51 protein-coding genes and 6 tRNA genes are annotated in these 57,671 nt (G+C 31.5%); 36 read left to right on the top strand and 21 right to left on the bottom strand.

Annotated elements, in window-relative coordinates; translation table 11 throughout:
• Positions 1-114 precede the first annotated feature (114 nt).
• A complete protein-coding gene (locus tag HX088_RS06585) occupies positions 115-249 on the bottom strand; it encodes a 30S ribosomal protein THX (RefSeq protein ID WP_171623714.1) in 135 nt (44 codons plus the stop codon).
• A 154-nt stretch (positions 250-403) separates the two neighbouring features.
• Here HX088_RS06585 and HX088_RS06580 point away from each other — a divergent pair, with 154 nt between their 5' ends.
• The 3 genes from HX088_RS06580 (at position 404) to HX088_RS06570 (ending at position 4,879) form a co-directional block, all read left to right on the top strand.
• Entirely contained in the window at positions 404-559 is a 156-nt protein-coding gene (locus HX088_RS06580) for a hypothetical protein (RefSeq protein ID WP_225540159.1), read from the top strand.
• Between the two features lie 2 nt (positions 560-561).
• The gene (locus tag HX088_RS06575) at positions 562-1,767 is read left to right on the top strand and encodes a metallophosphoesterase family protein (protein ID WP_286483726.1); all 1,206 of its coding nucleotides are present in this window, start codon (positions 562-564) and stop codon (positions 1,765-1,767) included.
• Positions 1,768-1,837: 70 nt separating this feature from the next.
• Positions 1,838-4,879: an AAA family ATPase gene (locus tag HX088_RS06570; protein ID WP_286483722.1), complete on the top strand. Its 3,042-nt coding sequence runs from the start codon at positions 1,838-1,840 to the stop codon at positions 4,877-4,879.
• A 43-nt stretch (positions 4,880-4,922) separates the two neighbouring features.
• Here the strand turns inward: HX088_RS06570 and HX088_RS06565 are convergent, their stop codons facing one another.
• From HX088_RS06565 to rlmH, 4 genes are read right to left on the bottom strand one after another with little or no spacing between them, the layout of a single operon-like run.
• Positions 4,923-5,843, bottom strand: a complete 921-nt coding sequence (locus tag HX088_RS06565; protein WP_171623717.1) for a ribonuclease Z — start codon at positions 5,841-5,843, stop codon at positions 4,923-4,925.
• Entirely contained in the window at positions 5,840-6,421 is a 582-nt protein-coding gene (gene rdgB, locus HX088_RS06560; protein ID WP_286483721.1) for an RdgB/HAM1 family non-canonical purine NTP pyrophosphatase, read from the bottom strand. The genes HX088_RS06565 and rdgB overlap by 4 nt, the downstream gene beginning before the upstream one ends.
• Position 6,422: 1 nt before the next feature.
• Positions 6,423-7,256, bottom strand: coding sequence for a CPBP family intramembrane glutamic endopeptidase (locus HX088_RS06555; protein ID WP_286483720.1), 834 nt, complete (start codon positions 7,254-7,256; stop codon positions 6,423-6,425).
• On the bottom strand, positions 7,249-7,722 hold the full coding sequence (gene rlmH / locus HX088_RS06550) for a 23S rRNA (pseudouridine(1915)-N(3))-methyltransferase RlmH (RefSeq protein WP_286483719.1): 474 nt from the start codon (positions 7,720-7,722) through the stop codon (positions 7,249-7,251). The genes HX088_RS06555 and rlmH overlap by 8 nt, the downstream gene beginning before the upstream one ends.
• A 26-nt stretch (positions 7,723-7,748) precedes the next feature.
• Between rlmH and HX088_RS06545 the strand changes: the two genes are divergently transcribed.
• Positions 7,749-8,720, top strand: a complete 972-nt coding sequence (locus tag HX088_RS06545) for a YihY/virulence factor BrkB family protein (RefSeq protein ID WP_225540153.1) — start codon at positions 7,749-7,751, stop codon at positions 8,718-8,720.
• Here HX088_RS06545 and HX088_RS06540 read toward each other — a convergent pair.
• Positions 8,717-9,592 carry an ion transporter gene (locus tag HX088_RS06540; protein WP_225542835.1) on the bottom strand — a complete coding sequence of 292 codons (876 nt, stop codon included), beginning with the start codon at positions 9,590-9,592 and terminating at the stop codon, positions 8,717-8,719. The two genes, HX088_RS06545 and HX088_RS06540, sit on opposite strands and share 4 nt — an antisense overlap.
• Positions 9,593-9,635: 43 nt before the next feature.
• Here HX088_RS06540 and HX088_RS06535 point away from each other — a divergent pair, with 43 nt between their 5' ends.
• The 3 genes from HX088_RS06535 to HX088_RS06525 all read left to right on the top strand — a co-directional run bounded on the left by HX088_RS06535 (position 9,636) and on the right by HX088_RS06525 (position 14,384).
• Positions 9,636-10,520, top strand: coding sequence for a TIGR01777 family oxidoreductase (locus HX088_RS06535; RefSeq protein ID WP_286483717.1), 885 nt, complete (start codon positions 9,636-9,638; stop codon positions 10,518-10,520).
• A gap of 76 nt (positions 10,521-10,596) precedes the next feature.
• Positions 10,597-12,465, top strand: coding sequence for a DUF3857 domain-containing protein (locus HX088_RS06530; RefSeq protein WP_284583383.1), 1,869 nt, complete (start codon positions 10,597-10,599; stop codon positions 12,463-12,465).
• Between the two features lie 59 nt (positions 12,466-12,524).
• Positions 12,525-14,384 (top strand): DUF3857 domain-containing protein, encoded by a 1,860-nt coding sequence (locus tag HX088_RS06525; RefSeq protein WP_286483715.1) that lies wholly within the window; start codon positions 12,525-12,527, stop codon positions 14,382-14,384.
• A 29-nt stretch (positions 14,385-14,413) separates the two neighbouring features.
• Here the strand turns inward: HX088_RS06525 and HX088_RS06520 are convergent, their stop codons facing one another.
• From HX088_RS06520 to HX088_RS06510, 3 genes are read right to left on the bottom strand one after another with little or no spacing between them, the layout of a single operon-like run.
• A complete protein-coding gene (locus HX088_RS06520; protein ID WP_284583385.1) occupies positions 14,414-15,400 on the bottom strand; it encodes a LuxE/PaaK family acyltransferase in 987 nt (328 codons plus the stop codon).
• A gap of 49 nt (positions 15,401-15,449) precedes the next feature.
• Positions 15,450-15,932 (bottom strand): hypothetical protein, encoded by a 483-nt coding sequence (locus HX088_RS06515; RefSeq protein ID WP_284583386.1) that lies wholly within the window; start codon positions 15,930-15,932, stop codon positions 15,450-15,452.
• A gap of 31 nt (positions 15,933-15,963) precedes the next feature.
• A complete protein-coding gene (locus HX088_RS06510; RefSeq protein WP_188319806.1) occupies positions 15,964-17,610 on the bottom strand; it encodes a Na/Pi cotransporter family protein in 1,647 nt (548 codons plus the stop codon).
• Positions 17,611-17,887: 277 nt separating this feature from the next.
• Between HX088_RS06510 and HX088_RS06505 the strand changes: the two genes are divergently transcribed.
• The 5 genes from HX088_RS06505 to HX088_RS06485 all read left to right on the top strand — a co-directional run bounded on the left by HX088_RS06505 (position 17,888) and on the right by HX088_RS06485 (position 18,372).
• Positions 17,888-17,961, top strand: a tRNA-Thr gene (locus tag HX088_RS06505).
• Between the two features lie 17 nt (positions 17,962-17,978).
• Positions 17,979-18,060: transfer RNA gene (locus HX088_RS06500), tRNA-Tyr, on the top strand.
• 7 nt (positions 18,061-18,067) lie between these two features.
• Positions 18,068-18,144, top strand: a tRNA-Thr gene (locus HX088_RS06495).
• A 40-nt stretch (positions 18,145-18,184) separates the two neighbouring features.
• Positions 18,185-18,258, top strand: a tRNA-Thr gene (locus tag HX088_RS06490).
• Between the two features lie 32 nt (positions 18,259-18,290).
• Positions 18,291-18,372: transfer RNA gene (locus HX088_RS06485), tRNA-Tyr, on the top strand.
• Between the two features lie 96 nt (positions 18,373-18,468).
• On the opposite strand, the gene HX088_RS06480 is transcribed toward HX088_RS06485, so the two are convergent.
• Complete coding sequence (locus tag HX088_RS06480) at positions 18,469-19,227, bottom strand: 5'-methylthioadenosine/adenosylhomocysteine nucleosidase (protein WP_286483712.1); 759 nt, start codon at positions 19,225-19,227, stop codon at positions 18,469-18,471.
• Positions 19,228-19,445: 218 nt separating this feature from the next.
• On the opposite strand from HX088_RS06480, the gene HX088_RS06475 reads away from it, so the two are divergent.
• Both HX088_RS06475 and HX088_RS06470 read left to right on the top strand, forming a co-directional pair.
• Positions 19,446-20,099 (top strand): hypothetical protein, encoded by a 654-nt coding sequence (locus HX088_RS06475; protein ID WP_260542454.1) that lies wholly within the window; start codon positions 19,446-19,448, stop codon positions 20,097-20,099.
• Between the two features lie 55 nt (positions 20,100-20,154).
• Positions 20,155-20,481, top strand: coding sequence for a DMT family transporter (locus HX088_RS06470; protein WP_171622028.1), 327 nt, complete (start codon positions 20,155-20,157; stop codon positions 20,479-20,481).
• A gap of 68 nt (positions 20,482-20,549) precedes the next feature.
• On the opposite strand, the gene HX088_RS06465 is transcribed toward HX088_RS06470, so the two are convergent.
• The 3 genes from HX088_RS06465 to HX088_RS06455 are packed head-to-tail and all read right to left on the bottom strand — an operon-like array spanning position 20,550 to position 23,580.
• A complete protein-coding gene (locus HX088_RS06465) occupies positions 20,550-21,902 on the bottom strand; it encodes a UDP-N-acetylmuramate--L-alanine ligase (RefSeq protein ID WP_286483711.1) in 1,353 nt (450 codons plus the stop codon).
• A gap of 18 nt (positions 21,903-21,920) precedes the next feature.
• On the bottom strand, positions 21,921-22,805 hold the full coding sequence (locus HX088_RS06460; RefSeq protein ID WP_225540464.1) for a lysophospholipid acyltransferase family protein: 885 nt from the start codon (positions 22,803-22,805) through the stop codon (positions 21,921-21,923).
• Between the two features lie 19 nt (positions 22,806-22,824).
• Entirely contained in the window at positions 22,825-23,580 is a 756-nt protein-coding gene (locus HX088_RS06455) for an NUDIX hydrolase (RefSeq protein WP_225540466.1), read from the bottom strand.
• A gap of 114 nt (positions 23,581-23,694) precedes the next feature.
• Here HX088_RS06455 and HX088_RS06450 point away from each other — a divergent pair, with 114 nt between their 5' ends.
• The 8 genes from HX088_RS06450 (at position 23,695) to HX088_RS06415 (ending at position 30,456) form a co-directional block, all read left to right on the top strand.
• Positions 23,695-25,803 (top strand): M3 family metallopeptidase, encoded by a 2,109-nt coding sequence (locus tag HX088_RS06450; protein WP_286483710.1) that lies wholly within the window; start codon positions 23,695-23,697, stop codon positions 25,801-25,803.
• 95 nt (positions 25,804-25,898) lie between these two features.
• Positions 25,899-26,630, top strand: a complete 732-nt coding sequence (locus HX088_RS06445) for a YebC/PmpR family DNA-binding transcriptional regulator (RefSeq protein WP_225540470.1) — start codon at positions 25,899-25,901, stop codon at positions 26,628-26,630.
• Between the two features lie 83 nt (positions 26,631-26,713).
• Positions 26,714-27,121, top strand: coding sequence for a hypothetical protein (locus HX088_RS06440; protein WP_260542461.1), 408 nt, complete (start codon positions 26,714-26,716; stop codon positions 27,119-27,121).
• 131 nt (positions 27,122-27,252) lie between these two features.
• A tRNA-Ser gene (locus HX088_RS06435) sits at positions 27,253-27,337 on the top strand.
• A gap of 332 nt (positions 27,338-27,669) precedes the next feature.
• Positions 27,670-28,617: a site-specific integrase gene (locus HX088_RS06430; protein ID WP_286483709.1), complete on the top strand. Its 948-nt coding sequence runs from the start codon at positions 27,670-27,672 to the stop codon at positions 28,615-28,617.
• Between the two features lie 30 nt (positions 28,618-28,647).
• Positions 28,648-28,902, top strand: coding sequence for a tyrosine-type recombinase/integrase (locus tag HX088_RS06425; protein WP_260542466.1), 255 nt, complete (start codon positions 28,648-28,650; stop codon positions 28,900-28,902).
• A gap of 76 nt (positions 28,903-28,978) precedes the next feature.
• On the top strand, positions 28,979-29,179 hold the full coding sequence (locus tag HX088_RS06420; protein ID WP_225542423.1) for a hypothetical protein: 201 nt from the start codon (positions 28,979-28,981) through the stop codon (positions 29,177-29,179).
• Between the two features lie 848 nt (positions 29,180-30,027).
• A complete protein-coding gene (locus HX088_RS06415; protein WP_171623696.1) occupies positions 30,028-30,456 on the top strand; it encodes a cold shock domain-containing protein in 429 nt (142 codons plus the stop codon).
• 10 nt (positions 30,457-30,466) lie between these two features.
• Here HX088_RS06415 and HX088_RS06410 read toward each other — a convergent pair whose 3' ends face one another.
• Complete coding sequence (locus HX088_RS06410; RefSeq protein ID WP_260542468.1) at positions 30,467-30,670, bottom strand: (4Fe-4S)-binding protein; 204 nt, start codon at positions 30,668-30,670, stop codon at positions 30,467-30,469.
• Between the two features lie 469 nt (positions 30,671-31,139).
• Here HX088_RS06410 and HX088_RS06405 point away from each other — a divergent pair, with 469 nt between their 5' ends.
• Positions 31,140-31,385 (top strand): hypothetical protein, encoded by a 246-nt coding sequence (locus HX088_RS06405; RefSeq protein WP_286483708.1) that lies wholly within the window; start codon positions 31,140-31,142, stop codon positions 31,383-31,385.
• Positions 31,386-31,443: 58 nt separating this feature from the next.
• Here HX088_RS06405 and HX088_RS06400 read toward each other — a convergent pair whose 3' ends face one another.
• From HX088_RS06400 to HX088_RS06385, 4 genes are all read right to left on the bottom strand, one after another.
• On the bottom strand, positions 31,444-31,956 hold the full coding sequence (locus HX088_RS06400; protein WP_286483707.1) for a hypothetical protein: 513 nt from the start codon (positions 31,954-31,956) through the stop codon (positions 31,444-31,446).
• Positions 31,957-32,034: 78 nt separating this feature from the next.
• Entirely contained in the window at positions 32,035-33,474 is a 1,440-nt protein-coding gene (locus HX088_RS06395) for an MBL fold metallo-hydrolase (protein WP_286483706.1), read from the bottom strand.
• Positions 33,475-33,612: 138 nt separating this feature from the next.
• Positions 33,613-34,200 carry a methyltransferase domain-containing protein gene (locus HX088_RS06390; RefSeq protein ID WP_286483705.1) on the bottom strand — a complete coding sequence of 196 codons (588 nt, stop codon included), beginning with the start codon at positions 34,198-34,200 and terminating at the stop codon, positions 33,613-33,615.
• A gap of 8 nt (positions 34,201-34,208) precedes the next feature.
• Entirely contained in the window at positions 34,209-35,012 is an 804-nt protein-coding gene (locus HX088_RS06385) for a sulfite exporter TauE/SafE family protein (RefSeq protein WP_171623689.1), read from the bottom strand.
• Positions 35,013-35,233: 221 nt separating this feature from the next.
• Between HX088_RS06385 and HX088_RS06380 the strand changes: the two genes are divergently transcribed.
• Both HX088_RS06380 and HX088_RS06375 read left to right on the top strand, forming a co-directional pair.
• The gene (locus tag HX088_RS06380) at positions 35,234-36,556 is read left to right on the top strand and encodes a M16 family metallopeptidase (protein ID WP_188319029.1); all 1,323 of its coding nucleotides are present in this window, start codon (positions 35,234-35,236) and stop codon (positions 36,554-36,556) included.
• A 14-nt stretch (positions 36,557-36,570) separates the two neighbouring features.
• The gene (locus HX088_RS06375) at positions 36,571-38,613 is read left to right on the top strand and encodes an insulinase family protein (protein ID WP_286483704.1); all 2,043 of its coding nucleotides are present in this window, start codon (positions 36,571-36,573) and stop codon (positions 38,611-38,613) included.
• 423 nt (positions 38,614-39,036) lie between these two features.
• Here the strand turns inward: HX088_RS06375 and HX088_RS06370 are convergent, their stop codons facing one another.
• Complete coding sequence (locus HX088_RS06370) at positions 39,037-42,324, bottom strand: cytochrome c biogenesis protein (protein ID WP_286483703.1); 3,288 nt, start codon at positions 42,322-42,324, stop codon at positions 39,037-39,039.
• 270 nt (positions 42,325-42,594) lie between these two features.
• On the opposite strand from HX088_RS06370, the gene HX088_RS06365 reads away from it, so the two are divergent.
• The 3 genes from HX088_RS06365 to HX088_RS06355 all read left to right on the top strand — a co-directional run bounded on the left by HX088_RS06365 (position 42,595) and on the right by HX088_RS06355 (position 44,843).
• Positions 42,595-43,023, top strand: a complete 429-nt coding sequence (locus tag HX088_RS06365; RefSeq protein WP_286483702.1) for a CC0125/CC1285 family lipoprotein — start codon at positions 42,595-42,597, stop codon at positions 43,021-43,023.
• A gap of 94 nt (positions 43,024-43,117) precedes the next feature.
• A complete protein-coding gene (locus HX088_RS06360; protein ID WP_260542483.1) occupies positions 43,118-44,374 on the top strand; it encodes a Y-family DNA polymerase in 1,257 nt (418 codons plus the stop codon).
• Between the two features lie 10 nt (positions 44,375-44,384).
• Positions 44,385-44,843 (top strand): LexA family protein, encoded by a 459-nt coding sequence (locus HX088_RS06355; RefSeq protein ID WP_171623684.1) that lies wholly within the window; start codon positions 44,385-44,387, stop codon positions 44,841-44,843.
• Positions 44,844-44,908: 65 nt separating this feature from the next.
• Here HX088_RS06355 and HX088_RS06350 read toward each other — a convergent pair whose 3' ends face one another.
• Positions 44,909-46,282, bottom strand: a complete 1,374-nt coding sequence (locus tag HX088_RS06350; RefSeq protein WP_284583401.1) for a hypothetical protein — start codon at positions 46,280-46,282, stop codon at positions 44,909-44,911.
• Positions 46,283-46,596: 314 nt separating this feature from the next.
• Here HX088_RS06350 and HX088_RS06345 point away from each other — a divergent pair, with 314 nt between their 5' ends.
• Both HX088_RS06345 and HX088_RS06340 read left to right on the top strand, forming a co-directional pair.
• Positions 46,597-46,845, top strand: coding sequence for a type B 50S ribosomal protein L31 (locus tag HX088_RS06345; protein ID WP_286483701.1), 249 nt, complete (start codon positions 46,597-46,599; stop codon positions 46,843-46,845).
• A 131-nt stretch (positions 46,846-46,976) separates the two neighbouring features.
• Positions 46,977-48,149, top strand: coding sequence for a proline dehydrogenase family protein (locus HX088_RS06340; RefSeq protein WP_286483700.1), 1,173 nt, complete (start codon positions 46,977-46,979; stop codon positions 48,147-48,149).
• Positions 48,150-48,204: 55 nt separating this feature from the next.
• Here HX088_RS06340 and HX088_RS06335 read toward each other — a convergent pair whose 3' ends face one another.
• Positions 48,205-48,507, bottom strand: a complete 303-nt coding sequence (locus HX088_RS06335; protein ID WP_171623680.1) for a hypothetical protein — start codon at positions 48,505-48,507, stop codon at positions 48,205-48,207.
• A gap of 181 nt (positions 48,508-48,688) precedes the next feature.
• On the opposite strand from HX088_RS06335, the gene priA reads away from it, so the two are divergent.
• The 6 genes from priA (at position 48,689) to HX088_RS06305 (ending at position 57,389) form a co-directional block, all read left to right on the top strand.
• Positions 48,689-51,148, top strand: a complete 2,460-nt coding sequence (gene priA, locus HX088_RS06330) for a replication restart helicase PriA (RefSeq protein WP_286483699.1) — start codon at positions 48,689-48,691, stop codon at positions 51,146-51,148.
• Positions 51,149-51,337: 189 nt separating this feature from the next.
• Complete coding sequence (locus tag HX088_RS06325; RefSeq protein ID WP_286483698.1) at positions 51,338-52,027, top strand: ABC transporter ATP-binding protein; 690 nt, start codon at positions 51,338-51,340, stop codon at positions 52,025-52,027.
• 56 nt (positions 52,028-52,083) lie between these two features.
• Positions 52,084-53,313 carry an ABC transporter permease gene (locus HX088_RS06320; protein WP_260542492.1) on the top strand — a complete coding sequence of 410 codons (1,230 nt, stop codon included), beginning with the start codon at positions 52,084-52,086 and terminating at the stop codon, positions 53,311-53,313.
• Positions 53,313-54,569, top strand: coding sequence for an ABC transporter permease (locus HX088_RS06315; protein ID WP_286483697.1), 1,257 nt, complete (start codon positions 53,313-53,315; stop codon positions 54,567-54,569). Before HX088_RS06320 ends, HX088_RS06315 begins: the two co-directional genes overlap by 1 nt.
• A gap of 24 nt (positions 54,570-54,593) precedes the next feature.
• The gene (locus tag HX088_RS06310) at positions 54,594-55,727 is read left to right on the top strand and encodes an efflux RND transporter periplasmic adaptor subunit (RefSeq protein ID WP_286483696.1); all 1,134 of its coding nucleotides are present in this window, start codon (positions 54,594-54,596) and stop codon (positions 55,725-55,727) included.
• 768 nt (positions 55,728-56,495) lie between these two features.
• Positions 56,496-57,389: a hypothetical protein gene (locus HX088_RS06305; protein WP_286483695.1), complete on the top strand. Its 894-nt coding sequence runs from the start codon at positions 56,496-56,498 to the stop codon at positions 57,387-57,389.
• Positions 57,390-57,671 lie beyond the last annotated feature (282 nt).

Genomic DNA, 57,671 nt, shown 5'->3' with positions numbered 1-57,671 from the left:
TAATCATTTAAAAAAGAAGTTTACCTCAATATATTCTATAAATTATATGAATTCTGAAATCGAATTATCCCATAAAAAAAGCTGAAAATCATGATTGATTTTCAGCTTCAAAAATTACTTTTTAGCTTTTTGGGTAGTTTTTTCTTCAACTATATCTTCCTCATAAGAATACTTATGTCTCGGACGTTTTACACCATAAGAGCCATTTACAATTTTTCCTCTTCTCGATTTTTTATCGCCTTTTCCCATTACTAAATGTTTTAAAATTAATAAATTCGATTACTTTCCAACCAAGTTAATAATTCTAACTTAATTGAATAAATGATTGACAATTCTTTCAGATTTCAATTAACTTTGCGACATATTTTGTCGTAGATAAAGTATAATTTTAGAACAAAATAATATGAGTCGAAATACAGATGCCAATAAAAAAGCACATAAAAAAAAATTATACCAAAAAAAACGAAAAGTACAAGATGCCGAAGCTGAACGTAAAGCTCGACTAAAAGAAATTAATCAACAATTTAACGATAAAACGAAACCAGAAAAGGAAGAATAATGATGAGAATTTTACATACAGCCGATTGGCATTTGGGTAAAAAATTAGATAGTTTTTCACGTTTAGAAGAACAAATTTTAGTGATGAATGAGATTGTCGAAATTGCAGAGCAAGAACAGGTAGATCTTGTCTTAATTGCAGGTGATTTATTCGATAATTTTAATCCAAGTGTAGAAGCTGTAGAATTATTTTATAAAACGTTAAAACGACTTTCGAATAATGGAAAACGTCCTGTTGTAGCGATTTCTGGAAATCACGATTCGCCAAATTTAATAGACGCTCCAGATCCTTTGGCACGCGAATGTGGAATTATTTTGATAGGTCATCCCAACGCGAAAGTTCAGGAATTTGAACTAAATGATTTTAAAATTTCTAAATCTATCGAAGGAATGATTGAATTGAAATTAAATAATTATGATTTTCCTGTTCGAATTTTACATACACCTTATGCGAATGAAATTCGTCTGAAACAATATTTGGGTGAAAACAAAGAAGATGCATTAAATGAAATTTTAGCAATTAATTGGAAAACGATTGCAGATAATCATTGCGATAAAAATGGAGTCAATTTATTGATGGCGCATTTGTATATGAACCAAAGAGGTGCTGAAATTTTAGAGGAACCTGAAGGTGAAAAACCAATTAAAATTGGTAATGCTGATATGATTTTTTCTGAAGCAATTCCACCTCAAATTCAATATACAGCTTTGGGGCATTTGCACGGTTTTAAGAATATCGGAACACGAGAAAAACCTGTCATTTACAGTTCTTCGCCATTGTGCTATAGTTTTTCGGAAGCTGGACAAACGAAATATGTTTCGATTATCGAAGCACAACCAAATGAAAATGTTTCGTATCATCAAATTGAATTAAAAAACGGAAAACCGCTTATTCGTAAAACGTTTGATGAGGTAAATAATGCGGTTGAATGGTTAAACAATCATCAAAATGCGTTGGTTGAATTAACCTTAGAAAGTGATACGTTTCTGAAAGCAGAAGACCGAAAATTGATTTATCAATCCCATAGTGGAATTATTCATTTGATTCCAAAAGTAAAAAATCAAGCCATAGAAACGGTTGAATATAAATTTGCAGATCAAACAAAAGATATAAAAGAATTGTTTGTTGATTATTTTAAATCGAAGAATGGCAACCAAGAACCAAACGACGAAATGAAAGACTTGTTTAATGAAATTTTGAATAGTTAAATTGAATTTGCTGAAGCTATATTATGATATCAAGAAATCTTATCCTTAATCTCAATCTTAAACATAAAAAATGATTCCAGTAAAATTAACCATAGAAGGACTTTATTCCTATCAAGAACGTCAAACGATTGATTTTTCTAATTTGACTGAAGCAGGATTATTCGGAATATTCGGGAATGTAGGTTCTGGAAAATCGTCTATTTTAGAGGCGATTATGTATGTGTTGTATGGCGAAACAGAACGTTTAAACTCTAAAGATAAACGCGCATACAATATGATGAACCTGAAATCGAACTTGGCTTATATCGAGTTTGATTTCTATAATTTCGAACAAAAATTATTCAGAGCAACAAGAGAATTCAAACGAAATTCCAAACGTTTTGAAGATGTTAAATCACCGACAGTTGTTTTTTACGAACATAAAGAGGGAGAATGGATTCCTCTAAACCATTCGAAAGCTGAAGAAATAATTGGTTTGAGTTACGAAAATTTTAAACGTACAATTATTATTCCGCAAGGACAATTCAAGGAATTTATCGAATTGGGCGCAAAAGATCGTACTCAAATGATGAAAGAAATTTTTGGTCTTCATCGTTATGATTTACAGGACAAAGTTTCGACATTAAATGCCAAAAATTTAACGAATCTCAATCAATTAGAAGGAAAATTATCAGGTTTTGAGGAAATTTCAGAAGAAAAAATAAAAGAACTTGAACAAAATTTAATCGAACAAACGAATTTAAACAATCAAGTTCAGGAAGAGTATCATCATATCAATGAATCGTTTCAACGTCTGAAAGTATTGAAATTAGATTTTGAGAATTTGAAACAAAAGAAAATTGATTTCGAAAAAGTTACTGCTCAAAAAGTTGAAATGGATCAACGTAAAGTTGAAATGGATCATTTTGAATTGATTTTTAATGCTTTTCATCAAGTTTTAGAACGTCAAAATCAAGTTGAAAAACAACTTGTAGAAAAGTCGAATTCTGTCGAAGCGCAACAAAAACAATTGGCTTTAATCGAAAATCAAATCAAAGAAGTTTCAACTCAACTTGATTTAATTAAATCGAATTACGAAGCTTTGCCAACAAAGCGAAAAGAGGAATCGGATTTAGAACTAATTGTTCAGATTTTGGCTTTTTCTCAGGAAATTGAAAAACTAAAAGAACGAACTGCAAAAGGTTTAAAAGAAGTTGAAGAAGTTCAGCAAAGAGAGCAAAAAATAGAAGAATCAATCAAACTATCCGAAAAAGAATTAAAAACATTTTCGGCAAAAAAAATTGATTCGAAAACATTGATAGAAGTAGAAAATTGGTTTGTTCATCACCAAAATTTAGATCAATCAATAGAAAAACAACACTTAAAAATTGAAAGTCAGCATCAACAAATTAATAGTTTCGAATTTCAGTTAAAAGAACAAAATATAGATATTTCTACGTCCGAAAATTGGTTTAATTCCACTTTTGATCAATTAGAATTAACCAAAAAATCATTAGAAAAACAGAAAAATGACATAGAAGTTCAGCAGAAATTGGCTCATTATGCCCATAATTTGCATGATGGTGAAGCTTGTCCGTTATGTGGAGCTTTGGAACATCCAAATATAGTTGAGGTTGATGATGTAACTTCAAAATTAAGTGCGGTTAATACCAAGTTGTCGCAGTTGGATGATGAGGTGAAAGCATTGCAAAAAAAGCAAAATGAAGTTCAGAAAATTGTAGATCAAAAACAGTTTATTGAAAAGCAAATAGCGCAAGAAAATCAGGTTTTGAATGAGTTGAAAATTCAACAAGAAAAACATTTGAATTTGTTTAATTGGAAAGATTTTGATCCAAAAAATAGAACCTCTTTTGAAGAAAAAAAGAAAGCTGCTATTTTGTTGGAACAAACCATTACAGATAAAAATAATGAACTTGATAAACTTCGTGAATCTTTGGAGAAAGAACGTCAGAATTTGACGAAATATAAACAGTTTTTAGAAAAATTTAGAGTAGAGGAAGCAGAAAAAGCTTCTCAAATAAAACAAAATAAACTGAATTTAAAAGTTTTGAAATTTGATGATTTTCAACAACAATCTAATGAAACTGTTCAACAAGATTTAATTGATTTAAAATCTAAGAACATTAAAGTTGAACATGATTATCAGCAATTTACAGAAAATTTAAACACTTTAAATCTAAAATTAGTTTCTCAAAAAACATCAATTGAATTGATTGATAAACAGATTATTGAATTGAATGAAGAATTAAAACAACATCAACATCAAATTGATAAAGCGTTAGAAGTTCATCAGCTTCAATCGATAGAAGTTGTTAAGCAAGTTTTAAATCAACAGTTGAATGTGGTTCAAATCCGTAAAGAATTAGAAGATTTTAGGATTTTATTTGAAACATTAAGAAGTTCTATCCAAGAATTAGAACAAAAATTAGCTGAAGTTTCTTTTGATGAAATGGTATTTAAAACGCAAGAAGAACAGTTAAATTTAATTACAAAACAGTTGAAGGAAACTGCTGAAATTGTAACTAAAACCAAAACTGAAATTGAACGATTGACAAAATCCTATGCCGAAAAGAAAGATTTATTAATCGAATTAGAGAAGTTGCAGAAGCGTGCTACAAATTTACAAACGATGCGAAATTTGTTTAATTCTGCGGGTTTTGTACAATATGTATCGTCAATTTATTTGAAACAACTGTGTGATAATGCAAATGTTCGTTTTCATCGAATGACCAAAAATCAATTGAGTTTACAGATGAATGACAACAATGATTTTGAGATTATAGATTATTTGAATGAAGGTCGTTCGAGAAGTGTGAAAACACTCTCTGGAGGACAATCTTTTCAAGTTTCATTGAGTTTGGCTTTGGCTTTGGCAGAAAGTGTACAAACGAATGCGAAGTCAGATAAGAATTTCTTTTTTATTGACGAGGGTTTTGGAACACAAGATGCAGACGCTGTAAATATTGTGTTTGAAACGTTGATGAGTCTGCAAAAAGAAAACAGAATTGTTGGAATTATTTCACATGTTGATGAGTTGAAAGATCGAATTCCAGTCGCTTTACAAATTACAAAAGATGAAGAAAAAGGTAGTTTAATAGAAGTTATTTCATAAAGAAAGTCCTCAATAGTTATTTTATTGAGGACTTTTTATTTTATTAACTATCGATTTTGATGGTTTTCAATAATTCGGGTAAAACTGTGTTTGGAAACTCTTGTTGTGCTTCGATTAACAAAGGTTTATAATCATGGTAGCGATTAGAAAAATGGCCTAAAATTAATTTTTTTACATTGGCTTGTTTCGCAATCATTCCAGCTTCTTTTGCCGTTGTATGTCCTGTATAGATAGCCAAATCTTTCAATTCGTGTAAGAAAGTTGATTCATGATACAACAAGTCTACTTCTTTGATAATAGGAACAATATCAGGCTTATATTTAGTATCAGAACAAAAGGCATAACTCAACGATTTTTGCGCATCGAACGTTAAATAATCATTCGGAATGATTTCTCCAGATTCTAACGTAAAATCCCTACCATTTTTTAAATTTTGATAATCACAAATCTCGATTTCTGAAAATTCTTCAATGGTATCCATATTCAATTTTCGAGGTTTTGGCTTTTCTCGAAAAAGATATCCATTCGTGTAAACACGGTGATTAAGCGGAATTGAAAAAACTTCGACTTTATCATCTTCAAATACTAAAACAGATTCTTTTGTATGTAATTCATTAAAAATAATTTCGAATGAATTGTTAGACTCTGTTAAGCGTAATTGTGTGGTAATAAATTCTTCGATTCCTTTTGGACCATGAATATGCAAGGGCATATCGCGACCAAGTAATTGAAGTGTAGAAATTAATCCGATCAAACCAAAAACGTGATCGCCATGCAAATGCGATATAAAAATGTGATTAATTCGGTTAAATTTAGCTTTTGCTTTTCGCAACTGAACTTGAGTTCCTTCTCCACAATCAATTAAAAAATAGCGTTCTGCAATATTTAATAATTGAGCGGTAGGATGCGTATAAGCAGTTGGTAACGCCGAATTAAATCCTAATATAGTTAGTTGTAAACTCAATTTACGTTTAGATTAGTTAAAAAATCGTTTAATTTTTCGATGGCTTTTCCTCTATGACTAATTGCGTTTTTTTCTTCAGGAGTCATTTGAGCAAATGATTTTGAAAAACCATCTGGAATAAAAATAGGATCGTAACCAAAACCATTGTTACCCATAATTTCGGTTGCAATTGTTCCATTTACACGACCTTCGAAAAAATATTCCTTTCCATTCAAAATTAAACAGAAAATAGAAATAAAGTAAGCTTTTCGGTTTGTTTTTCCATCTAATTCTTTCAAAGCTTTTGCAATATTATCTTCATCTTTTCCAGTTCCAGCATATCGAGCTGAATAAACTCCAGGTGCTCCGTCCAAAGCCTCGATAACCAATCCTGAATCATCTGCAAAAACATTTTTTCCTGTTTTATTAAAGATAGTTTTAGCTTTTAGCAAGGCATTTTCTTCGAAAGTTTTCCCTGTTTCTTCGATTTCTTCAAAGAAATCAATCGCTGTCAAAGATTTCATCGACAAGTAAGAGGGTAACATTTTAGTAACTTCTTTTACTTTATTGTTGTTATGTGTGGCAAAAATTAATTCCATTTTATATTGTTTTTTGTTCTGTTTGTTTCATTAATAAAAACACCGATAAAATTCCAATCAGTGTCATTCCACCAATTAATAAATAATCTCTATGCGCAAAAACTTCGCCTTCCATATCGCCTTGTATCAGCATCAACGAATAGGAAAGAGTATTATTTAGGAAATGCAATAGAATGGGTAAAAACAATGATTTTGTACGATGGTAAACAATGCCAAAAATGATTCCTAAAAGCCCTGCACCAATAAATTGCCATGGATTCATATGAGCCATTCCAAAGACAAAACCGTTTATTAAAATTGCAATTGTTGCATTGACCTTATAATTTAGCATTCCTTTCAGAATAATTCCTCTAAAAATAATTTCTTCGAAAATTGGTGCAAAAAGACATACCATAATAAATCCTGCGATTTTATAATCTAACATCATTTCGAAAGAACTTTGAAAGATTTTATAAATATCTTCTAAAGGACCAGTTGTAGGAATTAAACTTGTAAAAACTTCTGCCAAAGGCAAAAGAAATAGCCAACAAGCAATAGAGAGAATAAGTTGAATGGCGGTAAAAGGATGTTTAATCGCTTGTAAAATTGTCGTAAACTTTGTTTGCGTTAGCATCAATAAAATAACAATTGCAGATACTGTTCCAGCCAAAAAGCCTAATGGTAAAAGAACGTGATTAAGTGGTTGGTAAAAGATTGCAGGAATAGAGATAATTCCGCCAGCAAATTGCATTATAATTACTGCGACGGCACTATATAAAATTGCTTTTCCGATTCCAAAACTCAATTTGTTTTCATTTTTTTGAACTATTTCTTCAAAAGGAGATGTCTTATTCATGGTGATAAGGTTTACCTTGCAAGATACTAAATCCGCGATAAATTTGTTCTGTTAAAAATAGGCGAACCATTTGATGCGTAAATGTCATATTGGATAAAGACATTTTCTTGTTTCCACGGTTGTAAACAGATTCATCGAAACCATAAGGACCACCAATCACAAAGACTAAATTTTTGACCGCTTGATTCATATAATTTTGAATATTATCTGCAAATTGCTTCGAAGTTGGTTGTTTTCCTTTTTCATCTAAAATAATAACAAAGTCTGTATTTACTATTTTGCTCAAAATTTGTTCAGCTTCTTTTTGTTTTTGTTGAATTTCGGACAAATTTTTACGATTTTTGATGTCAGGAATTTCAATTCTTTGATAATTAATATGCGAAGGCAATCGATTTTCATACTTTTGTAATAGCATTTCGATGGCTTTTTCGTCTGTTTTACCGATACAAATGGTCGTAATATTCATTCAAAATTATTTATTGAGACAAAAATATGCGCATTCTACAAGATTTTAAAACATATACAGGAATAAATTATTTTCGAGATTGGTCGAAAACAAAATTGATGAACAAAAATACAGACATCACGGTATATGATTTCTTGAGAGTTTTTTGGATTCGCGTCATGAAAGGGAATTTTCCGTTGCGTTCGGCAGCCGTTTCGTGGATCTTATTTTTTAGTATGTTTCCATTTCTACTTTTTTTGTTTAGTGTTTTACCTCATTTGACTTATTATGGCGATATAAAAGAATTACTTTTTACACAATTTTTACCGCAAATTTTACCCAAACACGTGAGTAATGAAGTGATTTCGTATATCGATAAAACGACAGCTTTACAAGGCAAACGAAAAGTAAATTATCTGTTGATTTTGATTACAATTTTTATGTCATCTAACGGAATACAAGGAATTATTAATGGATTTAATGTATCGTATCAAGATGTCTATGTCAAACGAAAAAATTCAAAATCGAGAGTGATTTCGATTATATTGACATTGTTTTTTACTGTATTTATAGTCTTACAAGTTTTTTTATCTTACTCAACATCTATTATTTGGAAGTATTTAACAAACGTTTCTTTTTTGAGTAAACTTGGTCAGTTTTCTTATCTTATCAATTATTTTTCCGTATTTATTTTCTATTTTGTCTCGATGTGTATGTTGTACTATTTTGGTCCAAACCATAAAAAGTCAAGAAGTACAGTATTGCCAGGTGCATTGTTAACATCAGTCTTGTTCTTGTTAACTGTAATAGGTTTTAATTCGTACTTAAGTTATTTTACCAATATTGATTTGCTTTATGGATCACTTGGATTAGTAATGATTATGATGATTTTTGTTTACATCAATGTGATTTTGATGTTAGTTGGTTACGAATTGAATATGTCGATTAATTATACCAAAAACTATGAAGATATCCATCATATCGACAGTAATCGTTTTATTAATTTGGATAAATCTTAATGCTCATTTAATTTGTGTCCGCACGTTTTGCAATAGACCGATCCATCAAGATGATAATCATCTCCACAATTTCTACAACGCTCCGTATTATTGGGAATATCGTCTTTGGTTTTTGATGCTTTGTTCATTTCCATTGTCACGATACTTGTAGGAACAGCAATAACACCATAACCTATAATCATAACAACAGAAGCTAAAAATTGACCTAATCCAGTAACTGGAGAAATATCGCCATAACCAACTGTTGTTAAGGTGACGATTGCCCAATAAATACTAATCGGAATACTTGTAAAACCAGATTCGGGATGATCATGCTCAACCATATACATAATTGAACCAATAACCACAACTATTAAAAGGACAAAAGATAAAAAAACGATGATTTTATCTTTACTTTCTTTTAAACCAAGAACCAATACATTTCTTCCTCGAGTAAATCGAGTTAGATTAAAAATTCTGAAAATACGTAGTAAACGTAAAATTCGGATACTCGCCAAATATTTGCTTGTTGGTAGGAATAATCCCAGATAAAATGGTAAAATTGATAATAAATCAATGACTCCATAAAAACTAAAAATGTATCGCCAACGATTTTTTACGCAATAAATTCGCAACAAATATTCAAGTGTAAATAAACAAGTTAAAATCCATTCGAGTGTAATTAAAACCGTATGATGTCTTGCATTAATAGCTGGAATAGATTCTAACATTACCAATCCAACACTCGTTAAGATTAAAAATAATAACGAAATGTCGAAAAGTTTACCATAAGGTGTATCGGCTTCAAAAATTATATCGAAGATTTTTTGTTTCAATTTCTTTTCTTCATCCGCACCCATTTTTTTGAGGTAAGGAAATCGACCTTTGAACATTGGTTTATATTTTGGAATGAGCTAAATTAGGAAAAAAAATAGTATGAATATTCTCTTAACTGGTGGAAGTGGTTTAATTGGTTCAGAATTAGCGAAAATTTTAATTGAGAAAGGACATCAAGTACGGATTTTAACAAGAGAGAAAAATGTTGAGTATCCTTTTTATCATTGGGATAAAAATAAAATTGATGAAAAGGTTTTTGATAATTTAGACGGAATTATTCATTTGGCTGGATGTTTAATCGCTAAAAGGTGGACAAAAAGGTATAAAGAAGAAATTTTATCAAGTAGAGTTGATACAGCAAATTTACTTTTTGAGTATGTGAATAAACTTGATGTTAATCTAAAATTTTTCATTTCAGCTTCAGGAAGTGCTTATTATGGACAAATTACTTCAGACAAAATTTTTAAAGAATCAGATGAACCAAATACCGATTTTTTAGCAAAAGTTTGTGTAGCATGGGAAAATGCGGCTTACCAATTTGAGGAAATAGGAGCGAGAGTGGTTTGTTTAAGAACAGCTTTGGTTTTGGCAAAAAATGGAGAAGGTTTCAAACTATTGAAAAAACCAATTCAATTAGGTGTAGGCGCTAATCTTGGTGATGGAAAGCAATGGATGCCTTGGATACATATCGAAGATTTGTTGCAGATTTATGCTCAAGCAGTAGAGAATGAAAATATAAAAGGAAGTTTTAATGCATCTGCACCAGAAAATAGCGATCATTCAACTTTCAATCGTACGTTAGCTAAAAAACTAAATAAACCATTTTTTCTTCCAAATATTCCAGGTTTTGTGATGAGATTAACATTAGGAGAAATGAGTGATTTGGTTTTAAAAGGTTCGCGAATTGATGCAAACAAAATAGAAGAAACAGGGTTTACATTTCAATTTCCTACGTTGGAGAAAGCTTTTAATGATTTAGTGTAAAGTTGTTAAAAATTTTAAAGAAATTAAACCATATAATATGTTGTAAAATGTATTTTTGTAATCTTAAATAATCCTCATGAAAATTATATTTACTTTATTTTTTCTACTACTTACAATCTTTTCTAACGCTCAAAATAAAGAGTTCAAATTAGGAAAAATTTCTCAGCAAGAAATAGCGTTTAATCAGGCACCGTTCGAAAAAGATGCAGATGCTGTTATCCTTTCCGAAGAAGGAAAAATGGATTTGATACAATCTAATTATTATTTGACTGTAAAGCGTAGAATAAAAATCCTTACCGAAAAAGGCGTTGATCAAGCCAATATACAATTGAATTATTATAGTAAAAATAAACAAGAATCTATTACAGGAATCAAAGGAAATACTATAAATATCTCAAATGGAATAGAGCAGGTAATACCAATTGATGAGAAAGAAATTTTTGACATTTCTTTGAATGAATTGTATTCTGCAAAACGATTTACGTTTCCAAATGTAAAAGTTGGTTCTATTATCGAGTACACTTATGTAAAAGGAAGCGAACATAATTTTTCTATCGACGCATGGAATTTCCAACATGATATTCCTACACTTTCAAGTAAATTCAGATTGATTAATAAAGCTTATAGCGCTTATTCAATTATTACAATTGGAGATGCTTTAAATGAAAAATATAAAAATAAATCAAGTTCATCTGAATGGAGTTTGAATAATATTCAGAGTTATAATCAATTAAAATACGTTTATAATCCTGAGGATCAAAGTGAACGTATTAAACTTCAGGCAGATAATTATCATACAGATGGAGCTAAAAAAACAACATTGAATGCTTGGCAAGACTTGATTCAAGATATTAATTCACAGTACGAAAACTACAGAAATCCATCTGCAATTAGAGAAATTGCCCAAAAAATTCCTAATGGAAAAGATGAAGTCGAAACTTTGCGAAATGTGATCGAATATATTGATGCTAATGTAAAATGGAACAGATTTTATGGAATAATTCCATCTCGTTCCAATAGAACATTATTGAAGGAGAAAGCAGGTTCTACCGCGGATATGAATTTATTATTAAACGAAATTTTAACGGCAAAAGGTTTCGAAACATCATTGGTTTTGTTCAGTTCTCGTCATCATGGACAAATTTTATTTTCTTATCCATTTGTTAATCAATTTAATTCTGTTGTGACAGTTGTGAAATTGAATAATGGAACTGCAAATGTTATTTTAGATGCTTCAAAATTAAATAAAGAGCAAATCGAATTTGGTCCATTAGATGTGTTTAATTATCATGGTGTTGTAATTAAAAAAGGTGAGCCTTCATTTGTGAAATTAAATCAGAAATTGTCTTATTACGAATCTTCGATAAAATATGATTTCTTGAACAATGGAAATTTAGTTTTGTATAGAAAAGATAAATTTAATGGATATTTTTATGATGAAAATGCAGAAGAAAAGAATGTATTGAATCGATTTGTAACAGAATCTTTAGAAATGCGTTTGGATGAAGAATCAAGTGATAAATTGATTTTTGAGACCGATTCTTATGTCAAATCATATAAATCTAAAACTAAAACTCCAAATGCTGCATTTTACACATTTATTAATCCTTTGCGCGAGTTTTTGAAACAATATACTTTTGAAGATACAAATCGTCAACGCAAAATAGAATTTAATTACCCGTATTTATTTAACATCCAGGTTAAGTCTAAAATACCAGCAGGTTACGAAGTTGTGATTGATGAAAATTACAAAACTCATCATAAAATAGAACTTAATTTAGAATATTATCAAGAGGCAAAAATAAAAGACGGACAGTTGATTATAGCCATTCAATTTTTGTTACCAGAAGGCGTATACGAAGCAGAAAAATACAACGAGTTAAAACAATTTTTTGAGAAAGTAAAAACAGCATCTCTAAAAGAAATTTTAATGAAAAAGAACTAACTAAATAGCACTGAGATTTCAGTGCTATTTTTTGTATATTTAATCAATTAACACGATGTATGAATAATAAAATTTATTTTGTTTTAAGTTTTTTGCTTTGTCAATTTGCTTTTTCTCAATCAACTAAATTAGAATTTGGCAAAATATCAGAAGAAGAATATAATTATAACATTGTTCCGTTTGAACAAGATGCATCTGCAGTGACCCTTTCAGAATATGGAGAATTGCAATTAAAAAATTATGGATATGTTCTCAAACAACATGTTCGTAAAAAGATTTTAAAACAAGATGCTATTGAAGGAAATGTGTTAAAATTCAGCTTTAATCCAACGAACAAATATAATCGTGTAAAAATAAATAAAGTACAGGTTTATAATAAAATAGGAGGTGAGGTTGTAGTGTCAAAGTTGGATCAGAAAGATATTATACAAGAAACAAATGATGAAAATACAATTCAACTGATTTATGCGATTCCAAATGTAAAAGTAGGATCAATTATAGAGTATGAAACTGAAGTAACCCGTACAGCTAATCTATATGCAACGCCATGGAATTTCCAAAACGATTATCCAATATTGAAATCAAAATTAGATGTTCGGATACACACAGATTTTGATAATAGATTTTTTTTAATTGGGCAAAAGTTGAATGAAAAATATGGGAACCGAAAAGGGAATAAATCATGGGAAATAGAGAATGTAGCAAGTGTAAAAAAGTTTGATAAAATATACAATGTTAATGATTTTAAAGAAACAATCGGTTTTCAATATTCAGCTGAACAAGATTGGCATGGAACGATTTTTTCTTCTTCGAACTGGCTTTCATTACGATCAGTTTTTGCTAAAAATATAGCAACGAATACAAGAAATGTTGACTTTAATGAAATCGCTATTAAAATTAATAATGGAAATTCGCAATTAGAAACGTATAAAAATGTAATGGATTACGTTAAGCAGAATTTTAAGCTTATAGAAACGAATTATGTGGACAAAATGTCGAATTTTAAAACTGGTTTATTAGGAACTAAAACTGGAAGTAATTTGGATTTCGTTGTTCTCGTTAATCGATTATTGAAATCAAAAGGTTTAGAATCGCATTTGGTTATTAATAGCTTTAGAAACAGAGGAAGGTTAATTATGGATTTTCCTATTGTTTCGAGAATTTCTAATATTCAAACAATGACAATTGTAGATAATCAAGTTTATCTTTTTGATGAAAATATATTGAAAATAACGGATGATAATTACAAAGAAAAAGTCGTTTTTCCATATTCAGAATATTATAATCAACTTGTTTTGAAGCTTGAAACCAGTACAAATGAATTTCTAAATATTCAACCTCCCTTATCTGAAAGTTATTTGATAAATGAATTAGAGTTTAAAGGAGATGAGGTTAAAATGAAATCTTTAAATAAATTCAAAGGTTATTTTAACAAAGAAAATCAAAAGAATTATGATTTTCCAATGTTCAATGAGCTAACATATTCTTCAGAGGATTTGAATAATCAAGGTAATTACAGCTCGATAAATAAAATTTTTGTGAATAAAGGAAAAATGGTCAACTATTTTGGATTTGAATTTCCGTTTAATGATGCGCTTAATTTTTTAAATATTGAAAAAGAAAGAAAATACCAAGTTGAATTAGATTTTCCGTTTCAAAAAGTTGTTCAATTAAAATCTAAAATTCCAAAAGATTTTGTTTTAAAATATGATAAATTTAATCACGAAATTAAAGCCATTGGAAATAAATTACAATACAAACAACAGATAGAAGTTGTGAATAATGAGTTTGTAATTACCTATATTCTATTGATTAATCAATCAATTATAAGCAGTAAGGAACTAAAAGAATATTCGGAATTTTTAACTAAAATAGCGGAAAGGAATAAAGATATTGTCATTTTAATGAATAAAAAATAAAAAAACGCACTAAATTTTAGTGCGTTTTTTTATGATTCTATCACCATCAAATTGCAACCTCTTACATCAGAATGGTCAAAACGTCCTAAAATTTCAAATTGATTTGTGGCTACTTTTTTTCCCAAATCATCAGTCGCAATAAAACTAATCGAATTGTAATTGGCTAAATCTATCACATTTACGCCACCAGTTTTTCCTTGTTCAACATAGCTTAATGGATCTTCAGTTTCGCGAATCATTATTCGCATCCAATTGGGCGATTTAAACGTTAAATCTCCACGAGAATACCCTTGCGAAAGCAATTCAGTCATTCCATATTCCGAATGAATTTCATTAGTTCCAAAACCATCTTTTAAGATTGTATGTAATTCTTCGCGTGTAATTTCTTTTTTACGACCTTTCATTCCGCCAGTTTCCATCACGATGGTATGTTTCAATTTCATTTTATAATTTTCTACAAAATCTAACAAGGCGAACGAAACACCAATCAAAATAGCTTTTTTACCTGTTTTCTCGTGTGCGATAAGATTTTCATACAATTCATCGTGATTATACAAATAAAATCCGCTTTTATCGCTACCAGATTTTTCAATCCAATATTCCACCATATCTATCAACGAAGAGCCTGTACGTTCTAAATACGAAGGTAAAAGTGCAAATATTGTATAATCAGAAAGTGGTCCATAAAACTGTTCAAAACATTTTTCTAAATTGTAATGATACAATGCCAAATCGGTCACCAAATGTTTGCTTGTTGACATTCCTGTGGTTCCTGAACTTGTGAAAACCTTTTCAACGGCACGATTTCCAGAAATAAGATTATATTTCTTAAAAAATTGAATCGGTAAAAAAGGAATTTCGTTGGTGTGTTTTACAGTAGAATAATCAACATTCAAGAAGTTTAAGAAGTTATTGTACACTTTATTTTCTTGCGCTTGATAACGGAAAACTTCCAATGCAACGTTTTGGAAATCTTCTTCGGATTGAATACTAAAAATTTGCTTTGAATCAAACATTTTGCAAAATTACAAAATAGAGAAGAAGTGTGCGAATTTATTATGAATTCTATTGTTTTTCTAAGTTTCTATAGAATCTGATTGCATAAATTTTTAAAAAATAGAGATTTAATTGATCTAAAATTTTAAAAAACAGAAATTGTAATAAAATGATTATTACTGAAAGTATTATAAATGTATACTTGATTTCTTTGTAAAGATAACTTGAATAAAGATTTATAATGATAAGGAAAATAATACTTACGATAATATTAAATTTTCTTCCCTTTTCAAATAGTTTATTAGGTTGTAAAGTTATCTCAATAATATTTTTATTTTGAAAAGTATATTCTATTGCACCTTTACCATTTAAGAAAGAGTAGGGTGAGATATTATTTCTATTAACTATAATTTTATTCGAATCAAATTCTATATTCTGAAAATCAAATTCTTCAATAAATACAAATAAATTATCGTTTTGTAATTTTTTAAATTGATTTAAACTTTCAATTATTTCATCGAAAGTTTTTTTGGTTTGATATTCAAAAATCATTAGTTATACTTTAACTCAAACTTACAAATTTCTACTGATTTTTTAGCTTAACAATTGTTGTATTCGCTTTATAAAGATGATCGCCAAGAATTTCGTAATACTGAATCAAATCTTTGTAGAAAAGCGCACTTGTAGTCATTAACTTTTCTTTTTCGATCGTTTTCATCAGATTTGTTTCTGCTTCTTTGTAAATAGCATTAATTGTTTTTTCAATAAATTCGGCTTGTTTAATCGAAACTTCTTCTTGTGTTTCGTTCAGGTTTTGATTTAAAATTCGAGTCGTTTGATCCAAATTATCTTGAAAATCGACCAAATAAGATCTCATTTTTGGGGTGAAATAACTATTGGTCATACGACGACGACGGTGAATAGATGATATTTTAATCGCAATATCACCCACACTTTCCAAATGATGACAAAGCGTTATCAACTGATGAATAGCAATGGTATTTTCGTTTGGTAAATCTAAATCAGCAATTTCATTTAAAAATTCATTTACCTCACGTTCCAACTGATCGCCTTCTTTTTCAAGTTCTAAAATACGTTCGCGAAAAACCAAAATCTTTTCTTCATCACTTTCCGTAATCATTCGTCCAAGCGTATAAATCGTTTGTTTAGTTGTGGAAGCAAGTTTTAACAATTTCTTGTTTGCTTCGTTTTTATAGAGATCAGAATTTGTACCAAATGGAATGGCATAAAATTCTAATTTATTATCAGTTTGCTTGATCGAAAAATATTTTTTCTGACAATAAAAAGCCAATTTATTAATGAAAGGAGTAAGAAAAACAACCCCAACCAAATTACTAATTGTATCAAAAGTAATAAGTTGTACGGCAATATTTGTCGAAATCGTCGAACCTATAAATTTCAATAAGAAACTTGCAAGTAACATAAAAATAATTGCAACCAGGATATTAAATAATGTATGGAATGCAGCTACTACTTTTGTGTATTTATCACCGATTGCAGCTACTAAGTGAGCCGTAAAAGTCGTCCCTATATTTGCTCCTAAAACTATCATTGCTGCTAATTCGATAGGTAAACCTTTACTTGCTAATAGAATCGCAATTGTAATAGAAGCCGAAGAGAAATGAACCAAAACGGTCAGTAAAACACCAAAAAAGATGAATAATAAATTTGTTAAAATTCCATAGTTCGCTAAATCTTGTAAAAATTCTTGTAATTTTTGATGACTTTCTATAGAAGGCAAGAATGTTTTTAAGAAATACAACGATAGAAATAATAGAGAAAGTGAAAACAGAATTCCTCCAATTTTTCGTTGATTTCGTTTTTTCGATAGATAAAAAGGAAAGGCAATTAATACCAGAGGCAAGGCAATTTGTATTAAATCGAATTTCAATCCAAAATAAACCAACCACAAAGTAAGCGTTGTTCCGATGTTTGCACCTAATATCAATCCAAATGCTTTTCGCAAATTAATCAAACCTGCGTTTACAAAACCTAATATAAATACACTTGCAGCTGACGAAGATTGTATGGCAGTTGTAAAAAGAGTTCCTGTAACAATTGTAGAAAAATTGTTTTTGGTTAGTTTGTTTAATGTACGTTTAAAATTCGATCCAGATAAGGCCTGTAAATTTTCGCTCAATAATTTTATCGCAAAAATGAACAACGCAATTGCTCCGAAAAGTTGCAAAATTTGTATGATAAGATGCATTAATGATGAATTGACTACAAAAATAAGTACTCTAATGTAAATAGAATATTATCTTTTTTACTTTTATAAAAAAAAAAGTTTATTTTTTTTAAATTCTAAAATTCTGATTATCAAAATTGAAGTTAAGATTTATCAAAAACTTCTTCTTTTTTTTGAAAAAACATTTGCGAGTTTCGAAAAACTGCCCTAATATTGCACCACGAAAAAGGAACAACACTTCTCTTGAGAAATTAAATTCTTGTTTTCGATTTGAAATATTCAAATAACAAATATTTTTGCCGATGTAGCTCAGCTGGCTAGAGCAGCTGATTTGTAATCAGCAGGTCGTGGGTTCGAGTCCCTCTATCGGCTCAGCAAAAATATAGGTTGGGGAGATACTCAAGCGGCCAACGAGGACGGACTGTAAATCCGTTGGTTTCACCTTCGCAGGTTCGAATCCTGCTCTCCCCACAAAATTGCCGATGTAGCTCAGCTGGCTAGAGCAGCTGATTTGTAATCAGCAGGTCGTGGGTTCGAGTCCCTCTATCGGCTCCAAAAAAGTTTATATTTTACTTTTAAAACAAAAATAACAATCGCCGATGTAGCTCAGCTGGCTAGAGCAGCTGATTTGTAATCAGCAGGTCGTGGGTTCGAGTCCCTCTATCGGCTCTTCTTTTTTGAAGAATACTTTATTATTAGGCGGGGAGATACTCAAGCGGCCAACGAGGACGGACTGTAAATCCGTTGGTTTCACCTTCGCAGGTTCGAATCCTGCTCTCCCCACACTCCATTTAATTATTGGAATACAAAATCATCAAATAATTGATGATTTTTTTATTAATGTGTGCATCAAAAAGAGCCCTTTAAAAAAAGGACTTTTTACTTGATGATATTCTTTATAATTTCGATCGAATAAACATTCGAAACTTTCTCTATAAAACTATTAAAATCCATTGTCGAATGATCATCTGCATCGTCTGATATTGTTCTAATAATGATAAAAGGAATTCCAAATTCATAACAAACTTGCGCTACCGCTGCTCCTTCCATTTCGACACAAAGAATTTCGGGTAAATTTTGTTGAAGTTTTTCTTTTTTTGCAGTTGTCGAGAAAAATAAATCTCCTGATCCTATTAAACCAACATGTAACTGAGGTTCGTGAATATTAAATTTATTCAAATCTTTTTCGGAAATAACATTGTGAAGATGCTGTTCTTTTAATAAATCTAATATAGCGGTTGTTGCTATTTCTAATTGAAAAGGATTGGCTTCGAAATAAGCTTTTCCTAACATTGGAATTTCAAAAGTAGGAAACAAAGGAGAGGCATTCATGTCATGTTGAATTAAACTTTGCCCCAATACGATATCGCCTATTTTTACGTTAGAATGGATTCCTCCTGCAACACCTGTAAAAATTAATTCTGTAATTTTAAACTCTAATATTAAGGTAGAAACTGTTGTAGCTGCTGCAACTTTACCAACTCGTGAATAAACTACAACAACTTTTTGATTATTTAATTCACCTGTATAATAATGTCTTTGACCAATTTCGTGTTCCTCTTTATTTGATAATAAGTTAACTACACCATTTATTTCTTGAGGTATAGCACCCATTATTCCAATTATTCTTTCGCTCATTTTTAAAATTTGTAAGCGAAGGTACCAATTTATTTTCTGTATTTATAAACTGAACAATATATCTCGTAGATTAAAATAAAAGGTAAGCAAATGATAATCAAACAAGTGTTTAAAATATTTTTTATCATGATACAAAAGTAGACTATTTTTAGAATATGTTAAAAATCAATTGTGAATTCGTGTAGGCTTATTGTACTTTTGTGCAATAAATGTTTGAAATGAAAAAAATATCTACAGCACTTGTATGTTGTATGTCTGTTATGCTGATGAATTGTACAAATAAGTCAGAAGAAAATGTGGTTGAAAAAGAAGTTAAAACTGAAGTAACAGTTGAAGAACCAACCGAAATCGTAGAAGGTGTAATTCGTAAGTCTGCAGTAGAATGGACAGCTTATAAAACAACTGATAAAGTTGCAGTTTCAGGACGATTTGATGTCGTTTTAGTGAAAGATGCAAATGAAGAAGGTAAAACACCTCAAGAAGTTTTAGAAGGCGCAAATATTTTAGCTTCTATTGCGACTTTAAATTCTGATCAAATTGATCGTGATCAAAAATTGAAAGATATTTTGTTTGGAAATATGATCAATACAAGTGAAATAAAAGGTCAATTACACTTTAGAGAAGGAAAAACATTTTTGAATTTAACCTTAAATAATACATCGAAAGAATATGAAGTGAAATCATCTTTTGATAATAATACATTTGCAATCGAAGCCGATGTCGATTTAATGGACTTTAATACAACTAAAGCAATGGATGCTTTAAATCAAGCGTGTTTAGAGTTGCACAAAGGTGCTGACGGAATTTCTAAAACGTGGAGCGAAGTTCACATCAAAGGACAAGTAGAATTTAGTGATAGTTTCGGTAAATAATAGTATAAATAATTAATTTTGAGGTTACATTTTTGTAGTCTTAATTTTTATCAGAATGAATTGGATTATTTTATTGATAGCAGGTTTGTGCGAAGTAGGCTTTGCATCATGCTTAGGAAAAGCTAAGGAAGCGACTGGTAATGAGACTTATTTATGGTATGGTGGATTTTTATTCTTCTTAACCATAAGTATGGTTTTACTGGTAAAAGCAACCCAAACCTTACCAATAGGAACAGCTTATGCTGTATGGACAGGAATTGGTGCTGTGGGAACTGTTTTAGTCGGGATTTTTATTTTTAAAGAACCTGCAAGTTTCTGGCGAGTTTTCTTTTTAACAAGTTTAATCTGTTCGATAATAGGATTAAAATTTGTGTCAAATTAATGGAATGAACCAAATTAAATTATTCATAAAAAAGGAGAACTTGAAATTTCAGGTTCTCCTTTTTTTATTTATGCTTTGAATAGTTCATTCAAATCAACTCCACCAAAGTTTCCAGAGCTCATCATCAAAAAGACCTTCTCTTTTTTATCCAAACTTTCGATGTATTGTTTTAATTGCTCCCCATTTGTAAAGACTAAAATAGAATCGTCACCAAAAGCTTTCTTGATATCTTCTGGAGAAATCATTGGCATACGTTTTATTTCTAAAGCCTCAGGGCTATACATTACAATTTTGATATCAGCTTTATCTAAAGCGCCTTTGTATTGTACTAAAAATTCAGGATTCAAAGAAGAATACGTATGAATTTCCAAACAACCTACAACAGTTTTATCCGTATATTGTTCTTTTACCGCATTGGTAACCGAAGTTACTTTACTTGGTGCATGTGCAAAATCTTTGTACGCAACAAAATCAGAGGTACGGTTAATTAATTCCAAACGTTTAGATGCACCTTTGAAAGATTGAATTGCTTCATTGAAATCATCATCCATTACACCTAATTGTTTACAAATCGCACGCGCACCTTCTAAATTCATTAAATTATGGTTACCAAAAACTTCCAATGGAATTGGACCGTCTTCTGTTTCGATAAATGTAACTCCGTTCTCTATAAAGTGTTGTGGTAAATGATACGGAAACTTCTTAATTGCTTTTTCGGTTTCTTCTACCACTTTTACAACTTCTTCGTCTGTTTCGTTATAGATTAAAGCACCTCCATTAACGATAGAATCGACAAATTTTGAGAATTGAGAAGTATAATCTTCAAACGTAGGGAAAACGTTGATGTGATCCCAAGCAATCCCAGATATTAAAGCAATATTAGGTTGATACAACAAAAATTTAGAGCGACGATCTAAGGCTGATGATAAATATTCGTCACCTTCCATAATCATAAATTCGTTGTCATCTGTTAGTTTTACCATCACATCAAAACCATCCAATTGTGCACCGACCATATAATCAACATCGATGTTGTGGTAATGCAAAACATGTAAAATCATCGATGTAATGGTTGTTTTTCCATGAGAACCACCAATTACAATACGTGTTTTGTCTTTTGATTGTTCGTATAAATATTCTGGATATGAATAGATTTTTAAACCTAATTCTTGTGCACGTAACATTTCAGGATTATCAGCATGAGCATGCATTCCTAAAATAACAGCATCGATATCAGCTGTGATTTTTTCTGGATACCATCCCATTTCTTCTGGCAGAATTCCACGCTGAGCTAAACGAGTTTTCGAAGGTTCGAAAATAGCGTCATCAGAACCTGTAACTTGATATCCTTTTTCGTGCAAAGCAATTGCCAGATTATGCATAGCACTTCCGCCAATTGCAATAAAATGAACTTTTTTCATTTTGTATGTTGTATTCTTTTAGTCTTTTTTATTTTCTTCGTCGTATCCCATTTCTTCGAAATCATCAAACTCTTCGTCATCTTCGTTTAGATAATCATCCAATGATTTTTCGCTGTTTTCTGCAAGAATTTCGTCCATTGGTCGAACTTTATTAAATTCTGGAGCTTGTTCAATTGCATTCATTATTTTTTGCATAATAGCATCACTCGAATCATTTTCGTAATCAATATCCAATGGTTCTTTAAAAGTCATTGTTGCATTAATTCCTCTTTTTTTGATGCGCAAACCTTTTTTATCAAAAGCTCTACGAAAACCATCAATTACAACTGGAATAACAATGGGTTTATTTTTTTTGATTAAATGCGCAGTTCCACGGCGACCAGGCGCAAATGCAGTTGTAGTTCCTTGCGGAAAAGTTACAACCCAACCACTTTGCAAGGCGATATCGATATTGTTAATTTCTGATAAATCAACTTTTCGATTTACATTCTCTCCTTTTGCACGCCATGTTCTTTTCACTGTTACCGCTCCTGTATACGCGAATAACTTTGTCAAAAGATTATCTTTCATCGTTTCTTCTGCAGCAACGTAATAAAAATCAATCTTAGGGTTTAGTAGATAAATCGGATTTTTGATGGTATCAATAAATCCATTTTTCACACTACAAAATACATGATACATCGCAAATACATCTGCAAAATAAGTTTGATGATTTGAAACGAATAATACATTTTGAGCAGGTAAATCGACTAAGTTTTTTGTTCCAGTAACTTTTAATTTATTAAAACCATTGTAACGGTTATATGTAAAAGATCCCAATAAGAAAATCAATGTTCTTTTTAGGAAATATAAATGTCCAAATGAATCGCGAAATGCGTTCTTTTTCTTTGCTTTTTGAGACACGAGTTCTTAATTGTTTAATTTACAAATTTAATAGGATTTTTAGATAATCTTTAAATTCTTCTAAAATCATTGCTGTTGCACCCCAAAGATATTCATCATCACCGATGTTGTAACCTGGAATTTCAACCACTTGACCAGAAAATTCTCTTTCAAAAACCTCGTAATCAGCATTCAAAAAAGCTTCCAAATTTAATGGAACAACATATTGTACTTCTCGTTCATCAGGGTTAAACAATGGTTCTCCGTGATATATACCAATATAAGGATAAACCAAAAAGTTACTTGGCGGAATGTACATCTCACTCAGTTGTCGAATAATTTCGATATTTTCATAATCTACACCCAATTCTTCTACCGTTTCGCGAATAGCCGTTTCATCAAAACTGATATCTTGTTCTTCAAACTGTCCGCCTGGTAAAGAAAATTGATGAGAATGTGCACCATCATACGATACACGCATCGTTACAGGAAATTCTATTTCTCCAAATTCATTTTGATACAATAAGATCATGACAGACGCACTTCTTGGATTGGTACGTTTTACATATTCTAAATCAAATTTTTGACGATATGGAGGCGAAAGTTTTTCATGTGATTCCCAATTTGGTAATTCCTCTACACTTTCGGCTAATAAATATTTTAATTCTTCTAAATCTAAATACAAAATTTGTTGATTTTTAAGGTCATAAAAAAGAGTGAAATCTCTTCCACACTCTTCTTCAAAGGTAATTATTTTAGGTGAAAATAAATCAACCTTTTCAAGAAGCTTTATCAATTATTTAACGCATAGAGAATGAGGTTGAAAGTCATATTTTAATCTTCTACACATTAATATTTTTGAAACTTTGAGTTATAAGTTTTAACTTCGTTAAGTTTAAAATAATATAAAATGTTCAATAAAAAACTTTTTTACGGAATGATGGTTGGTTCTTCAATCTTAGCCACTTCTTGTAGTCAAAAGTCAACAAATACGATGTGGAACGATACAAATCCTTTTTTCGAGGTAAGTAAATTGCCTTACCAAACAGCTGATTTTACGAAAATTAAGAACGAAGATTTCAAACCTGCTTTATTGCAAGGAATGGCTGAACAATTAGCTGAAATTAATAAAATTGCAACGAATCCTGCAGCACCAACTTTTGAAAATACGTTGGTTGAAATGGAAAAATCGGGACAACTTTTAACTCGTGTAAGTCATGTTTTTGGATTATTGACAGGAGCAAATACAAACGAAACATTGCAAGCAATAGAGGAGGAGATGTCTCCTAAATTTGCAGCACACAGCGATGCAATTTATTTGAATGATCAATTATTTCAACGTGTAAAAAGTTTATACGAAAATAAAAAATCGTTGAACTTAGATAAAGAATCTGCTCGCTTGTTAGATGTGTATTACCAACGATTTGAATTGGCTGGTGCTAATTTAACTTTATCGCAGAAAGACGAATTGAAAAAATTGAATGGAGAAATCGCTTCACTTGAAACAAAATTCTCGAATCAATTATTGAAAGGAACAAAAGCTGGAGGTGTAACCTTTACAAAAGAAGAATTAGCAGGATTAAGCGAAGCTGATTTGGAATCGTTCAAACAAGCAGATGGAACATATTTGATTAGTTTATTAAATACAACACAACAGCCAGAATTACAAAATATGTCGAATCCAGTATCACGAAAAAAATTATTTGATGCAGCTTGGATTCGAACAGAAAAAAATGATGAAAATGATACGCGTGCTACAATTTTAGCTTTGGTAAAAAGTCGTGCGGAGAAAGCTAAATTGTTAGGTTTTAATAACTATGCAGAGTGGAATTTACAAGATCAAATGGCACAAAATCCTACTGCTGCAAAAGGTCTTTTGAATAAAATGATTCCTGCTGCAACAGCAATGGCGCAAAAAGATGCATTAGAATTTGAAACTTTAGCAAAAAAAGAAAATTCGTCAAATACTTTATCAGCTGCAGATTGGAATTATTATGCTGAAAAAGTGCGTAAAGAAAAATATGACTTAGATGAAAATGCAATGAAATCTTATTTTGTTTTAGAGTCTGTTGTAGAAAATGGTCTTTTCTTTATGGCTAAAGAATTGTACGGAATTACATTCAAAAAACGAACGGATATTCCAACTTGGCACGAAGATGTAAAAGTGTACGAATTGTTTAATGAAGATGGTTCACAATTAGGATTATTCTATACAGATTATTTCAAAAGAGATTCTAAACAAGGAGGTGCTTGGATGAGTAATATCGTTGAGCAATCGCACTTATTCGGGACAAAACCTGTAATCTATAATGTAGGTAATTATACAAAACCTGCAAAAGGTCAACCTGCGTTGATTTCGTATGATGATGTGGTTACAACTTTCCACGAATTTGGACATGCTTTACACGGTTTTTTTGCGAATCAAACTTACCCAACCTTATCAGGAACGAATGTTTCGAGAGATTTTGTTGAGTTCCCATCTCAATTTCACGAACATTATGTAACAGAGCCTTCTGTACTAAGAAACTACGCAAAACATTATCAAACAGGTGCTACAATTCCTGATGCGTTAGTAGAAAAAATGAAAAAAGCAGCTAACTTTAACAAAGGTTATACATTAACAGAATTACTTTCTGCAGCATCGTTAGATTTGTCTTGGCATACAGTTTCTTCAGATCAAACAATATCGAATGTAGATGAATTTGAGAAACAAGCATTGATAGCGAATAAAACAAATTTACCACAGGTTCCGCCACGTTATCGTTCTACGTATTTTAGCCATATTTTTGGGGGAGGTTATGCAGCAGGTTACTTCGCTTATATTTGGGCAGAAATGTTAGATCATGATGCATACGAATGGACGTTAGAAAATGGAGGAATGACCAGAGAAAATGGTCAAATTTTACGTGATAAAGTTTTCTCTCAAGGTAATTCGGATAACTTGAATGAAGTGTACAAAAATTTTAGAGGTAAAAATCCATCAATTGAACCGATGTTAAAATACCACGGATTGAAATAATCAGTCTAAAATAATAACAACTTAAAAATCCAGGACATAGTTCTTGGATTTTTTTCGTATTATGAATAAATTTGCAACTATTAAAACAAGTATAAATGGGAAGAGCATTTGAATTTAGAAAAGGACGTAAATTGAAACGTTGGGCGGCAATGTCTAAAGCGTTTACTAAAATTGGGAAGGATATCGTAATGGCAGTAAAAGCAGGAGGGCCTGATCCGCATTCAAATTCTCATCTTCGTGCGGTAATTCAGAATGCCAAAGCGGTTAATATGCCGAAAGATAACATCGAACGCGCAATCAAAAAAGCATCTGATAAAAATACAGAAAACTATAAAGAAGTAATTTTTGAAGGTTATGGACCGCATGGAATTGCAATGTTAGTTGAAACTTCTACAAACAATAACAACCGTACAGTTGCCAGCGTTCGTTCTTACTTTAGTAAATGTAATGGACAATTAGGAACACAAGGTTCTGTTGAATTTATGTTTGATCATATTTGTAATTTTAAAATTCAAAAACCTGAAGGGGTTGATATGGAAGAATTAGAATTTGAAATGATCGATTTTGGTGTAGAAGAAGTTTTTGAAGATGAAGATGGAATTGTGTTAATTGCTCCTTTTGAGAATTATGGAACAATCTTTAAATCTTTAGAAGAGGGCGGATACGAAATTATTTCATCAGAATTTGAAAGAATTCCTCAAACAACAAAGGAATTAACAGAAGAAGAAAGAGCTGACATCGAGAAATTGTTAGAGAAATTTGATGAAGATGAAGACGTGAATAACGTGTATCATACAATGAAAGAGGATGACGAAGAAGATGAATAATATCTTTTCTGAAAACTATAATTTATTAAACCATTCAATTTAATTGAGTGGTTTTTTTTTATCTTTAAAGCTAAATTGTATTCATGATTAAAACACTTACAATTTTAGGCTTAGTTTTGCAGTTTTTAGCTTTTTGGATGGCAGCTCCAGAAATTTTAGGAGCAGATTGGTTGAGAAAAACAGAAGACCTAATTCGTAAAATGATTCGTCAAATTCCTCAGCTAATATTAGCTGTTTTTGGAATGTTTATGGGAATGATGTTTTATCATTCAATTAGTTCGTTATTTGTATTTATTTCAGTGCTTATCATCATAGGGTTTATGTTGCTTTTTTATAAAAAATTAGAACAAATTCTTGATGATAAAATTTCAAGACCATTAATCGAAAAATTAATTTTAAATGATGCTTTCCGATTTACTTTATTAAAGTTTGCAGCATTATTTTTTACACTTGGTTTCATAATTCAGGTCGGTTTAGTCCTTTTTACCTAATTATTTTAAAAAATAGTTATTTGATACTGAATTAACTAACAAGTTGTATAAAAAAAACTTTAAATTAAGGTTTGCTAATTCGAAAAAGCGTTCTATATTTGCACTCGCAATACGGCAATAAACGCTGTGTAGGAGAGTTGGCAGAGTGGTCGAATGCGGCAGTCTTGAAAACTGTTGAGGGTCACACCTCCGGGGGTTCGAATCCCTCACTCTCCGCAACTTTAAACAAAGTTGATTCAAATAACCTCTATTTTTAACGAAATAGAGGTTTTTTTATGCAATAAACTTTCAGATTAAAACATTTGTTTCAGAAAAAACAGCGACTATTTAGCGACCTATTTTAATTTCAAAAAAAGGTCGCAGAAATATTAAAGAAATAAGTCCTATCCCTTTACCCAAAAGAGATAGTAAAAAAGGACAATGAAAATACCCTAACCTTTTTCATAGCCCTTGTCATAGCCTAACCAAGAACGTGTCCAATAGATGAACATCTTGATTCTACACTAATAACACTTTAAATTTTATCTAACCAATAAAAATTGAATCAGATGAGACAGAATCTTAAAATTAATGTTGGTCCACGTAACTCAAAGACCAATAAACAAGGACTACAACCAATATACTTTACAATCCGTATAGCCAATAAACGCTACGAATTCTCCACAAAAAAATACATCGATCCTAAAACGTGGGACCACAAAAATTCCAAAATCAAAGGAAAGACAGAAGAAGCCTATTCAATTAATGGTTACCTAGAAGTCATCAAATCTAAAATAATTAACCTCGAAATTCAATACAGCTTACGTAATGAAGTTTTAACAATAGAAGAAATAAAACAATTCCTTAATTCACAAGGCAACGCAAACAAACGTATGCTAGTACCTATCTTCCATCAACACAACGATCAATTAAAAAAAATAATCAACAAAGAAGTCGCACCTGGAACAATAGAACGCTATGAAACCACACTAAAGCACATCAAAGAATTTCTAAAACATCAATACAAAAAAGAAGACATAGCTATTGATGATATCGACCACGCTTTTATTATGGATTTAGATTTCTATTTTCGAACCGAACGCAAATGCAACAATAACACAACAGTCAAATATATTAAGAATTTCAAAAAGATAATTAGAGAATGTATGGCAAAAGATTGGATTCAAAAAGATCCATTTGTCAATTATAAACCGAAAGTCGAAAAAGTAGAACGAATCTTTCTTTCGCAAGAGGAAATCTATGCGATTTACGAAAAAGAACATTGCACTGAAAGATTAAACCTTGTAAGAGATATTTTTATTTTTTCCTGCTATACAGGTTTAGCCTATATTGATATTTTTAATTTAACGAAAAACCATATCGTAAAGGGTATTGATGGTCAATTGTGGATTCATACTTATAGACAGAAAACTTCTACTCCTACAAAAATTCCATTATTAAATATTCCGTTAGACATAATCGAAAAATACAAGGAACATTTTTTATGTCAAAACTGAAAATTATTACCTGTATTCAGTAACCAAAAGATGAATGCATACCTTAAAGAAATTGCAACTTTATCTGGGATCAATAAAGAACTGACTTTTCATTGTGCTAGACATACGTTTGCAACAACGGTAACACTTTCCAATGGTGTACCAATCGAATCAGTTTCCAAAATGTTAGGTCATACAAATATCACGACAACGCAACATTATGCAAGGATTACGGAACAAAAAATTATTCATGATATGGAACATTTAAAAAATGTAATTCAAAACAGAAAGGTATTTCAACTATAAATTTAATTTTTAGAATTGTTGAATTTGTATTAAATTTCTGAATAATAACAATTTAACTAACCGTAATCAAAATTAGATGAGTCAAGAATTAATTTCGAAATTCAGCAATTTTGAATTACAATTAGCTGAATTAAAGTTTGCATGTGATGATCCAATCGAAGAGTCTAAAAAAGCAATCGCTTTAATTACAGACTTCTTAGATCAGATCCAAATGATTTTAACTACTCACCAATTTAATTCATTGCAAGACGAATTAGATTATTTCAAAAAAGACTAACCAAAAATTTACGAGAAGTTACATTATTACAAATCATTAAAAGTAATAGAAGCCAAGAAAGACTCATTTTGTTTGGATGTAAAACAAGAGATTGAAATCTTAGAGGCCTCAAGAGATAGCCTTAAAATTTTTCAAGACCAAGAGATTTTAATGCTATCTTATTGTAACACCAGTTCATTGGAGGAAGAAGAAAAGCGCGGGTTCAGAAAACTAATGCGACACTATAAATTATTAATTTAGTGTTGTTATGAGCTAAAATTATACAAGATTAACCCTTCAAGAACTATTTAAAATTGAGAAATATTTAGATCAAAAACTTTCCATTTCATCCATTGCTTTTTTATTAAATACATTTTGTCGTACTTCATCACTTCGTAGATAATAAATTTAATTATTTTAGTTTAGATTTTAGTATTTCATAAGGTGTTTTTCCTTTAAATGATCCATGTGGTCTGTTGAAATTACAAAATTTCTGTATTGTTTGTATATCTATTGTGTGGTTTTAGTGGGATAAATTTATGAATTGAAGATGAGTTTTTTTGATTGTAGATTTGCAACTAATTCAGTTGCTTAATTTTTTGTATCTTTGTGCAATAATTGGTTTACAAAGCTTCTTTTATTTGCTTTACTGTACAAATTTATCGCTTCAGTTTATGTTTAGCACTTAAACTTTATTATCAAATTGGTACTACATTTTTTATCCAAGCATTTTATTAGTAATAAAAGCGTAAGCTATTTTACAGATTTAGTTTTCAAATTTTTTATTTTTAAAATTTGAAAGAAAATATAAAAATTAAAAGTTTTTCAAGTAAATCGGGTTAAATTCAAATTATAAAAAATATATAAATATGGCAGATTCATATTCTAAGAAAGAGAATATCAAGAAAAAAGAGAAAAAAAGACAAGAAAAACTTCTTCAAAGAGAAGAAAGAAAAACAAATAACAACAAAGGAAAATCATTAGAAGAAATGATTGCTTATGTTGATATCAACGGAAATTTAACAGATGTTCCTCCACATTTACAAAATAGAGAAGAGGATTTGCTAAGTCGCCAAGAAAATCCAAATACAGCGTTTGATCCTACACAAGTTTTTACGGGTGTAATCAATTCTTTTAATGAGAAAGGATTTGGTTTTATTACAGAAGAAAAATCAAACGATAGCATATTTTTTCACCAAAGTCAATTGAAACAAGAAGTGAAAAAATATGATAAAGTAACTTATAAGAAAGAAATTTCTGAAAAAGGTTTCAGAGCTATCGAAATCAATAAAAAATAATAGTTTAGTATTATTTAAAACTTAAAGCACCAGAAGGACATTGAGAAACTTGTTTCTTAATTTCTTCGCTGCTTGCGTTTTCAGGTTTTATCCAAGGTATTTCTTTAGGATGATATACTTTTGGGAGTAATTTGGTGCAAATTCCTGCATGCTCGCACAATTCAGGTTTCCAAATTATGGTAACTTCTCCGTTCGTGTACTCGTGTTGGCTCATTTTTTTGAATTTTAATTGATTGAAATTACTCAAAAATGTTCAATATTAAAAATTAAATTAATCTTTGTTCTTTTCAGTTGTATACTTTCAATTTTTATCGTAATCCCTTACATTTCAGCTAATTTAGTGGCAATATTTAGACCTAATCCCGAACCAGAAATATGTACAGTTGCATCATTTTCTGCGCGAAAAAATCGTTCCTGTACGAGTTTCAAATCATCTGCATTTATTTCAAATCGTAAAATATTATAACATCACTTCCGATGATTGTCAACATTTTGTTTTGAATTAATATTCAAATGTCTTAATGTTTAGTTACTCTTAAAAGTAAATAAGGGAATCTTAAGCGAATCTTAAGAATGGCAATATACTGGAAAATTAGTCATGAATAAAAGTTAATAAATCGTAAAAAAGAGGTTTTTAAATAGAAATAATTGTAAATTTGTTATTGGTTTATAAAGCAGGTAAAATGGAAGATATTTTAAGCAATGAAAAAGAAGAAAAGTTTTTAAATTATTGGGAAAACAGGTTTACAACAATTTTTAAAAACAATACAAGTTGGACAACTTTGTTTTTGACTGTGAACAAATCTACTTTTCCAGATTCATTAAATATTGAAACATTTTGTAAGAAATTTATGCAGGATTTCAATATGAAATTAACATATAAGCTTGATGAATCTGATAATGAATACGATTTAACAATAACGAGATAAGATAAAAAATCTCCTTTCAAATTTTTGGAAGGAGATTTTTTTTATTTCTTTCTTACAGCTATTTCAATTTGAAACTATTTACAATAGAAACAAAATCACTTTTCATGATATCTCGGTCTTCGAAACTACAATATTGTAGAATTTGATAAACAAACTCTTTTGTTTCGATAACAGTTTGCAAAAAATAAATGTGACCAGATTCGGGTTCATTTGTCTCGAATTCAGCATAAGCGAAATTGAATCCTTGTTCATACGAAACATAAGGTTTTTTTAGATATTTAAATCCGTTTTGTGTCGTATACGGCTCTATAGAATTCAATGTATAGTCGATCATATCTAATTTAGGATCGGCTAATTTTAATTCATCTTTATGCTCGAAAATTAAAAATCCGTACGAATTTGGTTTTGGTGCAATACTTTCAAATTGAATAGTTGCATAGTCATTTAATCCAATTGTGCGCTGATAATCTTTCGGAATTGTTAATACAAACGATTCAGCTCCACGTATTTTTTTTTGAGCAAAAAGTGTTGAGCAAAAGAGTAGGGTACAAATGAATACTATATTTTTCATGTATAATGTTTGAGTTGAAGAATACGAAAATAGCCTTGGTGTTCCAAGGCTATAACGTTATTTATTGCAAAAAATTGTTTATTTCGTTGAGCAAGAATTATTTCCCAATTGACATGGAGAGGTTCCTTCTACTATTTTAACGCCTTCTACTTCTTTTATTTTACCAAAACCTCCTGCTACATCAATTAAATTTTCGTAACCACGAGCACGTAAAATAGACGTGAAAATCATCGAACGGTATCCACCAGCACAATGTACTAAATAAGTTTCTTCTGGATCGATTACTTTCATTGATTCGTTGATAAAATCTAATGGAGCAGTAATTGCATCTTCTACATGAGCAGTTTCGAATTCTCCTGGTTTACTAACGTCTAAGACTTTTAATTCTGTTTCATCAACTAATTCGACAAATTCTTCAGGTGAAATAGAAACAATTTCATCAAAATCCTTTTCTGCATCAAGCCAAGCTTGGAAACCATTGTTCAAAAATCCAATCACATTATCATATCCAACACGCGCTAAACGTGTTACCGCTTCGTCTTCTGCACCAACTTCTGCAATTAGTAAAATTGGTTGTTTGATATCTGTAATTAACGTTCCAACCCATGGAGCAAAATTTCCTTTGATTCCGATGTTAATTGAATTTGGAACAAATCCTTCTGCGAATGTTTGCGGATCACGTACGTCTAAAATTAAGGCGTTTGCGTCTTCAGCAACTTGAATAAATTCATCAGGCGATAAAGCTTTATTGGCACGTTTTTTTACGACGTCTAAAGATTCTACACCCAATTTATTCATCATCACATTTTCTGGAAAATAGAAAGGAGGAGGCATTAATCCTGAAGTTAATTCTGTAATAAACTCCTCTTTTGTCATGTTAGGATTCAATGCATAATTTACATTTTTTTGATTTCCTAATGTATCAAAAGTTTCTTTACTCATATTTTTACCACAAGCAGAACCAGCTCCATGCGCAGGATAAACAATAATATCATTCGCTAAAGGCATAATTTTGTTTCGTAACGAATCAAATAAATAACCAGCTAATTTCTCTTGTGTTAAATCTGAATTTAATTTTTGAGCCAAATCAGGACGACCAACATCACCAATAAATAATGTATCTCCCGTAAAAATTGCATAATCTTTACCGTTTTCATCCTTCAACAAATAGGTTGTACTCTCCATCGTATGACCTGGGGTATGCAACGCTGTAATCGTAATATTACCTAAAGTAAATACTTCTCCATCTGTCGCAATATGCGCGTCAAAACTTGGTTCAGCTGTTGGACCATAAACAATTGTTGCACCAGTTTTTTGGGCTAAATCGACATGTCCAGAAACGAAATCAGCATGGAAATGTGTTTCAAAAATATACTTGATTTTTGCGTTATCTTTTGTTGCTTGATCAACATAAGATTGTGTTTCTCTCAACGGATCAATAATTGCAACTTCACCATTGCTTTCTATATAATAAGCACCTTGTGCAAGACATCCGGTGTAAATTTGTTCAATTTTCATAAGTATGAATTTAGTGTGTAAAAATACAAATAATTAAATTTAGAACTTTCCGTTAATGGACAAATTCTGATACTTTTTGTTTATTTAAAATCAAATAAGATTGATAGTTAACGCTAAAATTATGAATGAAATCATAGGTTATTTTGTGATCTTTTTTAAATTGATAAATAATTCATTTCCAGCTCGTGGAGGAATTGAGTTGTAACATTCTTCCATGACTTTGAAATCAAAATAATCGTTGAAATAGGTATGGTATTCGGCTTTGTTTCCGCCAAAAGGAGGAGTGTCATTTCCAAAATCTCTGTTGAATAAAACACCAACCAATTTACCATTTTCCGCTAATAATTGATTCATTTTGATGCTATACTTTTGGCGTAATTCAGGGTTTAAAGCACAAAAAAATGTTTGCTCTAATATCAAATCAAATTGATCATCTAATTCGAAAAAGTCTTTGTGAAGAACTTTTATATGAGGGTTGTCTTTAAATTTTTCTTTTATTTTTTCGACTACAATTTCAGCTATATCAATTAATGTGAGGTTTGTAAAACCTTTTTCCAAAAGATATTCAGCTTCGTAAGCATTCCCGCACCCCGGAATTAAAATACGGATATTTTTATCTTCTAATTGATCAATATAAGCTTTTAATGGAGTAGAAGGGGACTTTAGATCCCAGCCAATTTGGTTATTGATATATTTATCATTCCAAAAATTTTCGTTGAATTCCATATGATAAATTATTGAATTATAAATTCTTCGATGAACATGAAAACAGCCATTAAGATAATGAAAATTGCAAATGTTCGTTTTAAAAATTGTACAGGTAAAAATTTGTTAATGTAGGTTCCAACAAAAATACCAGCCATAGAAATTCCAATAAAAACACTTAAGAATTCCCAATCTATTTTGATGTGAAATGCATCACCAATAAAAAAACCTATTAACGAATTAATCGCAATGATGACTAATGATGTAGCCGAAGCCTTTTTCATATCCAATTTTGCGACCATCATCAAAGCAGGGACAATTAAAAATCCACCACCTGCACCAACCATTCCTGTTAATCCTCCAATCAAAAATCCTTGAATTAATAAAACAGGATTTAATTTTTCATCTCGCTGAACGATTTCCGTTTCTTTTTTACCTTTTAGCATAGAAACTGCTGCAAATATCATTAGAAACGCAAAAAGACCAAACATAGCCATTCGACGTGTGACGATAAAATCACCTATAGAAAATAAATTACTCGGAAGTGCTGGAATTAAAAAAGCACGAACCAACGTAATTCCAATAACTGCAGGTACACCAAATTGATAAACAACTTTCCAATCGACCATTTTTTTAGAAGCTTGCTTTATTCCACCAACTAATCCTGTAGAACCAACTATACATAAAGAATATGCAGTTGCAATTCTCTCGTCGAAATGAAAAATATAAGCTAAGATAGGTACAGCTAAGATAGAACCGCCACCACCAAGAACTCCCATGATAAGTCCAATGAAAAAAGCACCTACGAAACCAAAAAACTCTATAAAATCCATTTTCTTTCTCTCGATTTTTACAAATCTATAGTAAATACTAAAACATTTACTATAGGTTTATTCATAAATAATGTTGTAAATTAATAGAAATGCCTACTAAATCAATAGACATGTGCTATTTTACATTTTTTTAATATTAATGCAAATTTGGTGTAACATTTTTGAAAATACTGCTACTAATGTTACATAAGTAAATTGATAAAAACTTTAAAAACTACTAAATGAAGAAACTTTTTATGTCTATCTTATTTGTAGGTTCAGCACTTTTTGGACAGCAAATAGAATTTGATGAGTATACTTTACCAAATGGATTACATGTTATCCTTCATCAGGATAATTCAGCTCCAGTAGTGACAACTGGTGTGATGTATCACGTAGGATCGAAAGATGAACAAGTTGGTAAAACTGGATTTGCTCACTTTTTTGAGCATTTATTATTCGAAGGGACAGAAAATATCAAAAGAGGAGAATGGTTCAAGATTGTTTCTTCTCATGGAGGATCAAATAACGCGAATACAACGACTGATAGAACATATTATTACGAAACATTTCCGTCAAATAATTTAGAGTTAGGATTATGGATGGAATCAGATCGTTTGCGTCAGCCAATCATTAATCAAATTGGAGTTGATACTCAAAAAGAGGTTGTAAAAGAAGAAAAACGTTCTCGTTTAGACAATCAACCTTATGGAAGATTTTCTTACGGAGAAGCCGTTAACCCGCATGTTTTCAAGAAAAGTGGATATCGTTGGAGTGTAATTGGTTCGTTTGAAGATTTGAGTAATGCCAAATTAGAGGATTTTAAACACTTTAGTCAACAATACTATGTGCCAAATAATGCAGTGTTAGTGGTTGCAGGAGATTTCAAGAAAGAGGATGCTAAGAAATTAATTGAAAAATATTTTGGTGTAATTCCTCGTGGAAAAGAGGTTGTAAAAACAGTAATTCAAGAAGATCCAATTACGACTGAAGTGCGTGCAACGGAGTATGATTCTAATATTCAGATTCCTTTGTTAGCTATTAATTATCGTACTCCAGATAACAAATCGAAAGATGCCTATGCATTAGAAATGTTATCAAGTTATTTAACAGGAGGAAAATCCTCAGTTTTATATAAAAAATATGTTGATGAGAAGAAAGAAGCTTTACAGATTTTTGCTTTCAATCGTCAAATGGAAGACTACGGAATCTATTCAATCGGAATTTTACCTCAAGGAGAAGTTTCGTTTGATAAATTAGAAAATGATTTACAACAAGATATAGAGAAAGTACAAACGAATTTAATTTCTGAAGAAGATTACCAAAAAATCTTAAATGGAATCGAAAATAGTTTTGTTGCTTCAAAATCAGGCGTTCAAAATATTGCACATGCTTTGGCCGATGCATATATGTTGGGTGGAGATACAAATAAAATCAACGAAGAATTGAAAATCTATCAATCAGTTTCGAGAGAAGATATCAAAAATGTTGCGAAAAAGTATCTTAACAAAAACCAACGTGTAATTATTCACTATTTACCAGAATCTAAAAAAGCTGCCAAATAAAAAACGACTGAATTATGAAAACAAAGATATTATCTCTTGCGATTGCTTTTATGGCAGTTAGCGTAAATGCTCAAGTTCAAATCCCTATGCCTAAACCAGGTCCAGCGCCTACGGTTAACTTAGGGAAATCAAACGAATTTAAACTAAAAAATGGTTTAACGGTTATCGTTGTAGAGAATCACAAATTACCTCGCGTTTCTGCGACATTAACAATTGATAATCCACCTTTTGCATTAGGTGCTAAGAAAGGTGCAGAATCTTTATTGAGTGAGATGTTAGGAACAGGAACAGTTTCGAAATCGAAAGATGAATTCAATAAAAGAATTGAGTTTTTAGGTGCTCGTGTTAACTTTTGGGAAGAAGGTGCTTCGGCAAGTTCTTTGACAAAATATTTTAACGAGATTTTTGGTTATATGGCAGACGGTGCTTTAAATCCAAATTTTACTGAAAGCGAATTTGCAGATGTTAAAAAACGTTACATCGAAGGTTTAAAAGCGAATGAGAAATCTGTAGAAAGTGCAGCTTCTCGCGTTTCTAATATTTTAGTTTACGGAAAAAACAATCCTTTCTCTGAGTTTGATACACCAGAACAAATCGAAAAAATAACGTTGCAAGACGTAAAGGATTACTACAATACCTACTACAAACCAAATAATGCTTATTTAATCGTTGTTGGAGATATTTCAACAAAAGATGTAAAAGCATTAGTCGATAAAAACTTCAAATCGTGGAAAGCTGGACAATTAAATATTCCTGCTTTTCCTAAAGTAGACGAAGTAACAAAAACAGAGTTAAATGCGATTAATATGCCAAATGCAGTTCAGTCTGTTGTATCGGTATCTTATCCAGTTCAATTGACGAAGAAAGACCCTGATTATTACGCTTCATTAATTGCTTCTTCTATTTTAGGAGGAGATTTCAACTCAAAATTAAACATGAATCTTCGTGAAGCACACGGTTGGACATACGGTGCACGTGGAGGAGTTTCTGATTCTCGCTATATCGGTCGTTTCAATACAAATGCAACTGTTCGTAACGAAGTAACAGATTCTGCTATTGTCGAAACGATGAAAGAGATTAAAGGAATGACGGTAAATAAAATCGATCAACAAATGTTGGAAGATGTAAAATCGAAATTCTTAGGAAACTTTATTTTGACATTAGAAAGTCCTTCAACTGTTGCAGGTCAAGCTTTAACGAAAAAGACGAATCAATTATCGGATAACTTTTATGCCGATTATATCAAAAATATAAACGCAGTTACAGTAGATGATGTGTTACGTGTTTCGAAAAAATATTTCCGTCCTGATCAAGCGAAAATTAATGTAACTGGAAAGTTAGAACAAATCGCACCCGCTTTAGAAAAATTGGGTTATCCTGTAACATATTACGATTCTTATGGTAATAAAATAGATAAACCAACCTCTGGAGCAAAATCGACAACAACTACAATAACTCAAATTACAGATAATTATTTGAAAGCGATTGGTGGAGCGGATAAAGTAAAAGCTGTAAAATCATTGGTTCAAAAAGGGAAAATTGAAACAATGGGAATGAGCGGTGATTATACTAAAAAAGATTTAGCACCAAATAAAACGTTGACTGTAATGAGTCTTGGCGGAATGAATGTTACTCAAGCTTTTGATGGAGAAAAAGGTTTTTATAATGTTGGTCAGAAAATTGATTTACCAGCTGAAATGACAGCTCCTTTAAAGAAAACAAACTCTTTATTTGCTCCTTTATCGGAAGGATATAAAACTGCTAAAGTAGAAGGAATCGTTTCTGAAAACGGAGTTGAATATTACAAAGTTGTTGCTGCAGAAATTTCTCGTACAGATTATTATGATGTAAAAACTGGTTTATTGATGAAGTCTGAACAAGTAATGAAATCTCCTCAAGGTGAGATGGTCGCAACGACAATAAATAAAGGTTATAAATCTTTTGATGGTGTCTTGTTGCCTTCTGAAATGACAACAGAAGCTGGACCTCAAACAACTAAAATTACAATTGATACAGTAGAAGTAAATAAGAACGTTACAGAAGCTGATTTTAAATAGAAACAATTCTTTTAAATATTTTTCAAGTTAAAAGGCAATCCGAATTTTTTGGGTTGTCTTTTTCTTTTGTATCAAGATATGGAATGCGCTGCAACAACCATTTTTTTCTGAACTTAACAAAGAACCAATTTAAGAAGGTTTGTCTTCTGAAATGCAAGCATGAAAAGAGGGGTAAAGTAGAGTAGTGTAACAATGCGCTTTCTTTTTATTAAACGAGAAGCTTCCTTTTTTGTAATAAGAAGCTTCTTGTTAACTGATAAAAAGTTAGATCGAATTTATTGATAAGGGGAAAATATAAATCTGAATAATTCTCAGAATTGTGTTTTCATTTTATATGCGAGTCGTAGGCAGCGAGAAAAAACATTTAGAAAACAAAAAAGCTCATCTTTAGATGAGCTTTTTTGAAATTATAATTGAATAAATTTATTCTTTTGTTTTGATATGATACACTTTGTTTTGTAGGTACCACGCTGCAAGTGTTAACACTAACATTCCAACTGCTGTTGCAGGAACCCAAAATGGAATTGGAATTGGATCTCCAGCTGCATAAGAGTGTAAACCTGACAGGTAATAGTTAACACCGAAATACGTCATAACAACTGACCAAATCGCCCACATCGCAGCAACGTTAAACGCGTATTTTCCTCTTAAACCTGGTACTAAACGCATATGTAGAACGACTGCATAAATAATTACCGAAACGAAAGCCCAAGTTTCTTTTGGATCCCAAGACCAATAGCGTCCCCAAGATTCATTAGCCCACATACCACCTAAAAATGTTCCGACAGTAAGTAGGTAAATACCGATTGTTAAAGACATTTCAGAAACGTAAGTCATTTCTTTTAACGAAATTTCAATCTTCTTGTTTGGTTTAATCATCATAATAATTAACGAGAAAACGCCTAAAATTGCACTCAATCCAAAGAAACCATAAGACGAAACAATAATTGCAACGTGTACAATTAACCAATACGATTTAAGTACAGGTACCAATGGTGTAATTTGTGGATCTAACATAGAACCTCCGTGCGCAAACCCCATCATAATTACAGCAACCATAGCTCCTGTAGTTGGAATAAATGCATTTCGGTTTTTGTATAATAATAGTCCAGCCAATACACTCACCCAAGAGATAAATACAATGGCTTCGTATCCGTTCGACCATGGTGCGTGTCCTGTTAAGTACCAACGAACACCCAGTCCTATTGCTTGTCCTATAAAGATGACTAACAATAATCCTAAACAAACGTTGATGATTCGGTGTAATGCTTTGCTTTCTGAGAATAATTGAATGAATGATAAAATCATTAAAATTCCACCAACAGTTGCATAAGCAACCATCACCCAAAAGAACACATTGTATTTGTTGTATAATACTTCGATTTCAACTTTTGTTGCAGAAGGAACAACATTTTTCCCCCATTTGTGTTGGTATTTATCAATGTAATCAACTGCATTATCAGCAGGTGTCCAATCACCATTTTCGATACCTTTTGATACCATGTTAAAATATACACTCACCATTCCAAGTGCCATTGTATCAATTTCGACAGGATTTTCTTGTGTCTGATAAATCCAAGAAGTCCAACGTTCTGATGGATCATTTTGTACAGGAATGATTTTTAACTGATACCCTTTTGCTGTTTGATCTAAAATATTGAAACGTTCTGTTACCGAAATAACTTCTTCATCAAATTTTGAACGCTCAGAAGGTTTTCTTGAGAACGCTTCGTTATAGGCTTTGTCTAATTTGAAACGAGTTGTTTTAGGATCAATCAAATTCATTAACGATGTATAACCATCAGCATTCGCATTTGTTATTTTCGCTAATTGATCTCCTCCTTTAGAACCAACTTTAATCATAGGTGCATTCACCCAATAAGAAGGGTCTAATTGTAAAGAGATAAACCATTTGTCAGCAGATAAACCGTGAAATTTATCTTTTTTATAGACTTTACGAAGAATTTCTAACGACTGTGTATTCACAGGTTTTATACGTCCTTCGATATCTTGAATTAGTAAATGACCAAATTTGTCAGCATGTTCATCTGGAATTTTAACTCCTTTCGCCAACTCATCGCCATTAGCCATCTCCGAAGAGAAGTTTACGATATGTTCTGGAGAATGTACATTTTGATCAGGTTCAGTTGTTATTTTTTGGTGCGTTGCTTTATTTCCATCAGTCGTTGTAGGATTTTGAGCAAAAGCTAATCCAGACAATAAAAAGAACGGAAGTAAAATAGTTGTTTTTTTCGTGTGTAAACTTTTTAATAAAGAGTTTAACTGTAAGAAACGAGTTCCTTTCCAGAATAAAGAAACAAACATTCCTCCAAATAACATAAAATAACCTAAGTAAGTAATATTAGTTCCCCACCAGTCTTGGTTAACAGATAAAATTGTTCCGTCCTCTGTAGGGAAATAGCTTGATTGGAAAAAACGATAACCTTTATAATCCATTACATTGTTCATATAAATGTGATGTTTTGTTTCTTTTCCTTCATCGATAACTGTAATATTAGATTCGAAAGAAGATGGATTGGTAGAACCAGGATAACGATCTAAAATAAAGTCATCTAAACGAATACTAAACGGAACTTTTACCATCTTAGAACCATATCCTAACGAAATATTCATTCCGTCAATTTGGACATCTGCAGAGTAATTCGAAACACCTTTTCCTCCAACAATAGTTACTGTATCACGTTTGTCACCAACAATCACTTCTGCTCTAATAGCGCCAGGAAGATTTTTTTCGTCTGCTTTAAATTTAGAACCTTGTCTGTATAAAACTTCTCCTTTGAACGAAGGGTTTGGAATCACAAACTGAGCATCGTTAATGGTATATAACGAACGCAATTTTAATGGAGCAGCAACATTAAATTCAACTTTACCAGCGCCTTCTTGCAATTTTTGCATGTCTGTTACTTGTCCAATCTCTTGACCAGCCATTTGTATATAATCACCTTCGAAAGGAGATTTGATAGTCAAATTTTCTCCTTCACCTGTAATTTGTACAGCGCCATCTTGTGGACGGTTGTATGCGACAAGTGTTCCGTTAACGCTTTTGATTTCACCATTACGAATAAAAACTGAATTACGTCCACCTTGACCAACTGTAACAATTTCCAAAACGTTAATCCCGTCTTTTCTTCTTACAATTGTATCCAAAGCATGTGGAACAAAATCAAATGTGCGTAGTTTGATTACTTTGTCTTTGAACTGGTATTCACCTTCAAATTGTCTGTATAACAAAGAGTTTGTGCTGTCTTTTCGATCAAAATACGTCATATTGTATTGATGATTGTCGTACGCCAAACGTTGTGTTCCGTCATCAACCATCATCTTGAAATAAGATTTGTATGATGTAATTTCGTTGCTTGTACCTCCTTCTGGAATAGGCATTTCACCCTCGAAACTGATGTAGCGAGTAATTCCTCCTCCAATGAAAATAAACAAAAATGCTAAGTGGAAAACCAATAATGGCAATTTTTCCTTTGACCATAATCTGTATCGTTTGATGTTCATTAAGAACAGTACGATTAACCAAATCATTAAAACCTCAAACCACTTTGCCTCGTAAATAACAGCTTTTGCAGTAGCCGTATCGTAGTCATTTTCAATGAAAGTGGCATACCCCATAGCGATTGCGTAGATAAACAGCAAGAGCGTCATGGTTCTGGTAGAAAATAGATATTTTTCTAATTTACTCATTACTTATAATTGATTTACAAAAATAGGCGAGTTTATCAGATAAAGCATTATAACTTAAATGATTTTTATTAGAATCAATGAGTTAATAGAATGTTAAATAAGTGGTCGAGAAAAGAATGTTAATGTTTTGAATTTAATGACTTTAAAAGGGAATATGAAATGAATGTCATTTATTAAAAAATAATTTGTTAAGAAAATATTTAGATTTCTTAAAATTAGTTGTAAAAGGAACAACTTTTGTTAAAGCTCTTTTTACCAATTTAATTTAATATGAAAAGAATAACTCAAATTTTATGTGCTGGAGTTTTTGTATTGACTTTAGCAAGCTGTAATAACAGCAAAGCTGTTGCATACCAAAAATATAATGGAACAGGAGGTTACACCGAAGAAAAGGTGAATAATGATACGTATATTGTAACATTTGATGGAAATGAGTACAATAAAAAAGGAAGAACATTTGATTATGCTTTGTTAAGAGCAGCGGAAATAGGACAACGAAATAACTTTGATTATTTTGCTGTATTGAGCACTGTAAATGAAAAAATTTTAGAAAAAAGTAACAGTTACACGAAGTTAGATACTAACGATACATGGTTGAAAGTACAATATTTCAAAAACAATAAACCATTAAAATATCAAACCGTTTACGAACCAGAGGTTGTGATAAAAGAATTGCGCAAAAAATATAAAATGAAATAACTGAAAAGTCACTTCAATTGGAGTGGCTTTATTTTTTATTAAATTAACATTTTCGATGACACGATGTGGCGTTTAATCTTCTCAACTTTGCAGCATGTTCGCTTTAATTGATTGTAATAATTTTTATGCCAGTTGTCATCGTGTATTTCAACCGAAACTTCTTCATCAGCCTATAGTTGTTTTGTCTAATAATGATGGTTGTGTCATTTCGCGTTCTGCAGAAGCGAAGTTAGAGGGGATTCCAATGGGAGCACCTGCACATCAATTTAAACGAATTTTTGAACAAAAAAAGATAGAGGTTTTTTCGTCTAATTATCAATTATATGCGGATATGAGCAATCGAGTGATGTCAATTTTATCGACGTATTCACCTGATTATGAGATTTATTCGATCGATGAATGTTTTCTAAAATTAGAAGGATTTAATCGTTTTGATTTGAAAAATTACGGATTAGAAATCAAATCTAAAATATATCAGTTTACCAAATTACCCGTTTGTGTTGGAATTGCACCAACAAAATCATTGGCAAAATTAGCCAATCATATTGCGAAAAAATTTCCAGAAATTCACCAAGGTGTGTATGTAATCAAAACGCAAGAACAAATTTACAAAGCACTGAAATGGTTAGATATAGAAGATGTATGGGGAATTGGTCGACGAATGTCTCGACGATTGAGGTGGATAGGTGTTAAAAAAGCACTCGATTTTGTACAATTAAAAGATGATTTTCTTCGAAAAGAATTTTCGATTGTTGGTTTACGTCTGAAAAAAGATTTATTAGGAGAAGCTGTTTTAGATTTAGAAACCGTTTCAGCCAAAAAAAGTATTGCAACAACACGTAGCTTCGAAGAATATACCAGCGATTTTGAATATGTGAAAGAGCGTGTTTCGACTTTTGCTGTTTCGTGTGCAGAAAAACTTCGTAAACAGAAATCATCTTGTAATTTGATTACAGTATTCATTCAGACCAATAATTTTGATAAAAATAAACCACAATATTATCGTTCTATTTCGTGTCAATTGCCTTATGAATCCAATTCGAGTATTACCTTGTCTAAGTTTGCAATAAAGGTTTTTGAACAAATTTATAAAGAAGGATACGAGTACAAAAAGGCTGGAGTAGTGGTTTCGGGAATTGTTTCTTCGGATCAAAAACAATTGTCACTTTTTGAAGAAGAAAATCAACATCATCCTAATTTGATGAAAGCAATTGATACGATGAACAAGAAGTTTGGTGCCTCAAAAATAAAGTTAGCTTCGCAGGATTTGAATAAAACATGGAAAATGCGTCAAAATAAATTGTCTCCTTGTTATACCACAAAATGGAAGGATTTATTAGTTGTTTATTAAACTATAAAAAATGAAGCAAGACATAAAAATAATAGATAAAGAATTAAATGTTTTTGAAATCAATACGGAAGGTGAAAAATATTATATTCCAAATTTTGGTCAAGTAAATGCAGGTTTTCCTTCGCCTGCAGAAGATTTTGTAAACGATAAAATAAGTTTGGACGAACGTTATTTAACGCATCCAGAATCTACTTTTTTGATTGTGGTTGGTGGAGATTCGATGTATCCTATTTATCAAAAAAATGATATTTTGGTGATTCGAACAGACTTGATTCCCTTGCATAATGATGATATAATTGTATCAGTCAATCATGATGATTATACCTTGAAACGTTTTGATAAAGTCAATAATAAATTAGTTGCTCTTAACGCGAGCTATAAAAATTGTGTACAAATACAAGAAAGTGATGAGGTGATTATTTTAGGTGTTGTAGGCGTATTAGTTAGAGAAAAAAGTAATCGAATTTAGATTTATTTAAATGAATTATAGTTCATAAAAAAAGCTCAATCAAATTATGATTGAGCTTTTTAATTTTATTGATATGCCCCAATCGTAGGAGTCGTTCCTCGTGGTTGACCATTATAATCTAACGGAAATTGTTGTGCAAAACTAACTTTTCCTTTATTCTTTGCAGGAGATTCGGCTTTTAGCCATAGTTTATTGGCATTATAATCAGTGTTTTCAAACATTGGGTTTAATGTAATATTGTCCAAGAAATTTGGAGCAGTTGTTACATTTAATGTTGAGGTATCCGAATTATGAATAATATTGGTATCGAATAAATAATTAAATGGAGCACCATCTTTTTTATCTAATACGATTGCATTTGGTGTACGTTCATTATAAAAAATACAGTTTCCAAAAGTCGCTTTTGTTAAAGCCGAAACATTTTTATCATTGTTTTCGTTACTCAAGAAAAGTGAATAAGCTGGTCCGGCCGCAGTTGCAAAATTGAAATAATTAGCAAATGTTGAATGATAAAATTCGTATGATCCACCATATTCTATAGCTAAAGTTGCTAAATTACTGTTGTTCATAACCAAATTATGACCAGTAATTGTGGCATTTGTAGCTAAAATTCCGTACGATTGATTATTAACAATCTTCGCATTACTAATCTCTAATTTCGCATTGTTCACATGTAAACCAGTATCGGCACCAATAATTTTAGCATAATTAATTTTTGACGTACTATTTGGCGCTAATTCTATTTTATTCCATTGATCAGGAATCGAATCATATTTGTTGTCATGACGAGCCGAACGGAATTTTACTTCCTCATTCAAAGCACCATTTACCATAAGTTTCGCGCTGTTACCAATCGTTAAACTTGCACCTTTTTTGAAATATACTTTCGCACCTTTGTCAATTGTTAAATCGCTGGTAACAGTTAAATTTCCATCAATCACTTGCGCTTCATTTACATTCCAATTAGCAGAAGAAATCGTAGCATCTTTCGGGTGAATTTTAGCTTTTTCTATCCACGATAATAATTTAATCTTTTTCGAAGAATTAGATGTTTCGAAATTAATTTCATCATCGTATAATGGATTTTGAGGAGCTTCTTGTGCATTAACTTCAACGAAAATAAATAAACTATCTTTTTTACGGATAGGAACATTTTCGAAACTTGTTCCTGCTTTTCCGTCAACATTAATATTAAAAAATGATTGATCTCCACGTGTCAAATAAATTTTCGGAATCACGCGATCATCATTTTCCGGGTTATAAATTTTTAAGAGATATGTCTCTGATTTCGAGAAATTATATACGGTGTCTACGGAAACAGTATCTTTGCTATAGCGCAATTCAGAACTAATTGGATCATAGTCAAAATCATCGCGACACGATTGAAAACCAATCAAAGAAGCGATACCAAGTCCAGCGACAAATGTTTTTACATTCATAGAATTAATGATTCATTGATAATAGTTAAACAACAAATGCGGTAATTTATTGTTTATAAGACAAAGATAAAAATTAGATTTTTATAGAGAGAATCTGAGAAAAATATTTGTACAAATAACGAAAATGTTTATATTTGCACCACGAAAAAAATGTGTACAAGAAGTGCAGGTTTAATTTTAAGAAGCCCATTACACTCGAAATTAAATTTGCTTAACGTATTGTTTTAAATGTTTTTTCAGTCAAATTGATTGCAACATTCTCAAAATAATATTATCTTTGCACTCCAATAAAGTTAACAAAGAAGATTAAAAAAATGAAAAAAGATATCCACCCAACAAATTACCGTTTAGTAGCATTCAAAGATATGTCTAACGAAGAAGTGTTCATCACAAAATCTTGTGCAGATACTAGAGATACATTAGTTGTTGACGGAGTAGAGTACCCATTAATCAAAATGGAGATTTCTTCTACATCTCACCCATTTTACACAGGTAAATCTAAATTAGTTGATACTGCAGGACGTATCGACAAATTCAGAAGCAAATATGCTAAAAAAGGATAAGAATAGGAAACTATTTTATACCATTAAAATATATCAAAAACCTACAAGAATTTCTTGTAGGTTTTTTTATTTTAATCAGGTTTTAATTATAAATTTGTAAAGTTATATAACACAAAAAATAATTAACTCACATGTCATTATTCGACAATACACAGTTTGCTTTCGAATCGAAATCTGACAAAGATTTAAAGAAAGCCTATTACTTATACAAATTAATCGGAAGCCCCGCATTAACAAGTTTTGGAACTAAGTTTTTTAATTTACCATTTGCCGTAGATTTACCATTCGTTAAACCTGCCATTCGCGAAACAATTTACAAACAATTTGTAGGAGGCGAAACAGCAGAGCAAGGTGTGGTTGTAGCAAATGAATTATTTAAATACCATGTAAGTTCTATTTTAGATTACTCGATTGAAGGATTAACAGAAGAAAAACAATTTGACGAAGTTCGTGACGTGATGTTACATTTAGTTGATTTGGCAAAATCAAATCCTTCAATTCCATTTGTAGTTTTTAAACCTACAGCATTTGGACGAATCGAATTATTTGAAAAAGTAGGAAAAAAACAAACATTAACAGCTGAAGAAGAAAAATCTTGGGCAAATATTCGTCAACGTTTCGAAGCAGTTTGTCAAAAAGGATTTGATTTAGATGTTAATATCATGATTGATGCAGAGGAAACTTGGATGCAAGGTTCTGCAGATGATTTGACTGACGAAATGATGGTGAAATACAACACAAAACGTGCATTGGTTTGGAATACATTGCAAATGTATCGTCACGACCGTTTGGCTTATTTGAAAGAGATGTATGCAAAAGCTGAACGTGAAGGTTATTTCTTAGGATTTAAAATTGTTCGTGGAGCTTATATGGAAAAAGAACGTGCACGTGCGCAAGCAGAAGGTTATCCATCTCCAATTCAACCAAACAAGGAAGCATCAGACAGAGATTATAACTTAGCTTTAGAATTTATAACAACGCATCATGAGCGTTTTGGTTTATTTGCAGGTTCGCACAACGAAGAAAGTTGCGAATTGTTGATTAAATTAATGAACGAAAATGGAATCGAGAAAAATAATCCTAATTTCTGGTTTGGACAATTATTCGGAATGAGTGATAATATTTCGTTTAACTTGGCTCATTTAGGTTATAATATTGCAAAATATTTACCTTACGGACCAATCAAAGAAGTGATGCCATACTTGGTTCGTCGTGCACAAGAAAATACCTCTGTTGCTGGACAAACTGGACGAGAATTGATGTTGATTGAAAAAGAATTAGAACGTCGTAAAAAATCGAAATAATCGAAATTTATTATAAATAAAAATCCACTCAAACGAGTGGATTTTTTTATTCAATCTATTTTTTCTTAATTCTAATTTTTCCTTTGTGTTCGTGATACATCATACATGTCGCTTTATTATCGAGCTCATCACATGTTTTTTCAAAATCATAAATAACACTTACACTTTCACCTTCTTTTTTTTCTGAAAGTATTTCAGCATTGCAAACCAAATAATCCACTTTATTATCTATACGAATGTAAGTTCCTGTACAATCTCTAACAATTTCTCCTGTAAATAAGCGATCGTGTGTAACAGTTGTGCTACAAGAAAAAAGTATGAAGGTAGAAAGAGTTGCTAAAGTGAAAAGTGATTTCATATTTTAAAGAATTTATTATTCTTAAAGATAAAATTTTCAATTCAAATTTATAGCTCATTTTATATAATTATTTATCCAAACAAACTGAAAATGAAATGATAATAGTTTGTAAAAGTTTATGCTTTTATAATCTTAATTTCTGAGAAAAAAAATGCTTAACTTGCCCTTTTAATCGTATAAAATGAACATAACTTATTTTGCTGAAATTATTTTACCACTATCGTTGAATGGGACTTTTACTTACCATCTTTCCGAATCAGATGTACAGCAAATTAAGATTGGTCAGCGTGTTTCTGTACCTTTTGGAACCCAAAAGCTGTATACAGGTGTTGTACATTCTGTTCATCAAAATGCGCCAGAATTATACAAAACAAAATCAATTCATGCTTTTTTGGATGACGAACCTTTGGTTACGCAAACACAGATAAAGTTTTGGGAATGGATGTCGAATTATTATATGTGCTCATTGGGAGATGTTTTTCGGAATGCCTTTCCTTCAGCGTTAAAATTAGAATCCCAAACATTTGTTCGATTGATTAATCCCAATTACGAAACGATTGAAGAATTAAATGATTACGAATTCTTGGTTTTCGAAGCATTGAAACTTCGAGAAATTATTTCGGTTGAAGAAGCAGCTTTGATTGTAGATGAGAAATCTGCTATTCCTACACTTAAATTATTAATTGATAAAGGAATTATTCGGTTAGATGAAAAACTGAACGAAAAGTATACACCAAAAATTGATAATTATGTCAGATTACATCCCAATTTAAAAGGAAATGAAACGGCTTTTATCGAAATTTTAAGTCAATTAAATAAAGCACCAAAACAACGTGAAACCTTGTTACAATTAATTACGTTAGAAACGCAATTGCAAGAAAAACCGCTCAAAGTTGCTGATTTTGTAAAACAAGGTGCTACAAATGCAGTGTTGAAATCGTTGGCAGAGAAAGGAGCTGTTGAGATTTATCAGCATCAAACATCTCGCGTAGAAGAAGAAGAAAAAGATGTTGCTGCGATTGCGGAATTAACGTTGAAACAAACTGAAGCTTTAAACCAAATTAAAGAATATTTTAGAGAAAAATCCACTGTTTTGTTGCATGGTGTAACGTCAAGCGGTAAAACGGAAATTTACCTCAAATTGATGGAGCAAGTGATTGCAAAAGGAAATAAGGTGTTGTATTTATTGCCTGAAATTTCTGTTACCACGCAAATTGTTCATCGTATCAAAAAACATTTTGGTGAAAAGGTAGGGGTTTATCATTCTAAATTTAATCAAAATGAACGTGTCGAATTGTGGCAAAAAACCTTGAATGGAGATTTTGACATTATTATCGGTCCGCGAACTGCGCTGTATCTACCTTTTGATCATTTGGGAATGATTATCGTAGACGAAGAACACGAATCTTCTTACAAACAAATGGATGTTAAACCTTTTTTTCATGCACGCGATATGGCGATGTTGTTAGGAGGAATGATGAATGCGAAAATCTTATTAGGTTCTGCTACGCCTTCTGCTGAAAGTTATTTTAATGCAAAACAAAATAAATATGGTTATGTTGAGTTAAAAGAGCGTTTTGGAAATATACAATTGCCAGAAATTAATTTGATTGATCTAAAAAAAGCACAAAAAGAAAAGGAAATAACAGAAGATATTTCGCACACACTTCGAGACGAAATTTTTGAGCAATTAAACCTAAAGAAACAAGTCATTCTGTTTCAGAATCGTCGTGGATATGCACCGATTATGGAATGTAATACCTGTGGTCATACACCCGAATGTTCGAATTGTGATGTGAGTTTAACTTATCATAAATTCTCAAATCAATTAAAATGTCATTATTGTGGTTATGCTCAAGCTAAGCCATTGCGTTGTCCAAGTTGTGGTTCGCATGAATTGAATACAAAAGGTATTGGTACAGAACAAATAGAACATCAAGTACAGGCTATTTTTCCAGAAGCCAAGGTCAGAAGAATGGATGTAGATGCGATGAGAGGAAAGTTTGCCTACGAAAAATTAATTGAAGATTTTGAAAACAAAGAAATTGATATTTTGATCGGTACACAAATGATTACTAAAGGGTTTGATTTTGGAAATGTGAATTTTGTTGGTGTTATTCGAGCCGATTCTTTGTTGAATTTCCCTGATTTTAGAGCACATGAAAAAGCATTTCAATTGTTGACGCAAGTTTCTGGACGAGCAGGGAGAAGACAAGAACAAGGGAAAGTATTGATTCAATCTTTTCAGCCCGAACATCAGATTTTGCAAAATGTCACAACGTATAGTTATGCGCCAACGATGAAGGATATTTTGTACGAACGCAAAGAGTTTTTGTATCCTCCTTATGCACGCTTAATCAAACTTCGTTTTAAACATAAAAATAAAGAACGATTAGATAAAACAGCAGCTCAATTGGTTACTTTACTTCAACCAAGTTTCGAGACTAAATGTTTGCTTGGACCAGAAGCGCCGTCGATTGGACGAATCAATAATTTATATATTACAGATGTGATGATTAAAATTCGACCAAATCAATCGCCTCAAAAAGTAAAAGATTTAATTCAATCAAAAATAGATCAATTGCATACAATTGCAGCTTTTCGTTCGGTACGAATTGATGTAGATGTAGATCCTGTTTAAAAATATAAACTCTCAAAACCTTAGGTTTTGAGAGTTTTTTAGTTGATGTTATACTTCAAAATTACTTAACGATTTAATTCGATACAGCTAAGATTAAATCTATTCAACAGAATTCTTCAAAAGTGAGTGTAACATTTTTCCAATAATTTCGACTTATCTGTTATCTTTATTGAAATTTTACAACAATCTATGATATCTATTCGAGATTTAAATAAATCCTACATAATGGGGAAAAATAAACTTCACGTATTAAAAGGAATCAACCTTGAAATAGCGGAAGGCGAGTTTGTTGCGATTATGGGATCTTCGGGTTCGGGTAAATCAACTTTATTGAATATCATTGGAATGTTGGATGAACATGATACAGGTGTTTATGAACTGGATGGTGTTAGAATTGAAAAATTAAACGAGACAAAAGCGGCTAATTATCGGAACAAATTCTTAGGTTTTATTTTTCAATCCTATAACTTAATTAGTTTCAAAAATGTATTGGAGAACGTAGCCTTACCGCTGTATTATCAAAAAGTAAAACGTTCAGACCGAAATAAAATAGCACTTAGTTACCTCGAAAGAGTAGGATTGGAGCCTTGGGCTTCTCATATGCCTAACGAACTCTCGGGAGGACAAAAGCAGCGTGTGGCAATAGCACGAGCTTTGGCAGCAAAACCTAAATTGTTATTAGCCGATGAGCCTACGGGAGCGTTGGATACCAAAACTTCACAAGAAGTCATGCATCTAATTCAAGAAATTAATGACGAAGGAAAAACAATTGTGATGGTAACGCACGAAGACGATATTGCGAATATGTGCAAACGTATTGTTCGTCTAAAAGATGGTGTTATCGTGAGCGATGAACATGTAGAACAAATAAGAGTTTAATGATTTTCGAGTTTCAAATTTCGGAAATTTTAAATCAAAAATCGTAAATATAGAATATGTTTGATACAGACCGTTGGCGAGAAATTTGGTCGTCTATTGCAAGTAATAAATTGCGTACAGCATTGTCTGGATTGACAATTGCTTTGGCGCTTTTTGTGTTTATTACCTTGTATGGATTGGGAAATGGTTTGCAAAATGGTTTTCAACAAGAATTTTTTCAGGCAAATTCGTTAAATATAACTATTAACGGAGGAACAACAACAGAACCTTATAAGGGATTTAAGCAAGGACGAAAAATTGAGTTGGATGTCAAAGACTTCAATTTTATTCAACATTCTTATCCTGAAGAAATCAAATCAGTTGTAAGTACAATTGCCAAAGTAGATACGATTCGAAACGAAGCCAATTCTGGTAGTTATTCGATTACTGGAGTTTATCCTGCTTATGAGGGAATGATCAATGAAAAAGTAACTCTTGGTCGATTTATCAATCAAAAAGATATGGACAATCAGACCAAATCTATTGTAGTAGGACGATTAGTTGCACAAGACTTTTATCCCAATCAAATTGCGATTGGTAAATACTTACAAATAGGAGCGAGCATGTACCAAATTGTAGGTGTTTTCGAAAGTAAAGATGGTGGCGATAATGCCGAACGAGCGTTGTATGCACCATTCACAACATTCAGAACAATTTATGCGACAGATAAGGTTTCATCTATTATTGTAACGCCAAAAGATGGCATGTCCTTGACTGATATTTCTAAATTAGCAAATGCAATCGAATATAATATGAGAGCTCGACACAATGTTGCGCCTTCAGATTATGGTGGTATGTGGGTGCGTAACGCTGCCGAAACAATGGAAGATACCAATCAGTTTTTTGTAATCTTAACAATAATTGTCTTTATAATTGGAGGAGGAAGTTTAATTGCAGGAATTGTAAGTATCGGAAACATAATGGTGTTTAGCGTAAAAGAACGTACCAAAGAAATTGGTGTTCGCAAGGCTTTAGGTGCAACACCAGCCAATGTTTTGTCGCTTATTTTGCAAGAAGCTATTATAATTACACTTATTTTTGGAGCCATAGGAATTGCTTTTGCTGCTTTATTAGTAGAGAATATTGGCGATAGTTTAGAAGAATATTTTATTTATAATCCAGGTGTTGAAACCAATTCGTTGGTAATGGCTTGTATTATTTTGTTTGTTGCAGGAACAGTTTCTGGATTAATTCCAGCTTTGAATGCAGCACGTATAAAACCAATTGATGCTTTAAGAGACGAATAATGAACTTTGTAAAATTTGTTTTTGATCCAGATGCTTGGAGCGAAGTCTACGCGGCGATTCGCAAAAATAAGTTGCGCACTATTTTGACGATGATAGGTGTAGCTTGGGGAATGTTCTTGTTTGTTCTTTTGTTAGGAGTGACACGTGGTTTACAAAATGGTTTTGATCGCAATTTGGCAAATGCCGCAACCAACTCTTTATTTGTTTGGGGAGGTACTACTTCAATGCCGTACCAAGGTTTTCAGAAAGGACGCACAATTGAATTGAAAATGAGTGACGTTCGACAAATTCAGGCCCGATTTCCTCAAATTTCGTTGTTAGCTCCTCGAAACTCGAAACCAAGTTCAATATTAACTTACGGAACAAAATATAATTTTTACACGGTTAATGGAGATTATCCAGATCAAAACCGAATGTTTGGAAAAGACATCATTCAAGGTCGCTTTATCAACGAAGATGATATCAAAACTGAAGCTAAAATTTGTGTTATTGGAATAGAAGTTGCCGAACAATTCTTCGGAAAAAACGCACATCCTTTGGGAAAATCAATTCGTATAAGTGATAGTTATTACACAATTGTAGGGGTTTACGACACGCCTTCTTCACCCGTAGAAAGCAAAGATCAGGTATTTATTCCATTTACAACATTCCAAAAAATATACAATCAAGGAGAAATAATTCAATATTTGAGCTTGAGTTTACCCAATAATTATAATATTGTAGCTTTTGAAAAAGAATTGAAAACGTTTCTCAAACAAATCAAAAACATTGCACCCGAAGATGATCAAGGAATAGGTGGTTTTAATTTAGGTGAAATGCTGGGTAAAATTATGAAGTTTGTAAAAGGAATGCAATTTTTAGCAATCGTTGTAGGCGGAATGACTCTTTTTTCCGGTGTTATTGCAATTGCAAGTATTCTATTGATTACGGTTTCAGAGCGTACAAAAGAATTCGGAATTCGAAGAGCTTTAGGTGCAATTCCAGCTCAAATTCGAGGTCAAATTTTATTAGAATCTGTTGTGTTGACTTTAATTGCAGGATTAGGCGGAATTATTTTTGCTGCATTATTATTAATGGTTCTTAACGAAGTGATCATTCCATCCAATAAAAACATACCTTTATATAATGCCTCAATCGATTTGATTACCTTATTTACAGCTTTAGCTGTTATGGTTGTTATGGCAACTTTGGCGGGATTAATTCCTGCACAACGCGCAATACAAATCAAGCCAATTGATGCTTTAAGAGACGAATAACTAAAACTTAACAAATAGAAAAGAATGAAAAAAATTCTAAAGATTTTGATGATTGTCATTTTTATCGGTGCTGTAATCGGTGTGATTGCGTATTTCGGTAAAAAGAATAGCCAAGACAACGAAGTTTATGAAACAACAACGCCTTTTATGGGAAATATCGAAGTAAAAGCTGTTGCAACAGGCGAAGTGAAACCGTTAGAAACGATAGAAATTAAACCCAATATTTCGGGGGTTATAAAATCAATCAATGTATCCGAAGGTCAATATGTAGAAAAAGGACAATTAATTTGCGAACTAAAAGTTGTCCCAAATGTTCAATCGCTAAATGCGGCGCGTCAGGCTATTCAAGCTGCACAGATTACAGTCGATCAGGAACGTCGTAATTTCAATCGAACATCTACTTTATATAATCAAGGTGTTTTACCTCGCGCCGATTACGACAATGCAAATGCAATTTATAAGTCAGCTCAACAACAATTAAAAGCTGCTGAAAATGATTATAAAGTCGCACAAACAGGTATTGCTCCAGGTTTGGAAGCGTATGCGACGACACGTATTTTAGCAACAACTTCTGGAATGATTCTCGACATTCCTGTTGAGGTAGGAAATATGGTTCAAGAAATCAATAATTTCTCTACAGGAACGACGATCGCTACAATGGCAGATGTTAAGAAAATGATTTTCGAAGGAAAAGTTGACGAAGCGGAGGTGGGGAAACTAAAAGAAGGCATGAAAATTAACGTGTCGATTGGGGCAATTCCAAATAAAACGTTTACAGCAATCTTAGATTTTATTTCGCCTCAAGGAGTAGCGAATAATGGAGTAGTGCAGTTCGAAATCAAAGCGCCAGTACAATTGGATTCTAATAATTTTATTCGTGCAGGTTACTCTGCAAATGCTGAGGTAGTCACGCAGGAAGCAAAAAATGTTTTGTTGGTAAAATCTGCTCATGTGCGCTATGATGAAAACCAAAAGCCGTATGTCGAAATTCTAACTTCTGGCAAAGGACAAGATGCGAAGTACGAGAAAAAATACATTACATTAGGAATTACAGATGGAGTAAATGTACAAGTGAAATCAGGTCTTAACAAATCAGATAAAATCAAAATTTGGAATACCGATTTAGAAAAGAATAAAAACGGAAATGGACCGCATTAAAAATACCCATTAAACAATAGTTAGAAGGAAAATAGTGATGTTTTCCTTCTTTTTTTTTACTAATTTATTTCGCTTCGCGAAACCTTTCCCGAGTTCATAACCCAAAAGTAGCCGCTGCCCATTTGCTTGATTCAGCAAATCGTCACCGCCTAATCATGCCTTGTTGCGAAAATACAAACCTCGCGCGCAATGAGTTTCCTTTTTTTAAACTATAAACCGTCCAAAAAAAGTATTGTATACACTTTACTGCCTCTCTACTGCCACTATGTTGCCTTCATCTTGCCTTTATCCTGCCTTTAAGTAGGGAGTAAGCTGCAAGTACGAATTGAGGATATAGCTGATTTTCACGAAACTTAAATCAAAATTATGACTAAAAATATTAGTTCTATTTTTAAGTATCGTAGGATATTTTACTTTCATTTCAATATTGACTGGAACTCAAGGTTGGAAAAATATGTTTGATAGTCTAAAAAAATATAAAAGAAAATCCACTCGATTTTTATATGTTTTTATGGCCAATTATAATTTCAGGAATACTCTTATTTGTTAACATAAAACTTTATTTGAATTTAAAATCATACAAAAAAAATCCACAAACAATTCTAAATACGCAATTAATTATCATGATTAATTAGCTTATTTACAACAAGTAATGTTTATTTTAACTTTTTATTTGGTTTTATAGAAAGTTGCGTATATTTGAGAGTTGTAGGCAAGCGTAAACCGACACCTCACAGAAATTGAGTGAATAATTAAACAATCCAATGTATGAACAAAATTTACTTTACCATTGCAGTTGCATTGCTGACTGTAAGTTGTAACAACGAAGTTAAACAGTCTGATTACGACAAACTCAAAGCGGAATTAACCGAATGCAAAAAAACTGTTGAAGATTTACAAAACACACCACAAGTGAGGCTTTCTAATGGACAACAGTTTCTATCAAAAAATGACATTGTAAATGCAAAAAAAGAGTTCAATGCATTAATTGAAAAATTTACCGAAACAGAAGAAGCCCAAAAAGCAAAGACTCTAATTGCTAATATCGAAAAAGAAGAAAAAGAGAAAAAAGAAGCAGAAGAACGAAAAAGAACATTAGGTTTCAAAATTCTAAAAGAAAATTCTTCTGTAACTGTTGGAGATATAACCGTAAAATTTACTTCTGTCAGCACTGGACAACGCTTTAATTTTGACCATTACTCAGATGAATCGTGGGGAAGAAATGCTGAAAGGGGCGAAATATATATTCTATCAAAAATTTCTATTTCTTCAGAAATAAAAGATCCAGAGCTTCCACCTGTTGCTATATACAAAGTTTCAAATGGTAACTTAACACTTGAAGGAACAATGGATTATAGATTTCAAAGATGGAGAGACTATGGTGCATATTTAGGAAATTATGCGGACTATGGCAATGATTTTTCCCATACTAAAACAATACCATTCTCATTGGGTGAAACTGTTTCAAAAGAAGACTTTGATAACAATGCCTTTTTTGTAGTAGTTAAAAAACAAAATTGCTTTTATAGAAAAAGCGAACGATTTAACAATCCACCTGTATCATATACTTCAAGTGGTTGTAATCTGAAATCAACACTAACAGTAGATGATTTTGACAAGGACTATGCTTTAGTAAAAATCTTTAACAAGAACAAACTATAAAATGTAAACGCCAGCCTACAACATGGGTAACTGTTGCACAACTCCAATTTTTATAAAAATTTAAAATATTTGACCTCGTTTAAGCCTTTTTAAGCGAGGTTTGTTTTTAAAGAAATATGCTAAATTGTAATATTAGGTTTGCTTAAAACTCAACTTTTTTAAGTCGTGAAGGAGTATTTTTGTAAAAAGCTGTATTTCCCTTGTCTTAGGGAAACAACTTGGGCTAAAACACTCGGGATTTTGAAAATAAAGCGCAGGTATTTCTTCAAGTTGTAAGATAAA

Origin of the sequence: Empedobacter sp. 225-1, from assembly GCF_030328185.1 — a bacterium.
Taxonomy (GTDB): Bacteria; Bacteroidota; Bacteroidia; order Flavobacteriales; family Weeksellaceae; genus Empedobacter; species Empedobacter stercoris.
Note: the sequence above shows the minus strand (reverse complement) of the source record. Positions and strands in the feature narration are given on the sequence as shown.

What these genes read in the sequence shown, in the direction of transcription:
- HX088_RS06555 (WP_286483720.1), bottom strand. Translation starts at nt 7,256, where the DNA reads ATGAATAAGACATCTCCTTTTGAAGAAATAGTTCAAAAAAATGAAAAC.
- HX088_RS06370 (WP_286483703.1), bottom strand. Translation starts at nt 42,324, where the DNA reads ATGAGTAAATTAGAAAAATATCTATTTTCTACCAGAACCATGACGCTC.
- HX088_RS06320 (WP_260542492.1), top strand. Translation starts at nt 52,084, where the DNA reads ATGTTTGATACAGACCGTTGGCGAGAAATTTGGTCGTCTATTGCAAGT.
- HX088_RS06480 (WP_286483712.1), bottom strand. Translation starts at nt 19,227, where the DNA reads ATGAGCGAAAGAATAATTGGAATAATGGGTGCTATACCTCAAGAAATA.
- HX088_RS06415 (WP_171623696.1), top strand. Translation starts at nt 30,028, where the DNA reads ATGGCAGATTCATATTCTAAGAAAGAGAATATCAAGAAAAAAGAGAAA.
- HX088_RS06390 (WP_286483705.1), bottom strand. Translation starts at nt 34,200, where the DNA reads ATGGAATTCAACGAAAATTTTTGGAATGATAAATATATCAATAACCAA.
- HX088_RS06510 (WP_188319806.1), bottom strand. Translation starts at nt 17,610, where the DNA reads ATGCATCTTATCATACAAATTTTGCAACTTTTCGGAGCAATTGCGTTG.
- HX088_RS06585 (WP_171623714.1), bottom strand. Translation starts at nt 249, where the DNA reads ATGGGAAAAGGCGATAAAAAATCGAGAAGAGGAAAAATTGTAAATGGC.
- HX088_RS06395 (WP_286483706.1), bottom strand. Translation starts at nt 33,474, where the DNA reads ATGAAAATTGAACAAATTTACACCGGATGTCTTGCACAAGGTGCTTAT.
- HX088_RS06405 (WP_286483708.1), top strand. Translation starts at nt 31,140, where the DNA reads ATGGAAGATATTTTAAGCAATGAAAAAGAAGAAAAGTTTTTAAATTAT.
- HX088_RS06520 (WP_284583385.1), bottom strand. Translation starts at nt 15,400, where the DNA reads ATGTTTGATTCAAAGCAAATTTTTAGTATTCAATCCGAAGAAGATTTC.
- HX088_RS06420 (WP_225542423.1), top strand. Translation starts at nt 28,979, where the DNA reads ATGAGTCAAGAATTAATTTCGAAATTCAGCAATTTTGAATTACAATTA.
- HX088_RS06470 (WP_171622028.1), top strand. Translation starts at nt 20,155, where the DNA reads ATGAATTGGATTATTTTATTGATAGCAGGTTTGTGCGAAGTAGGCTTT.
- HX088_RS06530 (WP_284583383.1), top strand. Translation starts at nt 10,597, where the DNA reads ATGAAAATTATATTTACTTTATTTTTTCTACTACTTACAATCTTTTCT.
- HX088_RS06345 (WP_286483701.1), top strand. Translation starts at nt 46,597, where the DNA reads ATGAAAAAAGATATCCACCCAACAAATTACCGTTTAGTAGCATTCAAA.
- HX088_RS06340 (WP_286483700.1), top strand. Translation starts at nt 46,977, where the DNA reads ATGTCATTATTCGACAATACACAGTTTGCTTTCGAATCGAAATCTGAC.
- HX088_RS06360 (WP_260542483.1), top strand. Translation starts at nt 43,118, where the DNA reads ATGTTCGCTTTAATTGATTGTAATAATTTTTATGCCAGTTGTCATCGT.
- HX088_RS06445 (WP_225540470.1), top strand. Translation starts at nt 25,899, where the DNA reads ATGGGAAGAGCATTTGAATTTAGAAAAGGACGTAAATTGAAACGTTGG.
- HX088_RS06315 (WP_286483697.1), top strand. Translation starts at nt 53,313, where the DNA reads ATGAACTTTGTAAAATTTGTTTTTGATCCAGATGCTTGGAGCGAAGTC.
- HX088_RS06440 (WP_260542461.1), top strand. Translation starts at nt 26,714, where the DNA reads ATGATTAAAACACTTACAATTTTAGGCTTAGTTTTGCAGTTTTTAGCT.
- HX088_RS06310 (WP_286483696.1), top strand. Translation starts at nt 54,594, where the DNA reads ATGAAAAAAATTCTAAAGATTTTGATGATTGTCATTTTTATCGGTGCT.
- HX088_RS06355 (WP_171623684.1), top strand. Translation starts at nt 44,385, where the DNA reads ATGAAGCAAGACATAAAAATAATAGATAAAGAATTAAATGTTTTTGAA.
- HX088_RS06525 (WP_286483715.1), top strand. Translation starts at nt 12,525, where the DNA reads ATGAATAATAAAATTTATTTTGTTTTAAGTTTTTTGCTTTGTCAATTT.
- HX088_RS06465 (WP_286483711.1), bottom strand. Translation starts at nt 21,902, where the DNA reads ATGAAAAAAGTTCATTTTATTGCAATTGGCGGAAGTGCTATGCATAAT.
- HX088_RS06410 (WP_260542468.1), bottom strand. Translation starts at nt 30,670, where the DNA reads ATGAGCCAACACGAGTACACGAACGGAGAAGTTACCATAATTTGGAAA.
- HX088_RS06365 (WP_286483702.1), top strand. Translation starts at nt 42,595, where the DNA reads ATGAAAAGAATAACTCAAATTTTATGTGCTGGAGTTTTTGTATTGACT.
- HX088_RS06570 (WP_286483722.1), top strand. Translation starts at nt 1,838, where the DNA reads ATGATTCCAGTAAAATTAACCATAGAAGGACTTTATTCCTATCAAGAA.
- HX088_RS06580 (WP_225540159.1), top strand. Translation starts at nt 404, where the DNA reads ATGAGTCGAAATACAGATGCCAATAAAAAAGCACATAAAAAAAAATTA.
- HX088_RS06350 (WP_284583401.1), bottom strand. Translation starts at nt 46,282, where the DNA reads ATGAATGTAAAAACATTTGTCGCTGGACTTGGTATCGCTTCTTTGATT.
- HX088_RS06325 (WP_286483698.1), top strand. Translation starts at nt 51,338, where the DNA reads ATGATATCTATTCGAGATTTAAATAAATCCTACATAATGGGGAAAAAT.
- HX088_RS06385 (WP_171623689.1), bottom strand. Translation starts at nt 35,012, where the DNA reads ATGGATTTTATAGAGTTTTTTGGTTTCGTAGGTGCTTTTTTCATTGGA.
- HX088_RS06305 (WP_286483695.1), top strand. Translation starts at nt 56,496, where the DNA reads ATGAACAAAATTTACTTTACCATTGCAGTTGCATTGCTGACTGTAAGT.
- rlmH (WP_286483719.1), bottom strand. Translation starts at nt 7,722, where the DNA reads ATGAATATTACGACCATTTGTATCGGTAAAACAGACGAAAAAGCCATC.
- HX088_RS06450 (WP_286483710.1), top strand. Translation starts at nt 23,695, where the DNA reads ATGTTCAATAAAAAACTTTTTTACGGAATGATGGTTGGTTCTTCAATC.
- HX088_RS06575 (WP_286483726.1), top strand. Translation starts at nt 562, where the DNA reads ATGAGAATTTTACATACAGCCGATTGGCATTTGGGTAAAAAATTAGAT.
- HX088_RS06425 (WP_260542466.1), top strand. Translation starts at nt 28,648, where the DNA reads ATGAATGCATACCTTAAAGAAATTGCAACTTTATCTGGGATCAATAAA.
- HX088_RS06540 (WP_225542835.1), bottom strand. Translation starts at nt 9,592, where the DNA reads ATGTTCAAAGGTCGATTTCCTTACCTCAAAAAAATGGGTGCGGATGAA.
- HX088_RS06380 (WP_188319029.1), top strand. Translation starts at nt 35,234, where the DNA reads ATGAAGAAACTTTTTATGTCTATCTTATTTGTAGGTTCAGCACTTTTT.
- rdgB (WP_286483721.1), bottom strand. Translation starts at nt 6,421, where the DNA reads ATGGAATTAATTTTTGCCACACATAACAACAATAAAGTAAAAGAAGTT.
- HX088_RS06400 (WP_286483707.1), bottom strand. Translation starts at nt 31,956, where the DNA reads ATGAAAAATATAGTATTCATTTGTACCCTACTCTTTTGCTCAACACTT.
- priA (WP_286483699.1), top strand. Translation starts at nt 48,689, where the DNA reads ATGAACATAACTTATTTTGCTGAAATTATTTTACCACTATCGTTGAAT.
- HX088_RS06375 (WP_286483704.1), top strand. Translation starts at nt 36,571, where the DNA reads ATGAAAACAAAGATATTATCTCTTGCGATTGCTTTTATGGCAGTTAGC.
- HX088_RS06475 (WP_260542454.1), top strand. Translation starts at nt 19,446, where the DNA reads ATGAAAAAAATATCTACAGCACTTGTATGTTGTATGTCTGTTATGCTG.
- HX088_RS06515 (WP_284583386.1), bottom strand. Translation starts at nt 15,932, where the DNA reads ATGATTTTTGAATATCAAACCAAAAAAACTTTCGATGAAATAATTGAA.
- HX088_RS06535 (WP_286483717.1), top strand. Translation starts at nt 9,636, where the DNA reads ATGAATATTCTCTTAACTGGTGGAAGTGGTTTAATTGGTTCAGAATTA.
- HX088_RS06545 (WP_225540153.1), top strand. Translation starts at nt 7,749, where the DNA reads ATGCGCATTCTACAAGATTTTAAAACATATACAGGAATAAATTATTTT.
- HX088_RS06430 (WP_286483709.1), top strand. Translation starts at nt 27,670, where the DNA reads ATGAGACAGAATCTTAAAATTAATGTTGGTCCACGTAACTCAAAGACC.
- HX088_RS06335 (WP_171623680.1), bottom strand. Translation starts at nt 48,507, where the DNA reads ATGAAATCACTTTTCACTTTAGCAACTCTTTCTACCTTCATACTTTTT.